Origin of the sequence: Providencia sp. PROV209 (assembly GCF_028479485.1) — a bacterium.
GTDB classification, from domain to species: Bacteria; Pseudomonadota; Gammaproteobacteria; order Enterobacterales; family Enterobacteriaceae; genus Providencia; species Providencia alcalifaciens.
This window is the reverse complement of record NZ_JAMPNR010000001.1, coordinates 1-57,671: the sequence shown is the minus strand read 5'-3', so window position 1 is coordinate 57,671 and position 57,671 is coordinate 1. Positions and strand designations below refer to the sequence as shown.

Sequence of the window (57,671 nt, the reverse complement as noted above, 5' to 3'; positions counted from 1 at the left end):
GAAGTATGGGCAACTACCGTGTTGGTCTAGATGCTCGTATTAACAAGAATACATCACTTTATACTGAAGCTAGTTATTCAAAAGGCTCAATGATTGAATCGCCTCTTAATATTAACGCCGGTGTTCGAGTGTTTTTTTAGTCCTTAATCATTATTTTTTCAGAAAGTCCAGTAATTAGGCTGGACTTTCCCTCTTTATTACTCCAACTTTTATTGATGCCCTCTAGTTCTCTTATATCGACTTCCCGCTAAATGCCGACTATTGGATTATATGCTGCCCGCAAAAATTGCCCAGCTAAGTCTCAGCAAGTAGGCCCCCAATTTCATCTAACTTTTCCATCTCTTCAGGTTATGCATCATCTCTCGTTACTGTCCACTTCCCCCATTGAAGCTGCAGGAATACCGGGTAACGAATATGCCAACGTAGCACGCCAGTCCACCTCCCGCCACCACGTCACAATACGTGAGATATTGCCAATAATCGCGGCGATCGCCATTATCGGCATCGCTGATTTAGGACCCAATATATTTACCAATATAGGGAGAAGGATTAAAGAAGACCTTGTACCAACGATTCCACTTAATGCACCCGTGAATATGGCAACGATTGTTATGCAGATATAAATTTCCATGATGTCTCTGATATCCGTCTCAAAGATCACATCTTAAACTGTGTGTTATTATCACAATATCGATTAATACTATCCATTACGATACAAAAACTCACAGGTGAAAAACGTAACCTACCGCCATTAAACGCCCTAAAGTTGTTCGAAACCGCCGCATACTTAAATAGCTTTAGTGCCACCGCTGAAGAGTTAGGTATTACCCACGGTGCTGTGAGTCGTCAGAACAAGTTACTGGAAAAATGGCTTGGGCAACCGCTATTTGAACGTCAGAGACAGCGCAGTGTGGCAACTGAACATGCTCGGGCATTTGCGGCAGAAATTAGTGTAGCCTTCGACATCATTAGTGATGCATCAATACGTTTTGGCAAAACTCAGCATACAAAAGTCATCAGAGTCAATGCCCAAACAACTATCGCGATGCACTGATTGATCCTTCGTCTACCCAATTTCTATCTTCAGCATCCTGATATCGAAATTTCAGTATCGACGTCACATAGCTCAGAAGCAAAAGGGTTATCTGGATTTGCTGTTTTAATTCGCAGGGATGCCCTTGAAAAACCTGAATGGCGTTATTTTGACCGTCGACCATTATTCGAAGAAAAGCTGACGTTGGTTGCACCTGATGTTGACAAGTCATTATCATTAACTTTGTTTTTGGAATGGCTTGAACAAGAAGCATTAAAGTAAAATGACTCCTGTTTAATGATTTTCTGTATTTTTAAAATAATGAAAAAGCCATCAATAGAAGTGTGTTAATACAATGCCCCAGCTTAGCGAGTTTTTGATGATAAATAGTCACACATTTAAATTCAGAAATTCGCGGCAAAATTGGACGATGTTGTTCTCTTGTATCCCTACCCTACCGCCGTTAATACAACAAAAACCTATTTTTTGATATTAAAAAGCATTATGAAAGCGGTGCACCAAGTTGTATCCTAACGTAAATAAAACAGCAGAAAGAGTATAAATCACATGAAATATCAAGATGTAACAAAATCCCCTAGTGAAAACTCTTATTTTCTCGTTTTTAATATAACGGATAAAGATAAGTATCGTGATGAGCTAGTGGAATTTTGTAATAATTTCTCAGGTCTTATTCGTAGTATGAGAACTCGCTTCCCCGCATTAGAAACGAGCTGTGTTATGGGGTTCGGCGCTCAAGCGTGGCAAGCGCTTTTTCCTCAACTCTCTACTCCCAAAGAACTCAGCCCATTTAAAGAAATCAAAGGCAAAAACTTCACTGCCGTTTCTACCCCTGGTGATATCTTCTTCCATATTAGAGCGTTAAATGTCTCAGCCTGCTACGAATTAGCCTCTATTATCAGCCAAAAGCTCGGTGATTTTGTGGAACATGTTGATGAAGTTCATGGGTTCCGCTATATGGATGGTCGTTCTATCATTGGATTTGTCGATGGTACTGAAAACCCTGAAATGGAAGATGAGCGTGTTGATTATGCGGTGATTGGTGAAGAGGATCCTAATTTTATCGGTGGAAGCTACGCCTTTGTCCAGAAATACATTCACGATATGACCGCGTGGCAAAATCTCACCACAGAAGAGCAAGAAAAGGTGATTGGTCGTCATAAGTTTAATGACGTCGAGCTATCCGATCAGCAGAAATTACCAAGCTCTCATAACGTTGTGACCAATATCCAAGATGAGCATGGCGAAGATCTCAAAATCGTTCGTGCGAATATGCCATTTTCTAATCCTTCTAAAAATGAATATGGTACTTATTTCATCGGCTATGCACGATATTTTTCAACAACCCATCGCATGTTGAAAAATATGTTTAGTGGGGCAGATAATGGTGCAACGGATGAATTATTAAAATACAGCACCCCCATCACGGGAACGCTATTTTTCATTCCGCCTCCTTCCATGTTAGATGATATTGAATAATTGATTTTACAGGATGCTAGGAACCAAAGAATTTATCTATTGGTTCCTTTTTGATTTATTACTCGGCATCTTTTCTCTGTGTTTTATTCATCATTATCGCAATATTCTTAATGGCTATCTTTGACACTCTGATGTGCATGATGGCTGATATGCCCCCCAGAATAAACTCTGGGGGTGCAAACGTTAAATAACTAGGCGAATAGATTATCAGTGGTGTTGCATTTCGTGAGCAATATCGTTTCCATTCATCGAATAGGGATAATAAGTCGGCCAATTATCTAACTGAGTCAATAACGCTTCCTGCGACTCATTCCCCATATAAAGATGGAAATGCCCCGCTTTTTCCGGTGCAATAATATGATCACTGAACTGGATAAATTTAGGAGCTTGGCTACTTTTATCTTTACACTCAAATAAGTAGCGAACCCCCTTCTTCCCCGAGGTGTAATTTAAAATCCGATAACCCGCATAATCATATTTACATTGAGTGACCTTATCGCCGCGATGAAACTCAATGATATTATTTTCAATACCAATCATATCCACATCGGTTTTATACCCTTTGGCATAATAAGCTCGATACTCTTCGGCTGTTTTGTCCTTATTCTTTACTGCTTTTGCTTGCATAACAGGATCCAAAGTCCCATCAGCGAGATAAGGTTCAACAGATTGCCAAACACCGTCCCAATCACTCAATTGACGATCTTGAACATCCTTGTCCGCAAAAATACCTTTTGCAGCTTGGCGTTGCGCTTCAGTCTGCGGTTTATCATGATGATGCCCATGTGCCATCACCACGCCACTGAATAAACTGGTTAACAAAACCAATGGAAGCATGTTTTTTGTCATCATACTGCCTCCAATGCCGCTTGAACGCACTGATTTGACTTACAAATTGAGCCGATAAAAATATCGCGACGAGTCATTTTACCATCCTGATAATCTGTTTTTTTCCATGCCAATGAGCATAATACGTGCATCATTTTTCCTCTCTTGTCTGAACAAAATTTCCGAAACGCTTATTAAAGCGAGCAACATTACCTTCCTGAGAATGATTTTTCTGCTTACCGGTATAGAACGGATGAGAGTGAGAGGAGACATCAAGGGTCACATAGGGATAATTTTGCCCTTCAAATTCAACGGTTCTCTCTGTTTTTATCGTTGATCCAACTTTGAAATACACATCAGCAGCGGTATCGTGAAAAATCACTGTCCGGTAATCCGGATGAATATTCGGCTTCATAGCCATCTCCATTTGTTATGTTATAATATAACATTAATATTTTTTTTCATCGTTGACTACTCTTTTTTAGCCTTAATATTTCTATGGTTTACTCGGCTTATTGGCTGATGATTAAAAATACCAAGCAGTACGATCGGAAAGTCGAACGCGTGCAATGAAGCAAATCCAAGTCAAAGTTGATGGCGAAAATTGCAGTCAATGATGGTCAATGAAAGCGTTTTATGATCAATAGCAATTCATTTGTATAAGACGAGGATTAAGGTAAAAGCAATTCTAAACTTTCGATTTTGATCACATTTGACACGTCGCTATCACTCTGCCCGTAAAAATTCACAATTTAAAACATCATGTTAATTGTATATTTCTCATCAAGGGCGCCAATTTGACCGTATTTAATCCGGCATAACTACTATTAGGTTACTATTTAGATAAAACAACTGTATTTTTGAATTAGTGAGGATAAACATCCATATTTAATCACGACGTTTACCTGAAAAATGATGTTACTCTCAGTGATTGTTTCATTAAATTTAATATATAAATATAAAATTAACCGAATGTGGTCTAAACCTTATAAATTTAATAAAAAAATTTAATCATTTTTTTTATTTCTTACTCGTCTACGCATTTGAGGTTTTTCCTTTATTTAATTAGAATTTTTGCCTGTTGATGTTAAACACTACTCAACCTCAAACTTATATGTCATGAAGGAAATAAAAATGACAGGAAAATATCCTATTGCCAAAATAGTGGGGAGCAGAATAAAAACACTTAGAAAAGAGTATGGGTTAACAGGAACAGAAATTGCAGCATATTTAAATGTGAGTCAACAACAGTTTTCTCGTTATGAACGTGGTATCAATAGAATTGATATAGACTCATTAGTCATGATAGCTGACTTTTTCAAGGTGAGCATACATTACTTTTTTGAAGATATTTCAACAATACAAATAAATAATTGGATGGTGATTACAGAAACGTATTAATAAGCAATTGCATTAGACCTAGCAAGCTGTAGCTTTTAAGGATCCCCTTATATTTATTTATCCTCTTCAAGAATAATCTATGTTCATGTTTTTGGGCGCTATAAATCGTTAAAATTAATGAACACTTAGATTTCCATCACATCACTGTGATACCAATATATATTGGCATCACATTATTAACCAACTAAGGCAAAGTCTTAGTTTATTAAAATTAGTACTATCTATTAAGGATTTAAAAATGAAAAAGATGTTATTAGCCTCTTCTGTTATCGCATTAACTTTAGGTGCGGCATCCACTGCATTTGCAGCAGATGTAGGAAGCGGTACTATTGAATTTAATGGCACAGTGAATACTGGTGCTTGTTCAGTTGCACCATCGTCAATCAACAAAGAAGTTCAATTAGGTTCGGTACCCGCAGTATCATTAAAAACTGCGGGTGCACAAGGTCCTAATGTAGACTTCACATTAGAGTTATCTAACTGTGTATTAGATCCATCTGCAAGCGGCACAGATTTTTCTAAAGTAAAAGTCAGCTTTACGGGGCAGATGGATCCTGCGGGTAACTTATGGGCAAACAGCGGTACTGCACAAAATGTTGGCGTATTATTCCAAAATGATGCAGGTCAAAGCATCAAGTCAGGCGATACTATTACCCAAAACATGATTGCAGGGGCAAATACCATTAATTTATCTGCACGTATGCAAGCGTTAGGTCAAGCGACTTCGGGGTCTGTTAAATCAACCGTGGCTTACGTTTTAGATTACCAATAATTTTTAAGATTAATATTATATATATCATTATATTAAATTTTAATTAGTAATTAATTTACTGGGTATGCTGTATCTTGTGGTTATAGCATATCCAGATTTATTGAATTTATAAAAAATAAAAACAATATTTTTATCGCATACTCTGGTCAATAAAAATGAACAAATTTAAAAAAAACATAGTAACTAGTTTAATTTCTAGCTTATTTATATATACAAACTATGTTAATGCGGACTCTGTTCAATTTAATCAGGATGCTTTGTCTATTTCAGGTGACACTAATATTGATTTAAGTTCATTTGAAAAAGGAACCGCACAGGAAGGCGCTTATTTCTCTAATGTCTCTGTCAATGGTCGAAGAATAAACTTTTTTGATAAAATCGATTTTCTCAAAAGAGATGGCGTCGTACAGCCTTGTATTTCAAAAAATCTAATAGAAACTATCGGTCTAAAAAAAGAATTTATCGATAAGATACCTACGTGGGCAGAAGGTCAATGCTATGACTTATCTGTTCAAGATAACAATATTACATCGCACTTTGATGATGAAAAGCAAGAGCTCGCATTATCAATACCACAAGCCTACTTCTTATATTCAGATGAAAACTGGGTGCCTCCAATGCAACGTGAAGTGGGTATTAATGCACTTGTATTAGATTATAATATTATTGAAAACTACATCAAATATAAAAATACGCAAAATACAAATAACTTAAGCTCATTTGGAACCATTGGCGCTAACGTTGGGCGCTGGAGGCTACGGAGTAATTATCAATTCCAAAAAGATTTTAATGACAGTAAGAATGATAATTTCAAATGGGTTCAAACATATATTTTTACTGATTTACCCGATTTATCGGCTAAATTTTTTGCCGGAAAATATTATACTGCGAGTCAAATTTTTGATTCCGTACGCTTCAATGGTGTCAGTGTTTTTACTGATGATAATATGCTACCTGCAGCTCTAAGAGGTTATGCTCCGAATGTAACAGGAACCGCAACGAGTAATGCAACTGTCGTTATCTCTCAGAATGGTCGTATATTAAACCAAGTCAAAGTTGCGCCTGGACCTTTTTCAATTGATAACTTAAGTTCTGCTTTATCTGGAACATTAGATGTAAAAATAACCGAAGAAGATGGGTCGGTGAGAGAGTACCAAATATCATCAACAAATATCCCATTTTTAACCCGACCTGGCATGTTGCAATATAAATTAAATGCCGGTCAATTAGCCCCAATGGATGATAAAAATGTCGATAATAACTTTATCTCAACCGAATTTTCTTGGGGATTATTGAACAACTTATCCGCCTTTGGTGGATTATTTGCAACATCAGATAACGAATACCATGCATATAATGCAGGTATAGGCTTAAATATGGAGCGTTTTGGCGCCATATCATTTGATATTACACAGTCTAAAAATCGTTTACATACGACGAACTCAGGTACTGGAGAAAGTTATAGAATCAACTATGCAAAACGATTTTCCAATTCGAGTCGACTTGATTTAACGGGATATCAATTCTCAAATGAAGGATTTATGTCCGTCAATAATTTTATTTATACAAAAGGTAATCCAACGAATCTTAATTTTCGCCAAAAAAATGTTTTTACGACCTCATTTACGCAACAAATTCCTGATTTAAATTCAGATGTGAGTTTAAGCTATTCGAGAGAAAGTTATTGGAATGAATCTAAAAGCAATGATACGTTAAACTTATCATTCAATAAAACGATTAAGAATGATTTTTTTGATAATGCACTTTTATCATTATCTATTAGCGAAAGTAGCTATGTGAAAGGCAAACGATCTAAACAAGCTTATCTTTCATTAAGCGTTCCTTTTGGTGGCGAAAAAAATTCACGTTTACAATATTTTGGTTCTTACAACGACCGTGATAAGAAATACAGTAATAACGTTAGCTACTATACAAATATAGACAACAATAACGTCAGTTTAGGGCTATCAACAAGAGACTTTTTTGATAATACAACATTAAACACGTCGATATATCGTGATACTCAATATGGTACGGCCCAAATGACGGGTTCATATGGTAGTGATTATCGTACCTTAAGTGGGTCGTTAAATGGCTCATTAACCGTTACGCGTCAAGGCCCTGTGTTACATCGCAGAGTATATGATAATCAGGCAAGAATGGTTATTGATACTGATAACGCTAAAGATGTTTCTATCAATCAAGATGAGTCGATTACCAATAGATTTGGCTTAGCGGCAATTAGTAATGTACCAACATACTACAAATCCACTCAGTATATTGATCTGAATAGTGTTCCTGACAATGTCAATATCGATGATAGCGTGATTGAATCAACATTAACGGATGGCGCGGTTGGCTATGCAAAACTCAATACGATTATGGGTGAAAAAGCGTTAATGACTATTCACTTTCCTGATGGAAAAACACCACCGTTTGGTGCTTTAGTTTATGACTCAGCAAAAGATACTGTATTAGGGATGATAGCAGAAGACGGTCAAGTTTATTTGACGGGAATTCAACCGAATCAAAAATTAACCATTAAATGGAATGGTGGGCAATCATGTCAATTAGTGATTGGAAACCAAAACATCCAAAATATTCATAATGTAATTTGTAATAAAGAATAAATACCATGAGAAAATTTAAATTAATTATTAGTAGTCTATTATTAGCATGCACATGTGCACATGCCTCAATCTCAGCCGATCGTACGCGGGTTATTTATGATGAAGCCAGTAAAGGTGTGAGTATTGTGGTTGAAAATACGGATAATAAAGATCCTTTTTTAGTGCAATCATGGATTGAGAATGAAAATGGTCATAAAATTAATGAACCATTAATTGCATTACCACTATTACAGCGCCTTGATCCTAAGCAAAAGAAACAGGTGAGAATCAGCGCATCAAAAAATACTCTTAACGCTGCGACAGATAAAGAAACTTTATTCTATTTTAATATCTTAGGGATCCCCCCGAAAAGTGAAATGGAAAATGCAGTTGAGATTGTTATTCAATCACGATTTAAACTTTTTTATCGCCCGACAGGATTAAAAAAATACCCTGATAATAATTGGCAAAAAGAGTTAAAAGTTGAAAAAACAGGTAACGCATTAAAACTTATCAATCCAACGCCATACCATGTTGTTGTGATTAACATTAATGACAATTTGAGCAAAGTTGATAATTTCCAAGAGATTATCATTAAGCCAAATAGCACTTCAGTGTATTCATTACCCGATAACAAAACAAAATCACCGAAAATGGTCGTAACGTATATTGATGATTATGGCTCGCCAAAGCTATTAAATTACACCTGCCAAAGTACAACCTGTACATTGGTTAATGATAAATAGGAAGAAATGATGACCCCCTATTTTAAGAAAGTCGTACCCATTATTTTATGTTGCTTCTCATTTTTGAGCGTTAATGCCTTTGGCGCAGTATCAAATTGTCAGCCTAGTTATGGTGACTTTATTCAGGAAAATATTACCTTTGATATTACAAGTAGCAGTACCTCTATTGCATCAGGAACGACATTAGGAACAGCATCATCTTCATTTATGTCTCTCAAATGTGATTTTACAGGCAGTGTAGCAACGCCTAATCATGTTTACTTTAAAAATGCCCTCGCTGCGGAAACAAAAACGCTTTTACTTAACAGCGGGGTTACGGTGACTCAGCGAAGTGCAATTGGTGGTGGTACAACTGCCACCGTTACAAACGCAAGTGTTCCTGACCTAGATTTAGGATATTGGACTCAACCGGCGACAGGAACCTCGTTAAATATAGGTATCATGTATAATTTTGCCGTCATAAAAGGGACTAATGCTTTGAAACCCTTTGATACGGGCAATGTTCTATTGGGATATCATGTAGATTATCAAGGTAAATACCTTGGAGCTCTTGTTTATATACGTATTGTAGGTAATTTAACATTGCTTTGCCCTACGCCGGCAGTCAGTGTAACCGCATCAAATGGTGGTAGTGTTAACTTTGGAACGATTTCACCGAAACAAATGAACGCAGGTGAAGTCGTGAGTCGCACATTTAACCTGGGGATGGCGGTTCCTCAAAATTGTGAAACTGGGTTAAATGTTTCAGTGCGATTTGAACCTAACAATAATACGGTATTGGGAAACAAATACCTTGATATAGGGAACGGATTGCAAACTGTTATCAAAAGTAACGCAACAGAATTAAATTTTAATCAAAACTATGCGATTGGTGAAATTAAGCCTCAATCTCCTGTAAATGTACCTTACACTGCCACCTTAAGTAAGATTAATGGACAAACAATAACCTCAGGTCCCTTTTCGAAAACCATACGCGTTGTTGTTTCTTATTAGTCACCTTGACCACCTGTTATGATAAAAATGTCTATCACAGGTGGTCTGCATTCAAAAATATAACCTTAAATAGACAGTCACCATTTGACATTTTTTCGGCGTTGTTATACTAAATATCAAGCCCCCTCATAAGGAGTAACTTAGATGAAAAAGTTAACCTTAGTCCTCGTCGATGACCATCCAATTGTCCTATCGGGATTAAAAAAAACATTATCCCAATCACTCCATTTTTCTATTGAAGGGGAATTTACGAATGATTCCGATCTGTTTGCTTTTTTAAATAGCCACACTGTTGATGTGATTGTGACTGATTACATGATGCCCAATAACACACTATCCAGTGATGGGCAAAATTATATCCAATTTCTACGCCGAAAATACCCAAACACTGCATTGGTCGTATTAACGATGATCTCCAATCCAATGATTATCCAAACTTTATATGACAACCATGTCAATGCTGTTGTCTCGAAAGAAGCGCCATTGCCAGAATTAATCAAAGCAATCACTTTAGCCGGTCAAGGAAAGCAATATCGCCAGCCTATTGTTGATTTAACGACAACAATGAAAAGCCGCAATGCCTCCACACTGGATGAAAGAGTGAAAACACTTTCGCCTCGTGAGTTAGAGGTATTGCGATTATTTGTCCAAGGTAAGCCGATTGTTGAAATTGCGAAGCTGCTCAACAGAAGTGATAAGACGATTAGCCTACAAAAAAATGCGGCAATGCGTAAATTAAGAGTTGAAAATAACCAAGCACTGATTAGCTATTGCATTACGCACCATTTATTTGATTAAGCTGATTTAGCCAATGGGTTAATTCATCACAAATCGCGGTATAGGACTCCGCTATATTGGATTCTGTTAACTGTTCTTCTAGTACTTGAAGTTTACTGGCTAGGTCACGTTGTTTTACACTGACTAAAGCCCCCCGAATACGATGAGAAAGCTGTTTTACAACGTCGATATTATTATCATTTACGGCTTGGTAAAGGGCATGAATATCAGCCGTAAAATGTTGAATAATATTCGCTCTATCACTGCTATCAAGTGGATTAATCAACGCCATCGTGACTGTATCCGAAGATATAATTGGAGAATAGATAGGGAAAAAACGATTAAATAATTTGACTAACGTTTCTAGCTCAATGGGCTTCACTAGCCAAGTGTCCATTCCTGCGGCTAAACAGCGCTCCTCTTCATCCTTTAAGCCATTGGCTGTTACACCAATAATTGGACACGTTTCACCTTCACTACGCAATTGCTTAGTTAATTCATAGCCATTGCGATAAGGCATATTAACGTCAGTTAAGATAATATCGATCACTTGATTATCCCAAACGACTAAAGCTTCCTCACCATCACTTGCCATAAAGACTTCACAACCGAGTAATTCTAATTGTTCTTGAAGCGTAACTTGGTTAATCGGATTATCTTCTGCCACTAAAACTCGCAAAGAATATTCATTAGCATATGAAGGTGTTTGTAATATTGGGCATGTTAAGGGTAATGCTGAGTTATCTTCATCCTTTAATAAAAAGAGCTGTTGATTAAATTCCGATAAACGAAAACTTGCATCATCGCTGACCCATATCTTTCCATGCCAATCTTGAGGTAAAGAGAAATCCTGAATTAATATACTGACAGCAATAACCGATGATGTGTCTTCAGGTAATTCCGCTTCAGTCAAATAAACGTTTGCCCCCCATTGAATTAACCAATTATAAATATTATCGGTTAATAATGGGTCGATTGTTCGTAGCCAGATATTCGAGCCAGCTAAACTTTTCCACTGCATATTGTTTTGATCGAATTCTAACGGTAAAGTAATTTGGAAAGAGCTACCAACCATAAGTTCACTGGTTACGCTAATTTCTCCCCCCATAAGTTTTACTAACTCGGCACAGATAAATAAGCCTAAACCAGTACCACCATAGGTATGCTGCCCAGAGTGAGCTTGATAGAAAGGCTCAAACAGTTTTTCTTGCTGTTCTTGGCTGATTCCCACACCGGTATCATTGACAAACAATATTATATTGTTATTTGTACCATTCCTTAATTCAATCGTGATCTTTCCATTATGAGTAAACTTAATAGCATTACTGACTAGATTACCAAATATTTGTTGTAGCCTTGTAGCATCACCGATTCTGGCAGCATAGATATTGGGATCAATAATAGCAAATAGCAGTAACTTTTTCTGCTGAGCCAGACCTTGATATAACTGAACGGTTTGTTGTATTAAATCGAGTAGATCAAATGATTTGTGTTGAATATGGATTTGATTAGCTTCCATTTTACTGATATCAAGAATATCCCCAATCAGGTGCATTAATAACTGAGACGTTGTTGACATCCTATCAATAAAGTGTTTTTGCTTAGGTGATAACGCGGTGTTTTCTAATAATTCTAATGTCCCGATAATGCCATAAAGTGGCGTGCGTATCTCATGGCTCATTGTGGCTAAGAAATTAGACTTTGCTTGATTCGCTTCTTCTGCAAGGCGTTTAGCATGATTAAGCTGTTTTTCAGTTTCAGCTTGTATTGTGATATCGGTAAATGCGCATAAAATAACAGGGCGCTGCTGATACTGAGTTGCAGTACTCACAATATATAATACGTGTCCCCCTGATTTTAAAACAGTTGTCACTTGTTTCTGATCAGAAATAACACGGCTTAATAGTTCATTATATACAATGGAATCGTGAGGGAAATTTGTATTGGGTATATTTAACCAATGCTGGGCGAGCACATTTGCAAAACGAAGATCTTGAGTTTCTTTATCAATAACGCAAAGCCCAATCGGCGTTGTTGCAATCAATGTTTGATTAAACGCTTCGCTTTCAACGATAACTTGCTGAGAAAGTATTGCTGGCTGTAGAATTTTTCTATGGTACCACTGCTTATATCCCCAACCACATAAAAGGCTAAAAAGTAGAGATATAACAAAACTAATAGGTAACCACATATTATCTTCGAAAAATGCAGCATAACTAATTCTGTAATAGCCTATCCAATCTGTGTCTTTAAAACTTAGCTTCATGACTAAGCCATTTTGAGTATAAAAAATACCTTCTGATGGCTCAACAGGCACTGGAGAATCCCCTAGTAATAAACCAAAATCATCATGTAATAACCAGAATTCATGCCTCAATGTTGGGTTCAATACTTTTTCGAGCACACTGAGATGATCTTTACTTAATAGAGAAACTGCATAAATATTCTTAGGGGAGAGATGCGCATTTTGCCATAAATTAGCATCAAAACCTGCGGGAACGATACCCAGCAAGTTATTTTTAAATTTATCTGCTTTTAGCCAAATAACGGGCATTTCTTGTCCGTCGTGTTGTATGCTAGCAAACCGTTTATTTATTAATGGTACATTATCTCTAATGCTATCGGTGACTGCACGAAACAATTCAGGAGATATGGCGCTATTCCCCATTAGCGTGCCTACGGATGGGACACTAATACTGATATAGTCATGCTCATTAATAAAGAACACCGCAGCCGCAGGGTAGTATGATCGCCCCCAAAATGTGGAGTAAAAATCAGCTAAATATGCGCCGAGTGAAAATAAGATACTCGGGACTCTCGAACACTCTAAATTGTTGCCACACGCTAACGTAAATGGCATTGCGACTATAGATTCTTTTCCTTCTAGCAGTCTTAATGGCCAATCTTTCGGTAAAAACTGATCATTTATTGAATAAGTTCGACTTTCAAGCAGTTCTGATAAATCCTGATTTTGTTTATTTAATGCTTTTAAAAAAACTTCTTGTTCGAGCAAATAACCAATAAAGGATTTGAATTCGACTTCTAATCGTCGAGTTTCATGGTGAACGATTCTATTGGCACTCCAGAATAATGTTGCGATTAATACCAACAAAAGAGGCAGAGTCACTGTTAATATACTATTAGCACGCCCAGAGCTGCGTGTTATACGAGAAAAAGCAGTGGGTAATTTATTTGGCATAGTACTATTCTCTGCTATGATAGGTCTAATCCAATATATTTATATTAATATAAGATAAGCCAACTAAACAGAAAAGTTTTAGCTTTAATACCTATACAATTGCTGATGTATAATAATCTTTTAAATCATCAAGTTCCCAGCCGAATCCGTTTAAACCTGAAATATACATCGATAATTTAGGGTGGCGCCCAATGGTATAAAATAATCGATGATAAAAATCGGGGAAGTTAACCTCAATAATTAATAAATATTTAAATAATACATCAACAGTGAGAGCATTCTCACCACGCTCGTATCGAGATAATTGTTGTTGACTAATACCTAACTTTTTTGCAACACACTCCCCACTAACTCCCTTTTCTATGCGGTATTCCTGCATACATTTTCCTATCAGTTGACTGATATAATATAATTTTTCTTTTTTCATAAGAGATAACGACCTTAGTGTCATAAATTAAACCTACTTCCTAACCCTCAAATTATAGCTAGGTAGATAGCCCTATAATATAAGGTATTCCTTATTCGATAATGAATATTGCTAGTTTCACAATAGTGATGTAATCAAATAGATTCATTAAATATTTTTATCTTTATGGCTATGGATTATTTTATACAATATACATGTAGAGTTAAGTTTACATATGATTTCAAATCTTTCATATTAGATCATATTTTATTTAAATATTTATCAAGCACAACAACCTATTATAAATAATAATATTCTGTTTTTTTTAATTCCAAACACTACTTTCTTATATATAAAAACTTATAATTTCAATTAAAAATAAAATAAGGCACTCATTCACACGCAAATAATGAGTGATGATAAATACTATTTTTACGTTTATCATTTACATTGAGATTTAAAATATACTCATATGATTTTTAAGATAAAAAATATAAATTGACACGATAACCCCAATTGACATTAGGCCCCGAGTCTTAAATTTATGATTTTTTATAACTTAAAAATCAGGTAGCTAACCAACTTAGTTTGACAAAAATCACTTAACAACCCCATCGCATCCATGAAAATCTTTCACATTAAATGCTATTTTATTCTGTCTTGCATATTATTTAACCATAAAAATAAAAATGAAAGAAAACCCATTTAAAATCAATTCATTGTATTAACCTATCACAATTTATTCTGAAATAAATAACCTTTCAAATAAATTAACACAACATTAACAAACATACATTTATTCCTTCGGAAAAAGTGTAAAACATTATTTACCCTCAATTTACTCTATTAACTTTCTATTCTATAGAGCAGGATTAAATGAAGATAGATTAAAAATAAAATGCTAAGAAATGAATCTTTTTTAAGATGATTCTTAAGAGAAACAAATATATTATCTAGTAGAGATAAACTCAAAAAATGCAAGTCAAATTAACGCCCCTCCTCACAAGGGAATGCCTTTAGAATCACACCCATTTATCCCCCCTATTTTATCATCATGAAATTTGTTCATGTTGGTAATGAAATTAAGTCGCTTTCTCTCCCTTCCTCACTCTGGCATAAATTAAACATATTAACTTACTGGCAACATAAGATTGATGAATGAGAAAACAGGCAACTTCTCGGCAATCAAGCAGTGAACGCCGTTTTCCTATTAGAGTTACAGCTAGGATGCAGAATACGATGAATACACACTTTACCTTTAACATTACACGCAGCCTTTTTGATGAAAACTATAATCCATCAGAAAATACGCGAATTACGACGAACTTTGCTAATTTAGCGCGAGGCAAAAACCGTCAAGAAAATTTACGTAACACACTGACGATGATCAACAACCGCTTCAACTCACTGGTCTTTTGGGATAACCCTACAAGCGACCGCTATGCTGTTGAACTGGAAATTATCTCTGTAGAAATGAACATCAAGGAGAAAGGCAGCACTTTCCCAGTGATTGAAATTTTAAAAACTAACATTATCGATCAGAAAACTCAGCAGCGAATTGAAGGCATTGTCGGGAATAACTTTTCATCTTATGTGCGGGACTATGATTTTAGCGTGTTACTGCTGGAACATAATAAAGATAAAGCTGAGTTTAGCATTCCAAATAAATTTGGCTGCTTACATGGCAATATTTTCAAGTCTTTTATTCATTCCAATGAGTACAAAGCCAATTTTACTAAATCACCAGTGATCTGTTTGAGCGTTTCTAATAGAGAGACTTACCATCGTACAGGAAATCAGCACCCTATATTAGGTATTGAATATCAGCCATCTAATGCCTCTTTAACAGAGCAATACTTCGCCAAAATGGGCTTACAAGTCCGTTACTTTATGCCGAAAAATAGTGTTGCCCCTTTAGCTTTTTATTTTACGGGAGACTTGCTGAGCGACTACACCAACATTGAGTTAATCAGCACTATCAGCACAATGGAAACATTCCAAAAAATTTACCGTCCTGAAATTTATAATGCCAACGCGGTGGCGGGAGAATACTACCAGCCAAGCCTGAATCAACAGGATTATTCATTAACCAAAATTGTCTATGACCGAGAAGAGCGCAGCCAACTCGCCATTGAGCAAGGGAAATTTACTGAAGAACACTTCATTAAACCCTATCAAAACATTCTGGAAAAATGGTCTGCACAGTATTCGGCTTAATAGAGCGCATCGATTTAGAAAATCAATTCGCTTTCACAAAATAACGCATAACTAAAAATAAAATAAAAGGTCACCTGTCATGAAAAGATTATTACCCACTTCAACTGCCGGTAGCTTACCTAAGCCATCTTGGTTAGCAGAACCAGAAAAACTCTGGTCGCCATGGAAATTGCATAACGAAGAACTTATCGCAGGCAAACAAGATGCGCTACGTTTATCACTCGATGACCAACTGCGCGCTGGGATCGATATCGTCAGTGATGGCGAACAAACTCGTCAACACTTTGTCACGACCTTTATTGAGCATTTGAGCGGTGTCGATTTTGAGAAGCGTCAGGTCGTTAAAATTCGCGACCGTTACGATGCCAGCGTACCGACCGTGGTCGGTGCAGTCGCTCGTCAAAAACCCGTGTTTGTAGAAGATGCCAAGTATTTACGCCAGTTAACCGACAAGCCGATAAAATGGGCATTACCCGGTCCAATGACCATGATTGATACACTCTATGACAATCATTATAAAAGTCGTGAAAAATTAGCGTGGGAATTTGCCAAGATTCTTAACCAAGAAGCGAGAGAGTTAGAAGCTGCGGGGGTCGATATTATCCAGTTTGATGAACCAGCATTTAACGTGTTTTTTGATGAGGTAAACGACTGGGGAATTGCTGCGCTAGAAAGAGCCATTGAAGGGCTGAAATGTGAAACAGCGGTACATATCTGTTATGGATATGGTATCAAAGCCAATACCGATTGGAAAAAAACGCTAGGTTCAGAATGGCGACAATACGAAGAAGCTTTCCCAAAACTGCAAAGCTCAAACATTGATATTGTTTCTCTAGAATGCCACAACTCCAATGTACCAATGGATTTAATTGAACTGATCCGCGGAAAGAAAGTGATGGTCGGCGCCATTGATGTGGCAACAAATACCATAGAAACGCCGGAAGAAGTCGCCAATACCTTGCGAAAAGCTCTTCAATTTGTTGATGCAGATAAGCTGTACCCATCAACCAACTGTGGCATGGCGCCATTATCGCGCGACGTTGCTAGAGGTAAGCTCAATGCCTTAAGCGCGGGTGCGGAGATTATCCGAAAAGAGCTTGCTACAAAGTAAATTACCCATCATTTGGCGATCTCACCATCGCCAAATATCAAAACGCGTCCTCTTCATAACCACTCATTTTCTGTCTTGTCTTACTGAAATTCCAAGCAATTATTTCAATCACTCTCACAGAACTTACCGAACAATATTGTTAGCTATCTATTTTCAATCCTATACTTTTTTTGCTCAAAAAGTGACTAATAACTAAATAACTGGAAGGATATAACACATGAAATTATCTCTACTAGGATGTTTATTTGCAGCTTCATTTTCTTTGCACGCTTATGCAGCAAGCGAGCCACCAATCCGATTAGTGATCCACGGGGGAGCCGGTACTATTACAAAAAACACTATCACTCCCGAACAAGAAAAAGAGTATCAAGAAAAGCTCACACAAGCGTTGGAAGCCGGCTATGCCGTACTCAACAAAGGAGGCAGCAGCCTCGATGCAGTTCAAGCATCGATCAATGTCATGGAAGATTCCCCACTGTTTAACGCAGGGAAAGGGGCGGTATTTACCCATGAGGGTAAAAATGAAATGGATGCTTCTATTATGGATGGTAGCAACCGCAAAGCAGGTGCTGTCGCGGGCGTCACCAATATCAAAAATCCGATTAATGCCGCTTATGCCGTCATGACCAAAAGCCCTCACGTCATGATGGTATCTAAAGGTGCGGAACAATTCGCGGCAGAACAAGGCCTTGAAATTGTTGATCCATCCTACTTTCGTACCGACTTCCGATGGGAACAGCTCCAAAAAGCAAAAGAAAAAGAGAAAGTGGTTCTCGATCACGATGGCAAAAATGCGGCTCTCTTTGTTGACCCGATGATGTATGACTATAAATATGGCACTGTTGGCGCGGTCGCACTCGATAAAAACGGCAATATTGCGGCAGGAACCTCCACGGGCGGCATGACTAACAAACGCTTTGGTCGCGTTGGTGACTCTCCAATTATTGGAGCGGGTAACTATGCAGACAATAACACTGTCGCAGTTTCCGCCACCGGCTCTGGTGAAATGTTTATCCGCACAGCCACCGCACATAACATTGCCGCTCAAGTCAAATACAACAAAACCCCGATTGACCAAGCAGCCCGTAATGCACTGGATGAAGTCAAAGAGCTCAACGGAAGTGGTGGAGTGATTGTGTTAGATAAATCAGGTAACTATGCCATGGAGTTTAACTCTGAAGGCATGTATCGCGGAACAATCGGTAATGATGGTAAACCGCAAGTCGCGATTTATAAAAACGATTAAGTTCCTCGCATTTAAATTCGCTACGTCATAAAAATACAAAAGCCCACCAATGTGGGCTTTATAACCTTGATTTACAACCTATTCCTTATAGATTAATATTATAGATCAATGTGTTATTAACTACGCCTATATAAACAACGGCTCTCAGCCTAATGACTTTTCAACTGCACCACTGGCCAAATACCCTTTATGGAACGCAGCTTGCCTTGGAGAGATACGCGCAACCGCCTCTGCTGAGCAAGAGGCATCCACCAGCACAAAACTGGCATCATCGCCTTTTGCTGGCCACACTTGCTGGCCCTTTTCATCCAACGGCAATACATTGCCCGTGGCGATGGCAAGGGAACGAGATAATGCCAACTCATCCGGACGCGTGTACAACTGCGCATATAAGTTGGCTTTTTCTAACATATCCCCGAGACCAAATGGCGACCAGTGATCAATCACACTGTCAGTCCCTGTCATCACAAACACACCATTTTTATTCAGCGTTTTTAATGGCATATGCAATGTCCCGATAGGCACGGTCGAGGCTATAGTGATCTGCTGCTCAGCCAAGCGTTTTGCCATCGCATCGGCATCTTCAGGATTTAACATGGCTAATGCAAAGGCATGACTAATTGTCACCTTGCCACGCAAGCTTCGGTTTTCATCCACCGTTTTTATCATATAGTTGATAGCGGCAAGTCCTGCCGGGCTTGTCTCATGCAGATGGATATCAATCCCTTTGTTATAATCCAGTGCAATCTGGAACATCGCATCAAGGGATTTTTCCATCGCCCCATCAACATTGGTCGGATCTAGCCCGCCCACATAGTGCGCCCCCGCTTGCATCGCTTCTCGCATCAAAGGGACTGATTTTGATAGCAGTAAACCATGTTGAGGGAAAGCCACAATTTCACAGGTGAGATCTTGCTGACGTTTATCCAACACCGTTTGCAGTGCTTCAAGGTTTTTTAATCCAGAAACAGGTTCAATATTGCAATGACTGCGCGCGATGGTCGAACCATGGGATTGAATCAGATCGATCAATGCATGCGCTCGTTCCTGAGTGAAAGGCTGCAATTCAGGCAACATTTTCTGCTCTAACGTGATCATATCCATAATGGTTTTACCTTCACGGGATTGCGGTGCTTGCCAAGGTCCGCCGTAGAAGGTTTTATCCAAATGGATATGCATATCTCGAAATGCAGGCAGCATCAATTTACCCTGTGCACTATAGGCATTCAACGCTGAGTTAGGATGCTGCTTGTTAGGTAAAACCGCCACAATTTTCCCATCATTAATCTCGATGGTTTGTAACGCAGTTTGTGTCCCAATCACCGTACTATCACGGAAGTTAAAGCCCGTTTCCAGTAATGCATCATCTAAATAATAATGCTTATCCTCAATACGAGAAACACCAGATTGCGGTACATTTTGTGGCGCTGCTCCCGCAGACATCGCTCCTAATAATGTACAAGCGGCTACCACTTTTGCACTCGTGGTCAGAAATTCTCTTCTGCCCGACAATTGTTCTACATCCATAGCAACTCCTTATCATCGATAATTCGACCTCATATCGTGAGGTCGAGTGAGACTCAGCCTTGAATAATGTGGGTTCCTGTTTCACCGCGTAACGCCGCAGGCAGCGCTTCAGGAGTCGTGATAATCACGCGCTTACCGCCATTAGCGATAAACGATAAACTGGCTTCGATTTTCGGTAGCATGCTCCCCGCAGGGAAATGTCCTTCTGCCATATAACGCTGCATATCCGTCGTGGAAGTTTCACCAAGCGCTTTTTGTTCCGGTTTGCCAAAGTGAATACACACTTTTTCAACGCCCGTGGTGATGATCAAAATATCGGCATTCAACTCTTTAGCCAGCAATGTCGTCGATAAATCTTTATCAATCACGGCATCCACACTTTGATAACCACCCCGTCCATTATTCACCACAGGGATCCCACCACCACCCGCCGCCACAACCACATAATCATGTTCGGTCAATGTGCGAATGGCCGCTGATTCAATGACACGCTTCGGTTCAGGGGATGCCACCACGCGGCGGTATCCACGTCCCGAATCCTCCACAAAATGCCAGTCTGGGTTCTCCTTTTGCAACAACTCAGCTTGCTCTTTGCTGAAAAACGCACCAATTGGCTTCGTCGGGGCAGCAAAGTTAGGGTCATTCTTATCCACTTCGACTTGAGTCACGACAGTTACCGCTTGGCGATGCTGCTGCTGAGCTAATACGTTAGTAAGTGCTTGCTGAACTAAATAGCCAATTCCCCCTTGAGTATCTGCTACACAGTTAGCCAGAGGTGTTAACGGTAGGCCTTCCGTCACATGAGCGATTTCAGCGCGACGCAAATCCAACCCTACCTGCGGTCCATTACCGTGAGTCAGCACAATATTGTAATTACCTTTAAGCATATCGCTGATGTGCTGAGCCACTTCTTGAACTGCTTTTTCTTGAGCTTCAATGGATTGGCTGCTGTTATCTTTAATAATACTGTTGCCCCCGATGGCAACAACCACGAGTTCTTTCATGATTAACTATCCTGATACCGAAAATTTGGCAGAGAGTGGGCGTACTGAGTACACCCACTATAAAGATTGGCTTATTACGCTGATTTGCTAAGCTTTTCAGCTTTCTCAGCTTGTTGCTGCTCCACCGTTTGGCGACCATCTAAAAAATGTTTGATAACAAACAAAGCGGCCATCATGAGGTATGCGTAGACAAACATCAATGTTGATCCTGTCGCAATGCCCACTGCAGGAGAGTGAATGATACCGAAGAAGACCAAAACCGCACCGACTGCTGCTGCAATCGCACCACGTAACGGTTTATTTAAGATAGCAAAGATAGCAATACAGCCCCATAACATACTCGCCAGTGGTGCACCGTTACCTAAATGAACAAGACCTTGATAATAAACACCTTTGTGTAATAAAACTTCCGTACCAATGGCACTTGCAGATGTCCCTGCAGCCCCCATCACGCTATTGACCATCGTCAATGCCCAGTTAGCTATCCATGGGAACAGACAGATGAAAATGACGGGTACTTCAATTTTCGGCGTTTCTCGAACAACTTGGTTTGCGGTCACGACCCCGATAAACACCAAGATAGGCACAATCGCAGTCATTGGGATCACCGCTAACATAAATGCTCCAATACCAAATAGCGGTACGATGAACATCGTGATACCGGATGCCAAGGTGTAACCGACACTCGCGCCCATGGCTTTCCAACCAGCATGTCCAACATAAACAGTGACTGGGAATGGGTTACCCAGTACCACACCCACCGTTGAAGATAAGCCGTTTGCTAACATCACCTTGCGTGTGTTGTACTCGTCACCTGCGGCATGAGCACTTTCAATATTTTCAAGGTCGAAGATATAGTTAGCTAAGCCTAATGGTACTGCGGATGCTAAGTAAGGCAGTGCATGAGGTAAACCTTGGAAAAAGCTATCCACATGAATACTTGGCGGGTTAAAGCCAAATGATGCCATGGATGCCGTAATCGCTTCGGGGCTTTGCAACCCAGAAACCCACGCCAAGACTGACCCCGCGATAAGCAGTAATAATCCGGTAGGAATACGTGCAAAAATAGGTTTTTTACCAAACCAGTTAATGAAAATTAACAGCAGGACAATAAAGGAAACCGTTGGTGCTTCGAAAGCTTGCAACATCGGGTTCATTGCCAGTAGCAGTAATCCAAGACCTGATAGGCAAGATAATAAGACGGTGCGAGGGATCATTTTACGGATGGTTTCACCCAAGAAAGATCCGCCCACTAAAATCATCGATTCAACAAAGCACCAAACCAACGCGATTTGCAGCGCAAATTCAGGATCTTTCGTGGTTTGATAAACCGGCATGATAACTAAAAAAGTGACCGTGAAGATAGAAGGTGCACTTGGACCTGATGGTAATGCTGTGACGTCAGTTCGCCCTGTTTGCTTAATCATTTGCTGACCAAAGTAAGCGTAGCTCACACTGGCAAGTAATACTGCAAAACCAAATGCAGGGGCAATACGACCATAAACAATTTCCGCTGGGATGCCGACAACAAAAATCAGTAAGCCCATCATGGTGAGTAGGTTCGTGAGGTTATTGGTCATCAAACCAAAATAAGCCGCCAAATCACCACGTTTCCATTTAATATTTAATAGACTCATATTCTTACTCCCATTCCCCTCACACCATAAGCAGCACGTTGTTGACGGTCTATCTCTTATGCCACTGAATAATTCAGGGAATGCGTTGCTTTATTTTTATCGCCCGACCGAAATCGGGCATTATTTTTTGCTTAGTTAATATTGAGCTAAATAACAACTAGGCATATTGTTTCGCGTAAGAAAGCATGGCTTTTTCGAAACAATCAAACGGAGGATGTACAATTCCTGCCCCAATCATTCCGATACCCGCATCTTTATGCGCGATAGCTGTGTTGATCACCGGTAGAATCCCGCTTGCCGCAACTTTCGTGATATCAATCGCTGTCGGGATGCCCATAAAGCCCAACAATGGAATCGTCACGTTCGGGTTTTCGCCAAGAGTGATTTCTCGCATTTGGCGAGAAAAATCGACCGCTTCCTCAACCGTTCCCCCGACTAGCGCTACGATAGCCGGTGCCGTTGCCATCGCAAATCCGCCAATACCGTACGTTTCCGTAATCGCTGAGTCACCAATATCCAGCCCCGAATCTTCCGGTTTATACCCTGCAAACATCGGACCGATAACTTGCTGTGAAGGTCCAGTAAACCACTGTCCTGGTAGCCCACTAATACGTAAGCCAAACTCATAACCATTACGAGCCATGGTCGTCACGACTGTGCTGTACTCGATACCGTGCGCTGCATCCATTGAAGCTTTACACATTGCCATCCATGTTGGACCTGAGAAATAATCGCTACTTGCAACGAAATCAAAGACTTCTTTTTGCTGAGCGGCCGAGAAATTGGTTTGAATAATCCCCGTCGTCAATGCTTGGATCAACAAGGTTGTTCCCGCATTATTGCGGTTGTGACATTCATCACCCATGTGTAATGCTTGCGCTAGCATTAAACGTAAATCAATTTCACCGACGATTTTCATCGCATCGCGCAACATAGGTCCCAGAACATCACGCATCCAATTTAAGCGGTCAATCACACTTTGGTCATTGGCGCCCATACGTAAAATTTTTGCCATCTGTTCACTCAGGTTGGTGAACGCTCGGTTGCCATAGGTTTTGTTTTCAACGATATGCATAAACATCGATGCCGATGTCACACCCGCCATGGAACCCACACAATCATGCTCATGGCATGGGGAGAAAATGATCTCGCCAGAACCAGCTACACGCTCTGCATCCGCCAAATCTTTCGCAAGTCCTTCAAAAACGAGCGCGCCCGTCACTGCCCCTTTCATCGCGCCACACATATCCTGCCAAGCCACTGGAGGACCCGCGTGTAGAATGGTGTTTTTCGTCATACCCGGAACCACATTAATCGCTTGGTCGTAGCCGATTAATACAGGCTGAGACTGAATAATGCGTTCAAGAGCTTGCGCATTCGCTGCGGCGATTTTCGCTTGTAACGTGGCATTACCTTCAATTTGGTCAAGCGCACGGATCACAGCTACGTTACCTTGACCTGGCGGCGTCCAGTTCAATTGAGTCACCGGAACGTGCTGTTTTTTCAGATCATCACTGAACATTTCAATGCCAATATTAATTACGTTCAATGGTTGTTTAAATAATGAAGTCATTACGCTTTTTCCCCTTTCCAAACAAACTCACGTCCTAATAAACCTGTATTGGTGCTGCTACTCGCCCAGATCACGCCTGCATCAGTCAGCATCTTGACTTGAGCATCCATCGATGGCGTATCTTGGTCAGTGCCCAATACATAACCGAGGATCACCAGCTCACGACCATCCTGTTTTGCTATTGATTTGGCGGCTTTGATAGCCTCAATCATCACGCCAACCGGATCTTCGTGAGAACCAAAACCAAGCACAAAGTCCATCATGATCACGCCAACTTCCGGATCACGGGCTTCTTGCAGTAAACGTTCAATACGGTTTGTTGGGTCAATCATTGGGTGTGGCTTACCATTGGTAAAATCATCATCACCAAAGTCTAGGAAGGTATGAGCAACACTTTTGTTGATATCTTTTAAGCGATAGTCAGGGTTAGGTTGAATATTACTGTAAACATCATCGTATTTTTCTAACGCCGCAAACATCGCTTCATCACACAACGTTCCGCCGCAGAATAAACCACGAATGTATTTTTGTTCCGGTTTCAGTAACTCTCTCACTTCATCAATTAAAGGTAGATTGAGAGGATGGAGGTCTAAATCTTCTTTGCGAATACCCGTCAGCAACACGGCTTTCAGTGCCGCTTCTTTGGTACCTTGAGCAAATGTTAAGCCTGGTTTGTCATCCGGTAATGGCTGGCTACCTAAGAAACAAACCACCACTGGTTTATGGCATTTTTCTGCTTGTTCTAACACTTTCTTGGCAACCATAGGTGCTGGTGGCTTCGAAATGAGTACAATAACTTGGGTTTCATCATCTGCATCCAGCATTTTCAGTGCATCAATCATCATGATGCCGCCAATTTTTTCACTCAGATCACGGCCCCCCGTCCCGATTAACTGGGAAACACCAGCGCCAAATTCATGAATACGTACGCTGAGTTCTTGGCTTCCTGTCCCTGATGCGCCAATAATCCCGATGCTACCGCGACGCACATTGTTACCAAAACATAACGCGGTACCATTGATGATCGCCGTCCCACAGTCAGGTCCCATCATCAATAAACCTTTATGGCTAGCGAGCTGTTTTAGAGCCAGTTCATCTTCAATCGAGACATTATCGGAGAACAGCATCACGTTAAGATCATTTTCAAGTGCAATACGCGCTTCACGTGCTGCAAACTGCCCATTCACCGAGATAATGGCTAAGTTAGCCTCTGGAATATGCGTTTTTGCTGAATTAATTGTGGCGTACTTGGCTTCGTGCTGACCGCCACCTTGGTTTTTCTTATTAAAAAGTTCCTCGATGGCAATAAGTGTTGCGTCATTTGCATCTTCACTTGGGCCTTTAATTACTATCATTAAATCGCCGTTTTTTGCCTCTTCTAATTCAGGTGTTAATAAACCTAAGTTTCTTAAAACACCTTTATTCATTTCTGTTGCCATCGCCACGAATGCTTGTTCAACATTTTCCAGTTGGTTTGCCTTGGTGGAAATAGACATTAATGATACGGAATCAAAATAGGTATTCTTCTTTATGACAACTTTAGTCGACATGTGTTTCTCCGAAATAATGGGTCAGAAACAGCGCATCACGAATGCCAAATAGCATGTCGCAACCTGAACTGGACCCGATATTTAAAATCTCTAAAATTTTTGGATAAGTATTTTCGTTTCGCCCATCCACTAAACACTGGATGAGTTGATGCATGTTTTCGCGGTAACCTTGATCTAGCGCTTTTTCTAACGTAATGGCACTGATGGGTGTTGTATTCCCTTTGCTGTGTAAAATTCCTTGATAAAAGCTGATATAGAAGGAATTCGCAGGGTGATTTTTCAACAACAAAAAGGCCATCAATCCGACTAAATAGTCATCCCCAGACGGTGTTAGCCCAATCCCTAGACCAATAAACTGACTCACAATATTGGCTACTTCTGACGACTGTTTATTCATTAAGGCATTAATTAAACTAAACCGTAATTCATTTAATTTTTTGGATGATTCAAGATAGAAAAGATTATTCCCTTGATAATTAAAAAGAGAATGGGTTCTTTTATTTAAAATAGAATCTATTTCATTAAACTTGGATTTCAGAAAAAACAAATAATCCTTATCATTTATTTTTTCAGCAACAAAATAAATAGTAGATGGTTTCCATGTCGTACATAATAAAAATGAAATCGCATAATTCTCACCAATATGAATTTCATTATTTAAAATAAAAACTGAGTCACCTACATTTATTTTACAAGATAAAAAGTCCTTATTAATTAATCGGCAGCTATTCGGTGCATTATCAATTTGAGAACTGAGCAGTGTATAAAGCTGATGATTAACCGAAAAATTAATTGCTTTATTAAATACCTGCTCTATGCATCCCGTTAATTGTGGCTGATGCAACAGATGAAGAAAATGCGCGTCAGCCGTTAGCCCATAAATGATTTGCCGCTGAGATTGATCGTTGTTCACAATCCCCCTTAGGGATGGCTATGCACCCGCTGCAATCAATAATTCAGCAATCTCGTGATAACCCTTTTCTTGTGCTAACTCTAATGGTTTTTTACCATATTTATCAGTCATGTGTGGATTAGCACCGTGCTCTAATAATAGTTTCACAATCTGCTGCTGCTTCTCACCACCGTCATTAAGTACGATGGCTTCAAGTAAAGGGGTCCAACCAACGAAGTTGGTATGATTGACATTAATCTCGGTGTGTTCCAATAGTTCACGGACAATCTCAACATGCCCTTTTTCACTCGCTGGCGTAATCCCTACACCACCAAAACGTGTTAACAGATCCAAATTAGGATTAGCCGGTAAAACTAAGCGTAATAATGTTAAATCATTATTCAGGCAGCTTAATAAAAATGGATTAAAACATGTTTGGTCTTGTTTATTGATATCTGCTCCAGCATTAATCAGAAAAGAAACGCACTCATAATGCTGATTTAAACTCGCATTCACAATCGCCGTTCGACCTTGGCGATTAGTGCTATTAATATCAACACCTTTTTCAAGGCAATTTTTCAAAATATCTAATTGACCTTGTTCCGCTGCTTTAAGAAAATCTTGAATGAGTGTACTTTCTGTCATAGCGCTCTCCACACTTAGCTATTTTAAGTTTCCAGATAGCCAGTTTAAATATGAATTAAAGATTATTGAGAATGGTTAGAGCATAGCAATTGCCATTAATAAATAGAATCCATTTAAATTTAATTCATCAATCGGCCGTCTAATTATTGATTTAAATTCAACAATCAACCATTTTTGTGCGGAAAAGCACCCTTCACCGACCTTTTATGATGTTTTTTTGTTTATTTAATAGACAATTTAACCAAGTTATCTTGTTAATTGATTTGCCAATTTATTCTTTCTTCAATTTTGTGATGTGCATCAAATCAAAGGTTTTAAAATTGTTAACATTGTGATTTTTATGTTTATTATCTCGATAAAATCGAATACCTTAATCACAATTAAATTCAATAATATTAAGTATTTTGGATATAAACAGTCATTTCATTAGTTGCTTTTTGTCATGACATAAATTAAATACTGTTAAAGCGCGAAAGCAGATATGCTATCCCGCCTTCGCTTATCAAAAACAATCAATAAACAGTCTATTTTTTAAGCTCTTGAATTTTATTCACAGAAACAGCGATTTCGGTGAATTTTCGCACACGATGGAATAATCTACATGAACTCGATATTTACTGAAGAGAATTTATTGACCTACACCACCGCCGCTAAATTTGCCAGCTTCAGTAAAGCGGCTGAAGAACTCGGCATTACCACATCCGCGGTGAGTTACACGATAAAACGCATCGAAACCTACTTAGACGTCGCGCTATTTATTCGCGATACGCGCAATATTGAGTTAACCGAAGCAGGATACTATTTTTATCGCAAAGCGACTGATCTTCTGAATAACTTTCATTTGATTAAAAAAAGCATCGACTCTATTGAGCAAGGCATTGAAGCTCGCGTTCGTATCTGTATTAATCAGTTGATCTACACCCCTTACCATACGGCAAAATTACTGCAAATTTTAAAAAAACAGTTTGGTACTTGCCAAATTACAGTCACCACCGAAGTCTATAACGGGGTTTGGGATGCCATTATTAACAATCATGCCGATATTGCGATTGGGGCGCCGGGTACACTCATGGATGGCGGAGGTATTGATTATACGGAAATTGGCGCTATTCACTGGCAATTTGCCATCGCATCCAGCCACCCTTTAGCCTTAATGCCGGAACCCATCGCGGAAAGCCAATTACGTCTTTATCCAAACATCATGGTGGAAGATACCGCCCACACGATCAATAAACGTGTTGGCTGGTTGCTTCACGGACAAGAAGCTATTCAGGTACCTGATTTTAATACCAAGTGCCAATGCCAAATTTTAGGGGAAGGCATCGGTTTTTTACCCGACTATATGGTGAAGGAGCACGTTAAAAACGGTGTTTTAGTCACCAAACAAATTCAAAATCCAAGGCAGGATTCTCATATGCTACTAGCTACACAGCACTCCGCAACAGGGCTAGTCACACAATGGATTAGAAAAGAGTTTATGAAAAATGGCATTTTAGCTGAGCTTTATAGTGATTTGCTAAAACCCATCGCGAACTAATGTTGCTCCCCTGTACACAGACCATCTCTGATGAATCAAAGGTTTTCAGCAACACGACGTGACGTAATGAATTCATTCAATTAATCCCCTGAATTGAGCTATTTGATTTTTAAATATCACGGTTTTTTGATTGGATTAAAGGAAATAATAGATTCGATGGACATGCTTGAAATGGCATCGTGTAAGCTCGCCCATCACCGTATTTGAATACTTGAAAAGTCAGGTGCACAAACTATGCTCGATAAACAATTTTTACAACGCATAATTACCCTTGCCGCGGATAATGTGGCAGAGGGTAGACGCCCCTTTGGTGCCATCATCGTGGAAGATGAAACACAGTCTGCCTTATATCGTACACGGTGGCAGCGACACCATTCATGAAAATAAAAAAATCACTTCCCGCGTCTTTTGGTTTGACCCTAACGATTGCCCTTGTCGGGATCAATCTGCGCCCATTTATGACGGGACCAGGTCCAGTCATCGACAATATCATTCAAACAACAGGAATGAGCTATCAGAGTGTTTCACTGTTAACACTGCTTCCTATGCTATTGATGGGGTTTGGTGCCTTGATAGTGCCTGCCTTAAATCAGAAATTAGGCGATAAGCTAGGTATTAGCCTCGCGATGTTATTTCTACTCGTCGGCTCTCTTTGTCGATTATTTGTTTCTGATGCGAATGCATTATTACTGACAGCATTCTTATGTGGTATAGGGGCTGCCTATATTCAAGCCGTTTTCCCCGGATTGATAAAATTTTCATTCCCGCAAAAAATGGCAACAATGACGGGGCTATATTCCGCAACATTAATGGTAGGAGGCGCACTGGGTGCTCAATTGACGCCACTGATTACACGCCTTTCTGGAAGCTGGCAGAGCGGACTTGCATGGCTCTCATTTCCAGCCTTACTCGCCTTGATTGCCATCATCGTGAATATCCGTTCGTCAAAAATGCCCCATGCCACAACGCAGCTCAGTGTTTTTAATTATCTTAAGCAACCTCGAGCGTGGTTACTCATGGCGGGATTCGGCTTAGTGAATGCAGGTTACGCAACGGTAGTAACGTGGCTGGCGCCTTTCTTTCAACAACAAGGATTCAGTGCAACGGAAAGTGGTTCGCTGGTCGCTATTTTAACCATTTTCCAAGCCGCAGCCGCGCTGATGATTCCGGTGTTGGCTTCTCATAATATTGATCGCCGTTTTTGGTTAACCGTCACACTGGTGAGCCAAGCCTGCGGATTTGCTGGGTTAATTCTATTTCCTAACTCGTTACCATTACTTTGGGTCGGGCTTCTGGGGTGCGGGCTCGGTGGCTGCTTCGCCTTAACCATCATTGCCTCTTTAGACCATATCGCTCACCCTGCCAGTGCCGGTGTCCTTACCGCCTTAATGCAAGCGGGCGGGTTTATTATCGCAGCATTTGGACCTTTAATTGCCGCCTCATTGCAGCAATTTAGCCACAGTTTCACCCCAGTTTGGCTACTCCATTTTGTTTTAGTGATCGTTACATTACTGCTATTTTTACGCTTGAATCCCAAAGGATATCATCGGATTTTTAGTGTCAAATAACCCTAATAGATAAGGTGATGATCCTGCAATCATCGCCTTGTCTTATGCAACGGTTTCGTCCTGCGCCAACGCAGATTTTGGCAGTCCGAAAATTTTGTCAAATGCCCAATTAAAGAAGAAAGTATAAATTGGAATAAAAATAATCAGTGCAAAATCAAGAACTAATGCCTGCCAAAGCGATACTGATAACCACCACGCAATCAGTGGAATTAAAAATACCACCAGCGTCAACTGAAATAACACGGCATGGGCAAGACGGCGTCTAAAGGTTCTAATTCTGGATTTTTGTTTGGACTCCCAATATTCAAATGCCACATTGAAAACAAAATTCCAACTCACCGCTATCGTCGTAATCACTAATGCTAATGGTCCTGTCGTTCCCGCCGAATTACCGGAAAGCAATGCCAATCCCAACGATGAAATCATCCAACCAATCACTTCGTAGCTCGTAATAAAAACCACTTTACGTTTAATGCCCTGCATCTTTTATCTCGCCTTCTGTTTACTGAAAGCTAGTAAATTAAATCAACATTAATGATAATAAAAGTCAGCTACTATCAATAAAACTGAAAGGTGAGATATGCCATTTAACAGCGAAAACCTCATGATTTTTTTAACTGTACTTGATAAAGGCTCCTTTTCTGCTGCGGCAAGAGCACTACACCGAGTCCCTTCTGCCATCAGTATGGCCATTGCTAACCTTGAGGCTGAATTAGGTTTTTCACTGTTTGAGCGGCATACACGGGAGCCTAAACCCACTGAACAGGCCCTTTCTCTTGCCCCTTACGCGCGTAATATTGTTGATAATTTACGCCAGCTGAATGTGTTCACGCGAGAGCTAACACAAGGGGTAGAAAGTACACTGACGATTGGTGTTGCGGAAGGAATTAATCCCAATGTATTACTGGATGCATTACACACACTGAGCCAGCGCTATCCTTTGATGCATGTTGAACTGATTACCGCCCCTCAGGATGATATTTTGCCGTTATTGCACAGTAAGCGCCTCCAGTTAGCGATTGCTTTTGGCGGGTTATATATCAATGCCCAAGAGCAATTCCAATGTATTGGTTATGAGTCGCTCATTGCCACTATCAGTGCCAATCATCCCTCAATTGAGCATAATCGTGCGCTCTACATCGAAGATCTTGTGCAAACACGCCAAATCGTTGTCGCTAGCTCTCATCACCCAATTAGTGACTGCCGTTCCATTGTTTCCAGCCATTATTGGCGTACTGACAGTTTCACAATGGCATTGGGTTTGGTCAGAAAAGGAATGGGTTGGGGAAATTTACCCACGTCATTAGTTGAAACTGAGTTAAAAGCAGGTTCACTCAAACGTTTAGAATTTCAAAATACACCAAATGGATTAGCACTCCCCATTCATGTAGTGTGTTTAAAAGGTCAAGTACTCAAACGCGGCGCACAAGAATGTATTGAGCTATTAAAAGCCAATATGTAGTAATACTTTTGAGTGATCTGAAGGTCAAGTTCAATCCATCATCAAAAAGCAAAATAACTGCCTATTTGAATCATAAATAGAGTACTCATTTACCATGTAACTCTTTTGTTGGTGGATTGTGAAAATCACTTGATATTAGCAATCTTTTTAAAGATAATAATTATCAATATCATTCTTATTACCAGTAAATTTTATGTGGTGAATAATATGACCAAGCCACTTTCTGAACTTATTGACGAAACCACAAAATCAAGCTCATTGGCAGATTACTCAGTCAAAAATGGGCTGATTGAAAGCCAAAAATTATTAGGTTCATCGGGCAAAATTGCCATTGAACATCGTGGTGAAATTTATCAGTTACGACAAACCCGTACGGGTAAATTAATTTTAACTAAGTAGTTTTTTCGTACTCACAACGCAGTTTGTTTCAAAAATACAATCTATCTCGCAAGCCACCTACGTCATGATACTAGGCAGCCAGCTTAACTCTATACATCAGGACACAGTTTCTTATGGTGTTTATTACGGGCTTTGCTGCTGTAAATCTGGATAACCTCAAGGCGCACTTTCGAACCCTATCATCGCTTATTGGGTTCAAATACCCCTTTTCACCTATTCCATTGAAAGCGTCACCGTCTCAAGACCCTATAAGCACGCCATAACGCTCTGATGATAAAACTATTCTTAATCCTGTATTTCACTCATCAAAGAGTTAATAATTTTTAGGGAGTATCACCTGTATGTCTCAAGTCTTACGTTTATCTGTGCTGGCAAGCGCCCTGTTGCCTCTGATGGCAACTGCACAGACTGAAAAAACACCCGCCAGCAATCACCATGATGTGATGACCGTGTATGCCACGGGTAACGAACGAGATAGTTTCAACACCCCTATGATGGTGACCGTCATTAAAAATGACTCACCAGAAACCAAAACAGCAACTAACGCAAATGATATTTTGCGTAAAGTTCCAGGAATTGCACTCACAGGGACTAGCCGAACTAATGGTCAAGATATCAGTATGCGAGGCTTTGACCGTCGTGGCATTTTGACGCTCGTTGATGGCATCCGCCAAGGTACCGATACCGGACATATTAACGGCACATTCCTTGACCCTGCGCTTATCAAGCAAGTGGAAATTATTCGTGGCCCATCTGCCTTACTGTATGGAAGCGGAGCCATGGGCGGCGTAATCGCATGGGAAACTGTGGATGCAAAAGATTTACTGCGTGAAGGGCAAAATCAAGGATTCCGTGTCTTTACGCAAGGCGCTACGGGAGATCACAGTTTTGGCTTTGGCGGCTCAACATTTGGGCGCACAGAGGATTTTGATGGATTATTCAGCTTTGTGACCAAAGAAGTCGGTGATACCCGTCTTGGTGGTGGCGAGAAGATGGACAATAAAGAAACTATTGCCAATATGCTGGGTAAAGGAACATGGCAGTTGGATGATTCGCAAACCCTTTCAGGACAAATTCGTTATTACAATAACGATGCTTACGAGCCAAAAGATCCGCAACAGCTCAGCGCCAGTAATGATAATAAAAAGGTGAATCGCACGACTCGCCAACGTGATCTTCAAGCAACTTATCAGATTAACCCAAATGATAACCCATGGCTTAACTTGAAAGTCACCCCTTACTATTCTGATGTGAATATCACCTCTAAAGGTAAGGAATCCAACTATGAAGGACGTAGCCAAAAAACCTACGGACTCAAACTGGATAATCGTTCCAATGTCTACGATTTACCATTAGCTGCGCATAACTTCACGTACGGTACCGAAGCTTATCGCCAAAAACAGACACCTTACGCCACAACCACGCAATTCCCTGATGCAGAAATCACATTTGCCTCCGGTTTTATTCAAGATGAAATCACCTTAAAAGATCTGCCTGTGTCCTTTATTTTGGGGACGCGTTATGACAACTATAAATCCACCGCAAAAGGCAACAAAGATGTCAACGCAGATCAATGGTCATCAAAAGCGGCTGTAAGTATTACGCCAACAGAATGGTCCATGCTATTTGCTTCCTATTCCGAGGCATTCCGTGCACCAACGATGATGGAGATGTATAACGATTCCCTCCATTTCAAAGGCGGCCCAATTTCCAACTATTGGCGTCCAAATCCCAATCTAAAACCTGAATCCACCCGTACTGCGGAATATGGTTTTGGCTTACGCTTTGATGATTTGCTCATGGCACGGGATAACCTGCGCTTTAAAGCGAGTTATTTTGATACTAAAGCCAAGGATTATATTAATACTTACGTCCATCCAGACCGCGTTAATTGGGACAATAACTACACCACGTCCATCAATACTAAGCGCGCCAAAATTTGGGGAACCGACGTTTCACTGGACTATACCACTGACTACTTTGCATGGGGTCTTGCTTACAACCACACCGTTGGAATCAATGAACACACTGGCAATGCTATTGAGTCCATTAAACCAGACTCGCTGACCAGTAATCTTTCTATTCCTGTCGCAGACAGCGGCTTTTCTGTGGGTTGGTTAGGTGAGTTCACGACCCATACCGATTTCGATAAAACATCCAAGCTAAAACAACAAGCGGGCTATGCCGTTCATGATTTCTATTTAAATTATCAAGGTAATGGAAGTCTTAAAGGGTTAGATACCAGTGTCGTTTTAGGAAATGCCTTTGACAAAGAGTATTACTCCTCTCAGGGGATTCCCCAAGATGGTCGTAATGCTAAGCTGCTCGTCAGCTTCCAATGGTAATTCACACTACATAAAGGAGAAACCTGTGAATTCAGCACTTTTCGAACGTTATCAACAAGCCAAAGCAGATAATAAAGCTAAGTATGCGAGAGATCTCGCTGCTTATCTAAATGTTTCTGAAGGGGAATTACTGCATAGCCGCGTTGGGCGTGATAAGGCAAAACGCCTTATCATTGATGCGCCAACGTTATTAACTGCCTTGGAAGCTGTCGGTCCAGTCAAAGCCATTACGCGCAATGAATATGTGGTTCATGAGCAAGTTGGACGCTATGAAAACGCAAGATTTAGTCCTCATGGCGGTTTAATTCTTAACCCTGGCGCACTCGATCTGCGCATGTTTTTCTCGCATTGGGACAGTATTTTTGTTTTAACCGAAGACGCTAAGCATGGCGAACGCCACAGCATTCAATTCTTCGATAAACACGGTGATGCACTGCATAAAGTGTATACCACCAATGATACCGATATGGATGCATGGAATGCACTTATCGAAAAATACATGTCCACAGAAAACCCATTGTTAACTGTTGAAAAAGCACAGCCATATAACCCACAACCTATCAGCGATGAGTTAAAACAACAGCTCGAGCAAGAGTGGCGCAATATGACGGATGTTCACCAATTCTTCATTTTACTAAAGAAAAATAACTTAAGCCGTCAGCAAGTCTTTAGTGCAGTCAGCGATGATTTAGCTTGGAAAGTGCCGAATGATTCATTCAATCAGTTAGTGAATACCGCTTTAGCAGATCAAAATGAAATCATGATTTTCGTGGGTAACCGTGGGTGTGTGCAAATTTTCACAGGGAAAATCAAACGTTTGATGCCTCATCAAACTGAAGGTTCTGATATCAAATGGTTGAATATTTTCAACCCAGATTTCACCCTACACATGATTGAAAATGGCGTCGCTGAATGTTGGGTTACGCGTAAACCAACGGAAGATGGTTTTGTGACAAGCCTCGAAGTGTTTGATGATCAAGGCAATCAAATCGCGCAAATGTACGGACAACGCACTGAAGGCACTCCAGAGCAAGAGCACTGGTGCCAGCAAGTTATGTCCCTGCCAAGAATCTAATATTAGGTATTTGTTATGAAACAATGGCTTCTAATGACCATCACTCTGGCAGCTTCTTTTGTTGCCAACGCTGCTGACCGTTTAGTGACACTCGGCGGTGATGTCACCGAAATTGTGTATGCACTCGGTGCACAAAATAATCTTGTTGGGCGCGATAGCAGTAGCTTACATCCAGAGCAAGCAACGAAGCTGCCTGATGTCGGGTATATGCGCATGTTAAATGCAGAAGGTGTACTCTCTCTACGCCCAACATTAGTGCTTGCCAGTGAACTTTCTCAACCTTCAATTGCATTAACCCAAATCGAAAAAAGTGGTGTTAAGGTAATTAAAGTAACAGGAAAGCCGAAATTAGAAGCCATTCCTGAAAAAATTACCACTATCGCGCAGGCGGTAGGATTACCCGAAAACGGGGAAAAGCTCGTCGAGAAATTTAATACTGAGCTCCTCGCGGTACCCACTAGCCCATTAAATAAAAAAGTGATTTTTCTGATGAGCCATGGCGGTGTACAACCGATGGCGGCAGGACAAAAAACCGCTGCCGATAGCATGATAACCGCGGTGGGTGCGCAAAATGCAATGAACAACTTCACCAGCTATCGCCCACTTTCCCAAGAAGGGCTTATTTATAGTCAACCGGATTTAGTCGTGGTCTCTGAGCAAGGGATAAAATCCCTTGGTGGTATTGATAAAGTTTGGGAATTACCAGGATTAGCACTCACTCCTGCTGGCAAAAATCGTGCAATTTTAGTGGTAGATGATACAGGGATGCTGAGCTTCAGCTTAAGCACACCTAAAGTCATGCAACAGCTGAGAGAGGCGTTAGAAAAAAATCAATGAGTCGTTTTAAGCACCCTCTTGTTAAAATCTTTATGTTATTGGTAATACTGGGGGCAGTCACTGTGGCTGCCTCTACAGTAGGGGCGATAAATCTACCGCTAACAACCCTGTTATTCGCACCATCCACCGATCCAGATTGGCAAATTTGGCTCACTATTCGTTTACCCAGAGTGTTGCTTGCCATTTTAGTGGGTTTAGCGCTCGCGGTTTCGGGCGCAATGATGCAAGGGCTATTTCGTAACCCTCTCGCGGACCCCAGTCTTTTAGGGATCAGCAGCGGTGCGGCATTGTGCGTTGCTGCATTTATTATTTTGCCATTTTCATTACCCACATTAATGCTCAGTTACGGTCATCTGGGCGCAGCATTTGTCGGTAGTTTAGCGGTTTCCCTGATCATCTTTAGTCTCAATCGGATATCTAATGGGAATTTGGCAAGACTCTTACTGGCAGGGATCGCCATCAATGCTCTGTGTATGTCATTGATTGGTGTACTCAGCTACATGAGTAATGACCAACAGCTACGCACATTTAGCTTGTGGATGATGGGGTCATTAGGCAATGTTAATTGGACATCACTCACTCTTGCAGCCAGCGTCATTGTTCCCACCAGCTTATTCTGTCTATGGCAAGGTAACGCCTTGAATATTTTACAATTAGGGGATGAGGACGCTCATTATTTGGGGCTGAATGTTGAACGCAGTAAATTTATTTTGTTATTCCTCAGCGCATTATTAATTGGCTGCGCCGTCGCAATGAGTGGTGTTATTGGTTTTGTTGGACTCGTCGTTCCCCATTTAATTCGTATGACGCTTGGACCTGACCATCGATGGTTAATTCCAGGTTCAGCCATTGTAGGCGCTTGCTTGCTATTAACTGCCGACACACTGGCTCGTACTTTAGCCATTCCCGCTGAAATTCCAGTTGGTTTATTAACCGGATTGATTGGCGGCCCTTACTTTTTATGGCTAATACTTCGCCAACCCGCAGGAAGGATCTAACTGATGCCCCCGTTACTCGAAGCCCACAACTTGAGTTATCGTATTAATAATCGAACACTCATCGACGATATCAGCCTATCCATACAGCAAAATCAAATGGTTGTTATTATCGGTCCTAATGGTGCAGGTAAATCTAGCCTGCTGAAATTATTGACTGGCTACACCCAGCCTACTCAAGGTCAATGCCATATCGAAGGTCGATTATTGTCCGATTGGGATCCTCAAGGGCTTGCAAAAAAACGCGCCGTGATGAAACAGCAAAGTCACTTGCAATTTGCTTTCAGTGTTGAAGATGTTGTTGCAATGGGAAGGACACCTTATGGTTCAGAGCATAAACAACAAGCTATTGATATTGCGATGGCTCAGACCCACTGTACCCCACTACGCCATCAAGATTATCGTCAATTATCGGGTGGCGAGCAGCAACGCGTTCAGCTGGCTCGAGTATTAGCGCAATTATGGCAGCCTGAACCAACCCCAGCCTGTTTATTCCTCGATGAGCCGACTTCAGCCCTTGATTTGTACCACCAACAACACAGTTTGCGGCTTTTGCATCAACTGACTCGCGAAAGACCACTAGGCGTTTGTTGCGTATTACATGACCTAAACCTGACAGCATTATATGCCGATAAGGTCTACCTCATTCATCAAGGGAAATTAGTGGTGGCAGGCACACCACAGGACGTGTTAACCACTGAGAATTTAACGCAATGGTATCAAGCGGATTTAGGGGTACAACCTCATCCTGAAACTGCGACCCCCCATGTGTATCTGCGCCATTAACGACAGAAGCCGCAAGCTATAACTTGCGGCTTTACTATCATAATAAATTAAAATATTTATTTGGCTTAGCCGGTGGCGGCAACTGTTTTGCATCAATCATATCAAGGGCATTACGTTCAAGCCCTGTACATAACGCATTCAATGGTAAGCTATTGTCTAATACATCGAATGGATCTTCTAATTGCTCAGCTAATGCATCCCACGCCAAGAAGGTATAGGAAACGAACACTGAGACTAAAGGCGTCATATAATGTAAATCTCCCACCAATGCGAATGGCAGTAACGTACAAAAAAGATACACTGTGCGCTGTAAAATCAATGTATAAGCAAATGGGATTGGCGTATTAGAGATGCGTTCACACCCCCCTAATACCTCTGACAATCCGTTGACATCTTTATTGATGGATTGAAAAAGAACGTCACTAATCAGGTTATTATCCCGTAATTCCCCAACACTAAGACCAATGTGCATCAGGATTCGGCTGGTGGGATATGGGCTTTTAATCACATCTAAGAAAACATCGCGCGGTAACAACCGATATAAATCAACCTTTGGATTTGTTCGTCTGAGTTCGTGATTTAAACTCCAACTAAATGCAATAAGTAAATTAGCAAAGGTGCGGTGTGCTAATGGATCATTCGGTAATAATCCTTTGATGTTTCTTAATATATTACGTTGATTCGTTAATATTGAGCCCCAGAGTGTCCTTGCTTCAACCAAACGGCTATAACAGGCATTATTTCGAAAGCCCAAAAAAATAGCGATAGCTATCCCTAATAAGCTAAATGGCGCTATTGTGAGATGTATTCCTAATTGCTCGTACCATTGATAGATTAAAATAGCGACAATGGACATCATGATATTAAGTGATAATCTGAAGGTAATTTTAGACAGCACGGAACCGTGCCAATCAAACAACCTAAAAAACCAGTGTTGATGCGGGCGAATGACCATAATTGAATAATAATTGAAAGAATAGTTATGTGTGATGATTATCACACAATTCATTTCAGCAATCTATATTTTGATATCATCAGAAATTTAACATTAAATTAACTAAAATTAACTTATTGGCAAAGTATTTAAATATCCTCAATATTTTTACTCTATTTACTGTTCTTAATTACTTTAAGATTTCAGGCATTGACACTATATGATTAATAATTAATTTAAATATAGAATATGAAATAATTATTTAATTTTAAAATTAATCACCCCGAAACTTAAACAGTTGATATACTAAATTGAAATTTAATCATTTGATTTACCCTAAATTAAATTTATATTAAATATCATTTAATTATATTACACCCAAGCAGAATTCTTAAGGAACTCTTAATATTAGCAATGTGATTGCTATTATCATTTAGTCATCATTTAAATAGTGGTTAATATAATCCAAACTATAAAAAAATTAATAAAATACTAATTTATTAAGAATGGTTGCTTGTTTATGAAAAAAACAGAATATTTCCTAAAAAAAATTCGCACATTTATTATGAGTGATAAAAATTACCTAACGAGTAAATTTATCAAAAAATTAGGCTATTACCCCAATTTTAACTCACCGAAAAGTTTTAATGAAAAAGTGAATTTTCGAATGATTCACGACCGAAATCCACTTCATAGTCAATTCGCTGACAAGCTTGCCGTGCGCGAATATGTCACACAGACTATCGGACAAGAACATATCGTGCCGATTCTTGCGACATATCAGCATGTGGATGAAATTGATTTAACCAAACTTCCGCAACGTTTCGTCTTAAAGTGCACTCACGACAGTGGTAGTAGCATTATTTGCACGGATAAATCCAAATTTGACTTACAAAAAGCCAAAGATAAGTTGTCGTTCCATTTAATGAAGAATCTCTATTACATTACTCGTGAACGCCATTATAAAAATATTCCTTCACAAATTATTTGCGAAGAATACATTGATTTATTTGAGCAGAAAACAAGAAAGCTAGTGCCTGAAACTTGCCGTATTCACTGTTTTTCAGGTAAACCCGTTTACGCTGAAATCGATTATACGGATGAGGACGGTACTGAATTTATCAATCTTTATGATACCGATTGGCAGCTACAACCAGTGAGTTTTGGCTACCCTCAAATGTTAGAGCCTATTAATGAACCAACTCAGTTTAGAGAGATGTTAAGGCTAGCCGAAATTTTGGTGACCCCATTTGATTATTGCCGAGCTGATTTTTTAATGGCTGAAAATAAGCTCTATTTTAGCGAGCTCACGTTTGCTCCCAATGCAGGACGCACCGTCATTACCCCGCTTTCTTGGGATTTTAAACTGGGCGAATTATGGGAACAAAAAATTACGACACCCAATATGCTTCACACATTCAAGCCAGAGCTAACACTCGCCAGCCTAAGTAAGAAAAAATAACCATAAAAAAACGCGCTACTGAGTCAAAATAGCGCGTTTTAGTTTTCACTACCAAGTGCAATTAGTTAGCCAAGACGCTCGCTTTACGACGTAAACTTGCGATCAACATATAAATCGCAGTGACTAACAATACAATAAAGAAGAAATTGGTTAGCCCACTATGTTGTTCTAGTAATGTGCCAGCAGCAATCGGTCCCATCGCAGAACCCACACTGTAGCTAAATAACATCACTTGCGTTGCAGCGACAATAAAAGATGAGTCTAAATTATCACATGCTAATGTAATGGCGATGGGATATAAGGCAAATGAAGACATTCCCAGTAATGCTAATGCCACGATCATCACCACGTAATCTGTTGAGATATAAATCATTCCCATCGCAAATACGCCTAATAGTGACACCATCGCCAATAACAATGTTTTGCTCATCATCACCGACAACTTACTGATCACGGGCTGAATCAGCATCCCACCCAAAATGATCGATGCCATCAGTACCCCGACTTGGTCAGTTGTATAGTGATCATTTTTCAGAGACAGCGGCATTAATCCATAAATGGTGCCCATTACAATTCCAGAGACCATGCAGCCCATTATTGCGGGTTTACTTAAACGCGTAATTTGTTTCAATGAGAGCTTCTGGTGCAACCCACATGCAGGTTGTCCTTGACGCACAAGCAATGGCGGTAAAATCGCGACAAGCAACAAACCTAATACAACAATAAATGGCACAACCCCTTGAGTCCCAATAACACCAATTGCGAGCTGACCCAACGTCGTGCCGCCATATAATGAGGTCATGTAAAAGCTTAATCGCTTCGCACGTTCTTTAGGGTTATCGCCAATCAATAACCACGATTCTACCACCACAAAAATTCCCGCCACCGCAATACCTGCGATTAAACGGTTAGGTAACCATGCTTCAATGGTTGGCGTCCATGGCAATAAAATAACGGTAACCGCCAGCATGACGAGAAAACCAATAAAAGAGAGACGGTGACCAATTTTTGCGATCACAGGTTCAATCATCATTGAACCAATCAATAAACCAATATAGTAGGCGCTCGCTAACCAGCCCGCATACTGAGTATCAATATCAAAGCTGCCCATCGATAGTGGGATTAAGCTCATCAGGTAACCAGATGCAATAGCAAACAGGGTTAAGCCTGCAACAGGTACAAAGGTATTGTCGCTTTTACGCATTAAAATGGTGGACTCTTTCACGTCCCACTCTCCAAAAATAAAATAAATACTCTGCGCTGCAAGACGTCGGTCATGACGATAGCAATATTCACAAAAATGAATATACCTTAGCGACTAGTGCAGTGATGAAATTAAATAGATGAGGCTAATTTGAGCGCAATATAGATCTTTCATCGAGGGAATGACAATGAGAAAAACTAATGATGACTAGTAAATTTATTTATGTGAGAAAAATCACGTTTTTTTATGCAGTAACCCCCCCTAAAAAATCGCCATAAAAACAAGCAAACCATTTATTATCAATATGATAAGATAATCCCAAAAAAAATCCCTATTGTTACTTTTTGAAACACAACTCCCTGCTTCAGTCCCATCTTTCAAAATATATTTATCGTTTTTTTTAAAAGAAATTTATTCAAAACTAATTTAGCTAATTAATTAGCCTCAAGTTTATCAATATACTTAATTAGTGGTATTCATTATTTATAAATTATTATCTTGCTTTAATAATTGTTTTCTAACTCCAAGTTGTCTCCTAACTAGTTCGCGCTGTAGCAAGGCGGCAAATGAACTAATCCCTAGGAGCATACACTAGTATGTGACTAGGGTTAGCGAGTGAAGCCAACACAGATAGAGCGTGAACTAGGACGAAGACGGCGCCACAAAGTAGTTCGGCTAATCCCTAAATACTCCGCCACCGCCTTACGATCGCCATTAAACCTTGCCATCACTTGCTCTAGCGACTCTGTTGTTTGTTGACTAATTGGGGGTGTAGACACGGCACGCCTTTCTGGAGATAGCATCATTAACATGTCTGGATTGATGCTTTTATCCGCATAGGCGCTGCAATAGAGCGCAACCCGCTCCATTAGGTTACGTAGTTCCCTAACATTTCCTGGCCAAGAATAGGCAAGTAGAAAATCTCGACAACTGAGCAATTGCTGAACTCGAAAAGCAGGAAGTGGCAGTTGCAACCCTGCGAAAGCTAATTTTAATAATCGTTCTGAAAGCATGAAAATATCATCACCTCGTTCTGATAGTGCAGGGACTTTCATACGAAGCACACCTAAACGATAAAAGAGGTCACTTCGAAACCTTCCTTCTGCTACCCATTTATCCAGATCACAGTGGGTTGCACAGATCACGCGCACATTGATCTGCAAGGGGCGGTATCCCCCAACTCGCACCACTGAACGTTCTTCTAACACACGTAATAAGCGAGTTTGTAATGCGACTGGCATTTCTCCAATTTCATCAAGAAACAGCGTTCCGCCATTCGCTAGCTCAAATAAACCTGCTCGCCCGCCACGACGAGACCCCGTAAAGGCGCCCTCTTCATAACCAAATAGCTCAGCTTCCAGTAATGTTTCAGGAATCGCACCGCAGTTAACGGCAACAAACGGCATTTGTTGCTTACTTCGTTTTTGTTGGTTAAATAAACTGAATTCATGATGAATGGCTTGTGCCACCATCTCTTTACCTGTCCCACTTTCCCCTTGAATGAGCACCGTCGCATCTGAACGAGCATATAACATAATCGTTTGGCGGACCCGCTCCATTGCGGGCGATAAACCGATAAGGTCATTAATCGTATGCCTAACTTTTGCCATGTTGAGCTGCGGATAATTTGCTTGGTTAAGTACATGTCGATGAGACATTCGGCTAAGTTCAATGGCATCAGAAAAGGCTTGCCGAATAGTTTGTGTAGAATAGACGAAAATACCCGTCATCCCCATTTCTTCGGCAAGATCAGTGATAAGCCCGGCTCCCACCACAACATGGATCCCCATCGCTTTCAAAGACTTCAATTGTGCTCGAGCATCTTCTGCCGTCACATAGCTTCGCTGCTCAATCTGCAAACAAAAATTTTCTTGGAACTGTTCTAAGGCAGGCATAATTTTTTGATAACTAATGATCCCAATTTTATCGCTAATTTCTCGCGCTTTAGCGAGTGCTTGCATCACATCAAACCCATTAATGTTAACGATAATCACTGGGACAGAAACATGGCTTTTTAAGTAAGCCCCATTAGATCCAGCACTAATAATCGCATCACAATGCCCCTCTTTTAGACGGCGACGCACTTCTTCTACAGCTTGATCAAAGCCGATATTAAGTGCCGTAATATCGGCTTGCGCGCTAAATTCGGGGCTAATATCACGAAATAGCGTATAAAGGCGAGATACTGAGACGGTCCAAATAATCGGCTTTTCCATTTTTCTCCTCCGCAATACTGCGCTTTACGATGTTTCAATTTTGTTTCATGTAACAATATGGTGTTTCAATGAAATACACCAATTCATTCACTCAATAGTGACTCTTTCATCACATAAAAACAGATTATTTTTATCTAATTGATATATAACAATTAATAATATTTTTTGTATTTCAGGGCAGACTGGCACATCAATTGCTATCTCACTATAGTTATCAAAGATCATTTACACAGAATTAACAGGTTATGAGGTGTTTATGTCTAGCCATTCCGCAGGTCAAAAATTTCGAGAGGCGATTAACCACGAGTCGCCACTTCAGTTAGTCGGCACAATCAATGCAAACCATGCACTGCTTGCCCAACAAGCGGGCTATAAAGCCATTTACTTATCAGGTGGGGGTGTTGCTGCAGGTTCTTTAGGTCTTCCTGACTTAGGTATCTCTACCCTTGACGATGTACTCATTGATATTCGTCGTATTACCGATGTCTGTGATTTACCGCTAATGGTGGATGCCGATATTGGTTTTGGTCCCTCCGCATTTAACGTCGCGCGTACCGTAAAATCCATGGCTAAAGCCGGAGCCGCAGGGCTGCATCTGGAAGACCAAGTAGGCGCTAAACGTTGCGGACATCGTCCGAATAAAGAGATTGTTTCTACACAAGAAATGGTTGACCGCATTAAGGCTGCTGTAGATGCCAGAGTAGATGAGAAATTTGTCATTATGGCACGCACTGATGCCCTCGCGGTTGAAGGACTCGAAGCCGCTCTAGAAAGAGCAAACGCCTACATCGAGGCAGGCGCAGATATGCTATTCCCTGAAGCCATCACCGAGTTAAGCATGTACCAACAATTTACTCGCCATACACAAGTCCCTGTATTGGCTAATTTAACCGAATTTGGTCAAACACCTCTATTTACGCTTGATGAGCTTCGCAGCGTCGGGATTGCCATCGCGCTGTACCCACTTTCCGCTTTTCGAGCCATGAATAAAGCGGCTGAACAGGTGTACACCACGTTACGCCAAGAAGGAACACAAAAAAACGTTGTGCCATTAATGCAAACCCGCGAAGAGCTCTATAAATCCATCAATTACTATCAATATGAAGAAAAACTGGATGCGTTATTTTCACAAAATAAAAAACGCTAAGCCTTTTTAATCACCGAATAAACCGTGAATAGAGCAAGTTGTAGTCGTCTCTGTCCCCTACAAGGAATCCATGATGAATGAACAACTTAACAGCGCTGTAACACCAAGCTTCAAACCTAAAAAATCCGTTGCTTTATCAGGCGTAACAGCAGGGAATACCGCGCTTTGTACCGTCGGTCGTAATGGTAATGACCTCCACTACCGTGGCTATGATATCCACGATTTAGCGACCCAATGCGAATATGAGGAAGTGGCCTACTTACTTATCCACGATAAGCTCCCAAATCGCACTGAATTGGCGGCATATAAAGAGAAGTTAAAGCCCTTAAGAGGTTTGCCAACCAATGTGAAACAAACATTGGAATCCATTCCTGCCAATACACACCCCATGGATGTTATTCGCACTGGAGTGTCAATGATGGGCTGTGTTCTCCCCGAAAAAGAGGTTCATACCCTTGCCGGAGCAAAAGATATTGCAGACCGCTTACTGGCGTCTCTTGGCTCTATCTTGCTGTATTGGTATCACTTTAGCCATCATGGTCGGCGCATTGAAACCATGACCGACGATGATTCTATTGGAGCTCATTTTTTACATTTACTGCATGGTAAAAAACCGCCTGCACAATGGGAAAAATTTATGCATATTGCCTCCATTTTATATGCTGAGCATGAATTCAATGCCTCAACATTTGCCGCTCGCGTTATTGCAGGAACTGGGACTGATTTTTACTCTGCTATTACTGGTGCCATTGCAGCCTTAAGAGGTCCCAAACATGGTGGAGCCAATGAGGTTTCACTCGAGATTCAGCAGCGTTACTCATCGATAGAAGATGCAGAGCAGGATATTGTCGCTCGCCTCAAAAATTCAGAAGTCATTATTGGCTTTGGTCACCCCGTTTATACCTTGGCAGATCCTCGCCATCCAATCATTAAATCAGTGGCACTACAACTGTCTGAACAAAGCATGAATCGACATTTGTATACCATTGCAGATCATATCGAATCGGTAATGAAACGTGAAAAAGGCATGTTTCCAAATCTTGATTGGTTCTCGGCCGTGGTTTATCACTTAATGGGCGTGCCAACTGCAATGTACACCCCGCTATTTGCAATTGCCCGAATAGCGGGCTGGTCAGCCCATATCATTGAACAACGCCAAGATAATAAAATTATTCGACCTTCCGCTAACTATACGGGTCCTGAAAATAAACTTTTTGTTCCTATTGAACAGCGCTAATTAAGGTAAAACCATGACAACGCAATCCCAAACAGCCCCACACGTTCAATTTGATACGGTGATGACGGATATCGTCGACTATGTTCTCGATTTTCCCATCACGTCAAAATTAGCTTACGAGACCGCCTATTATTGCTTACTTGATACGTTAGGCTGCGGTATGGAATCCCTTGAATACCCGGCTTGTAAAAAGTTATTAGGTCCGATTATTCCAGGTACAATTGTGCCGAATGGCACCAAAGTACCTGGCACGCAGTTTCAATTAGATCCCGTCCAAGGCGCATTCAATATTGGTACGCTATGTCGTTGGTTAGATTTCAACGACACTTGGTTAGCCGCAGAATGGGGACACCCATCGGATAACCTCGGTGGTATTTTAGCCACTGCGGATTGGCTTTCTCGCGAAAACCTTGCTAAAGGCAAAAAACCGTTAGTCATTCGTGATGTGCTTACCGCCATGATCAAAGCCCATGAGATTCAAGGCTGCATCGCTCTAGAAAATGCCTTCAACAAAGTCGGTCTTGACCATGTCATTTTGGTCAAAGTTGCCTCAACAGCTGTTGTCGCACAAATGCTTGGGCTATCTCGTGAGCAAATTCTCAATGCGGTTTCCCTCGCATGGGTTGATGGGCACAGTTTACGCACCTACCGCCACACACCCAATACAGGCTCCCGCAAATCATGGGCTGCGGGTGATGCAACGTCCCGTGCAGTAAGACTCGCACTGATGGCACAAAAAGGTGAGATGGGCTACCCAACGGCTTTAACGGCGAAAACATGGGGATTCTATGACGCCTTATTCCGCGGTCAGTCATTCAAATTTCAGCGATCTTATGGCTCTTACGTGATGGAAAATGTGCTCTTTAAAATTTCCTTCCCTGCTGAATTCCATGCACAGACCGCCGTTGAAGCAGCTTTACAACTCCATAACCAACTGAAAGAAATCGGTAAGTGCGCCGATGATATCGAATCCATTGCAATTCGTACCCATGAAGCCTGCATTCGAATTATTGATAAACAAGGTCCTCTACAAAACCCAGCAGATCGCGACCATTGCATTCAATACATGGTTGCGATCCCGCTTATTTTTGGTCGTCTTACGGCATCTGACTATGAGGACAGTATTGCTCAAGACAGCCGCATTGACGCACTACGAGCCAAAATGCATTGCCACGAAGACCCTGCGTTTACACAGGATTATCATGATCCTGAAAAACGCTCTATTACCAATGCTCTCACCATCAAATTAAAAGATGGTCAAACCTTAAATGAAGTGGTCATTGAATACCCTGTTGGTCATAAACGTCGTCGCCAAGAAGGCATGCCATTGTTACTTAAAAAGTTCAGAACTAACTTAGCACGCCAGTTCCCTGAGGCTCAGCAACGACGAATTTTATCCGCGTCATTAGATAAACCGTTGTTTGAGAATATGCCAGTGAATGAATATTTGGATTTATTTGTGATTTAAAGAGACGTTTTCACGATTCATAACGTTTTTCTGTAAACAACCGTTTTACTCTGTGTCATCTTGAGAGAAACAAAAAAGCCCTAGTTTTAGGTTATTAAAACTAGGGCTTCAAATATCGGGTAAGAATATTATTTCAGTAATCGGGCTCTTACTGATTTTCCTTTAATTTTGCCTTGCTGTAGTTGTTTCCACGCTTGATTCGCAACTGATTTTTTAATCGCAACGTAGGCATGCATTGGGTGAATCGCAATTTTGCCAATATCATCCCCTTGTAAGCCAACTTCGCCCGTTAATGCCCCTAAGATATCTCCAGGGCGGATCTTCGCTTTTTTACCACCATCAAGGCATAACGTGACCATTTCGGCTTCTAATGGGGTAATTCGTAAACCTGTCGGTTCAGGTAACCAATTCAGCTTGATATTCAGCATCTCTTCAAGCACATTGGCTCGCTGAGCTTCTTCTGGCGAGCAAAGACTGATGGCTAAGCCGCTCTTTCCTGCCCGCGCAGTACGTCCAATGCGATGCACATGGACTTCAGGATCCCAAGAAAGCTCAAAGTTAATCACCATTTCGAGCGCCTTGATATCCAAACCGCGGGATGCTACGTCAGTCGCGACTAAAACACGGCTACTCCCATTCGCAAACCGCACTAACGTTTGGTCACGATCGCGCTGCTCCATATCACCATGTAATACTAAAACGCTTTGATTGCTATCCATCATGGCATCATAAACGGCTTGGCAATCTTTTTTAGTATTACAAAACACCACACAAGAAGCGGGTTGTTCACGGCTTAAGAGTTTTTGCAATAAATCAATTTTGTCATGTCGAGCAACTTCGTAGAATTGCTGCTCCACATCTGGCAATTCATTAACTGAATTAATTTCAATGGTCAGTGGGTTTTTCTGAATACGTTGGCTAATAGCCGCAATGCTGTCCGGCCATGTTGCTGAAAATAAGAGTGTTTGGCGATCTTCTGGCGTAAAAGAAATTACAGCATCGATATCATCAGCAAACCCCATATCTAACATACGATCGGCTTCATCCAATACCAGCGTTTGTAAATGGTCTAACTGCACAGTTTCTTTGTGTAGGTGATCGAGTAAACGACCCGGTGTTGCCACCAAAATATGCGCGGCATGAACCAAAGAATCACGTTGTACACTAAACGGCACACCGCCACATAATGTTAAAATTTTAAGATTAGGAATATAACGCGCTAAACGACGTAATTCATTCGCAACTTGATCCGCCAATTCTCGGGTCGGACATAAAACTAAGGATTGGGTATTAAAATTTTTGGCATCAATACGTTGTAATAATCCCAAGCCAAAAGCTGCCGTTTTGCCGCTGCCAGTTTTAGCTTGTGCACGGACATCTTTGCCGGCAAGGATCGCGGGTAATGCCGCTTCTTGAATTGGGGTCATCGTGATAAAGCCCAATTCATTCAGATTGGAGAGTTGCTCCGCAGGAAGCGCATTTAAGTCAGCAAATGAAGTCACAGTTAACATTCCGAATAAAATAAAAGAGATCATAGGAGAGAAAACTCTCCTCGCCTATGATACTAAAAAATAAATTGATAGCGAGTTTGGTTGGTATAAATGTGGTTCGCCTTAGCAATAATTGCGTGCGGTTCATGTGCTTCCGCATGCCCTAAACCATCAAATGGATATTGTGTCGCTAACACGACCCCTGAAAAAGGCGTGTAGGTTTTGCTTTTTCCTAAAACGGAAACCAAGTGGTTACCTGTATAAACATGAATTGCAGGTGAAGTGCTCATCATATGCATGTGAACATCCCCATTTGGTGAGCCTAATGTTGCGACAATGTGTTGTCCATCCGTAACCGCTCCGTCAAAAACAAATGTGTGGTCATACCCACCCACAGCTTGCTGGTCTTCATCTTGTAGATAATCACGGCCAATACGTTTGCTTTGTCGAAAATCAAAATAGGTATCCGTGACTTCACGCCACTCTCCCGTTGGGAGCCATTCATGATTTTGTGGTAAGAAGTATGGCGCGTGCATTTGGAGGTCATGCTCAAATGCAGTTCGGTCTGAGTCTTCACCCGCAAGATTAAAATAGGTGTAGTTAGTCAGATTGACCGGACAATCCTGATCACATTGATAACGGTAGCTGATAACAACTTGATTATCATCTGTCAGTTCATACTGTACTTCAACTTTTAATTCGCCCGGAAAACCTTGATCCCCATCCGATGACACCAGCGTAAAAATGGCTTGCTGCTGGTCTGGTTGAGTAATCGCCCATACCCGATAACTAAAATTGTCTCGCCCACCATGCTGGCAATGAGCGCCTTGATTATGCGTCAGTTGATAGGTATGCCCATCAAGCTCAAAAGTTGAATTCGCAATGCGATTTGCAACCCGTCCCACGGTTGCACCAAAATAGACGCGTTGCTCCATTTGAGCCGCCATATTTGGTGAGCCTAAAATAATATCGCGTTTACCACTTGCTAACGGCAATATACAGCTAACCCAACTTGCACCCAAACTACTCAAAATAATTTTCATTCCCTGTTTATTTGTGAGTGCAACGACCTTTGGTGTGCGCAGAGTATGACGTTGTTGCTTGGTAAACTGCATTTTTCCTGAGTGTTCCTTATATTTCCACTTATCGTGTCGCCTGACATTATTTAACAATAATAAAACGAATTCACGATAACGTAAAAAGAAAAAAGCTGAGCGTATAATACGTCAGCCTTCTCATAATTACCCAATAACCAAATAGGAATTAGTGCAAGCAATCTTTGTCATAAGGGTCTAAGTGAGTCATAACATCCAATATTTGAGGATTTTTCATTAATTGCTCTCGGACATTCACTGCAATATCATGTCCTTCCAAAATTGTCATTTGACCATCTAATTCTAAATGGATATCCACAAGAAAAAAATCGCCAGATTTACGCGTTTTTAAATCATGAAAACCTTTAACATCAGGGATTCCTTTTAGCACATCACTGATTTGCGCTAACGTTTCGTCATCCGCACCTTTATCCATTAAATCTTGCATGGATTGATAGGTAAATTTAAACCCCATACGGAAAACGAACGTCCCCACAATTAACGCTGCAATCGGGTCAAGAATACGAATGCCACATAAACTACCAATAATACCGATAGCGACGACTAATGAAGATGCCGCATCAGAGCGGGCATGCCAAGCATTCGCAACTAACATGCTTGAGTTAACTTTATTCGCCACATGCAGCATATAGCGAAACAGACCTTCTTTCGCAACCAAAGCCGTCAATGCCGCAACCAGAGCCATTGAATGAACTTCAGGTATCAGAGCAGGATTAATCATTTTCTCTACAGCTGACCAGCCCATACCAACACCGACTATCAGTAAAATAATACCTAAAATAAGTGATGCTCCATTTTCATAACGAAAATGCCCATAAGGGTGATCCGCATCAGGCTTTTTATGGCTTTTCTTATTCGCAATAAGAACAACAAAGTCAGCAATTAAATCCGAAAGTGTATGAATACCATCAGCAATCAAACCTGATGAATGTGAAAATACACCAACAATGATTTGCCAAATAGACAAAAGAGTATTAACAGCAACACTAATCAGAGTGCTCTTTTTCGCCGCCTTAAACTTTTCTTGCTGTAATGCGAATTCTTTCTTCGTTGAAGTTGGGATTTCATGTTTATGCATAGGTTATTTTCTTAATGAAAAACAAAACAATTATCATTTAAATATAGTTTATTTTCAATGACTTAATTAATTTCGAATATACTCTCATATTATTTGTTAAATGTCCCACAATAAATTGTAAACAATTGATTACATTGACTGAGAATGGTTATTCTTTATTTTTCTATCCTTGTTCAGATTGGTACTATAAATAAAGAAAGAAAAATCATTTATCAGCATAGCCTCTATTCCACATATAGAGGGGATTTATCTTTATTAGATAGGCATTGCAACATGAATCCAATATCACAAAATCATCAGCGCCATATGACTTATAAAATGATAGGTATATAATCAAATTAAAATAACAAATGAAGAGGTGGCTATGTATAAAAAAATATTGGTTCCTATTGATCTGTTAGAAGATGATTTAAACTTAAACATCATCAAACATGTGGAAGATCTCGCAACACTCGGTAAGCCTGAGATTCACTTTTTTTCCGTGATCCCGAGTGTCGAACTGTTTTTTGGTATTGAAGTGGCTATCCTGCCTGAAAGCCATAAGAATTCAGCAGAACGAGCATCACTGGCAATGCGGGCATTAGAAGAAGTGATCCGAGATGTTAAAATTCCAAGCTCTCAGATTACCTGTCAGGTCAGTATTGGTTCAGCCAAGGATGAAATTCTAGACTACGCAAAAACAATTAATGCCGATCTCATTGTTGTCGGCTCTCACCATCCAAGTACATCGACTTATTTATTAGGTTCAACCGCATCTGCTATTGTGCGTCATGCTCAAACCTCGGTGTTTGTCGTTCGCTAATTAGGCAAGCTTAAAATAAAAATGCCGCATCATAGAATCAAACGGTGATGCGGCATTAAATGCATTACTTCTTAATCGAGTTCATTAATTTATCGTCTGTAGACCAAATACGGTACTTCACATCCATATCTTTTGGCGCATAAACAACAATTGGTAACTTACTGTTATAGCGTACAAATGCGTCATCCCCTAACTGGGTAGTAATAAAACGATCTTTTGCAGGCTCAGTACAAGCCATCATTGTTGAAGCAGGTCCTTTTACTTCTTCTAATTTGTAATAGTTATAACCCCATCCATCTAAGGTTTTTTCTTCTAAATCACCCATAAACCATTGACGGTTACAATCAGCTTTGATGGTTTTACCGATAACTAACTCAACCATATAATCGTATTCATTTTGCTTAGTATCCAGTTGAATCACATGACGAGTCATACCAGATTCTGCTTTTGGATAAGGAGCGATCTTTCCTAAATCTTCAGTCGCCATTGCACAAGAAGAAACTGCCACCGCAGCCATTACAGACAAAATCGCTTTTTTCATCATAAAATTCCTATTCGTAAAAAAATAACAACATTAAAAACTAGACTTTTATACATAGTAGGTCAATTCAGCCACTTTAATCACTATAGATGATTCTTAATTACAAAAATATAGATAACTTATTAATCCTTTAGTGATATTACTTAATTTTAGTATAAGGATCATAAAATTAATAAAAATTATGTAAATTCCCGCCATAAAGATGTACATAAAACAATCAATGATTATACTGAAAGTGAGGCTTAATTCATTCTGAGGAGGTAGTATGTTATCTGCTGATCAAGATTTAGTTTCACAATTAATTGCCACACATCCCCGCTTTCAGTCTCTCTATGAGAAGCATCATCAATTGAATAAAGAAATTAGCAAGCTTGAAGGACCTTCAGGTGCTGGCTATAACGAACAAGTCGCCAAACTTAAAAAAGAAAAGCTACATCTAAAAGATGAAATGCAAAGAATAATGCAAACTAGTCGGTAAGATGCCTTCACTCAATTGCTAGGCTGGCTTTATCAAGCGGAATTGGCATATAAAATCTAATACAATGTTAATGGCATAAGAAATGGCTCTTATGCCATTTTTGCGAGTACGCCTCAAAACAAGATTTCTATTGATTTAACCACCTATAAATAGAGCAATAAAAGGTATATATTAAATGTATCTTTATGCGGAGAGGATTATTACGGTGGGAAAAAGAATATCTCGAGAAATTGTCACAATAGAAAAAATGATAAAAATCTATGAAAAGTCGCATCCTGCGCCTGACGACAACCCTGAGTATTATCAAACTCTTTTTTCCTATGCGGTTAAACGCCTAGAAAAATGTCGCTATGGAGAAGCCAAGCCTGCTTGTAAACAATGCCCAATACATTGCTATCAGCCAAAACAACGCGAACAAATGAAAATAATTATGCGCTGGGCTGGCCCAAAAATGCTGTATTCCCACCCTATTTTAGCAATCTGTCACCTTATTGATGACAGAAAACCCGTCCCTGAACTCCCCCCTCGCAATCGAGCAACATCAAAATTAGATAAATAGACTTATCCGCAGAATATTCCACCAATTCGATATCATCGAGTGGAGGAACAACAACAGACAGTTTGCCTGTAAAAATGTTAAATATATTTAACAACTCGCTACTCATGAACACCCATTGCTTGCTTTCACTATCTTATTAGTTTTTTATCACTTTTTTTAGCTGCTGACGGTGGATGCCATAATTTCCAGTTAATCCAATAGATTTACTCAGATTTATCATAAATAAGCTTGCTTCAAAAAATGACGCTCATATAAAAATTAGTAACCAACTATAATTAATAACCAAAATCCATGCTTATATAAGAAGCAAAAAACATCACCCAAACCAATAAATGTCAAAAATGAGATTTAAATCTCAATATTTAGCTTAAATAGACCTTTTTGATAATTAAAATAAATCAATATGATTCATTAATCTAATTGATGATGTAATTAACAAATTAATACATTAGCAAAATTTATTATTGATATTTTTAACGAGTATATACCTAATAATTTACATGGCTATTATTTGTGATAAAACACAAATAACGACTACTTATCTTTAAAAGGTAAAAAAACCACAAAAAAGAGTAAAAAAATATAAAATATATAAAACCAGAAAAAACAAAAAAGCTAGAATTTTAATCTTTATTTACCAGTAATTATCAGAATAAATGAATAGTACGCCAAATAAGTCACTCGTAATATACGAGTAATAACCGGAAATTACTCGTAAAAACCATATTTTGAAACATTTATTAATACTTTCATTTACGATATGACATATAAAAAAACAGCTCATATAATTTCAATCATCAAGGTCATAGTGATTTTTTATATCAACCGAGGGTGAAATTTTGATATTTAATTTCCACTATCACTTAAAGAGCTAATTTTAATAAAGGTGCTACCATGAACAGTAAATTAAGCCATCAGGTGATAAAAAAAGTACGCATAGATAAAAGTAACCCCCATGCGATACTCGATTTAACCTCTAAAGGCCTTATCATTATAGAAAAAGGGTCTATTTTGTTAGAAACCCCAGCAGCAAATGAAAGCTTGCATGAAGGGGACATTTTATATCATAAACAAGGCTCGTATTCTTTTAAGACCGAAAATAACACGTTAGATGGTGAATTTTTATGGATCTCATTGGATGATAAATTTTTACGTGAATACTTATCTCAATACGGTTCTCAGCTAAGCGAGATTGAGCGCACTGAAAACTCAGCTAATGACATTATCAAATTTACAACAAGTCCATTAATCAAAGAGTTAAAGAATAGCTTGGAGTCTTTTATTCAGACTCAGTATCCGGAGATGATCCTTAAGCTGAGAATCAATGAGTTACTTTTATTGTTATCTTACAGTGAGCAAGGGGCGGCATTGTTGTCTAATTTTCGACAACTCAGTAACCGTCAAGCTGAACGCTTACAAACCTTCATGGAAAATAATTATTTAAAAGAATGGAAACTCAATGAGTTTGCTCGAACCTTCGGTATGGGATTAACCACGTTCAAAGAGCTATTTCACACGGTCTACGCAACATCACCACGTTCTTGGATCAGCGAAAAACGTATTATGTATGCGCATCAGTTATTAATAAATACCTCGATGAGTATTGTGGAAGTATCAATGGAAGCCGGATTTTCAAGTCAGTCTTACTTTACGCAAAGCTACCATAAGCGCTTTGGTTATACCCCTAGCAGGTCGCGTAAAGCCGCCTAAGCACTTCCCTCACGTTACATGCCCTGTCAGTATAGGATTAATGTCTTAGCTACACTGACAGAAAGGCAACCTCATTATCAATCACACCGCTTAAAATAAAAAAGAGCCTACTATCTCTAGTAAGCCCCTTCACATTAGTTAAATGTACCAATCAACTAGTTTGCTTGAATGACTTTTAAATCAATAATTGACATTGAATTTGGTGGCACTTCACCAGGAATCCCCTCAGGGCCATAACCACCTTCAGGTTCAATATAAATTTTAACCATTCCCCCAACACCCACTTTTTCGACAAAAGAGTTCATTGGTGGAGGCAATTGATTATAAGGCAATACCATCGGATTTTTTTCCGTGTGCATGACAGTCACTTTGCCATCTGTTAGTTGCTCACGCATGATCAGCGTGATTTTTTTATCTTGCACATCTGTAATTGGCGTACCTTTTTGTAAAACTTTATAGTAAGTGAAATTATCTAACTTACTGTATTTCTGTTGTTTTATATCTTCTAAAATCTTTTGATTGCGCTTCGCATTTTCTTTAGCAATCGTCGTATTATCTGCCGGTGGAATTTGAATAATATTTGGAGCCTTACCTGCTACGGTTTTTTTATTCGCCCTTAAAGCATCATTCTCTTCACGTAACTGAGTGACACGCTGATTAAGATCTCTAATCTGCAACTTTAATCCATCGTCGGTTGAAAATGCTTTCAGTGATGCCAGCTCATCTTTTGCTTTTTTCAGATTTTCTTGAACGCTCGCCAGCTCCTGTCTAGATTGGCTATCCGCCGCTGTTTTTTCATCCAGCTGCTTTTTAAGCTGAAGTAATTCCTGATCTTTTTTAGCAACATTCTCTGCCGTAAATTTTTCAGCTTCTAACTTCAGCACATTCAGTTGCTTATTAACATCTAACAATTTCTGCTCAAGATCTGATTGCTGTTGATTGCGACTCGCAATGTCTTTCTCAAGCTTAGCAATTTGAATTTCTTTTTCTTTTGCTTGTGAGGCTAACAACGCATTTTGAGATTCTAACTGTTGTTTATCAGATAGCTGGGCTTTCAACGAATTTTGGACATTTTTATTTTCTAAATCTAATTTCGTTAACGTCTCTTCTCTCGCTTTGAGTAACGTAATTTGTTGATTTAACTCAGTAGTGAGTTCTTTCACTTGCTGATCAGTCGCCTTTCCAGCAAGCTCAGTCTGTTTCTCTAATTCTGTACGCAGTTTTTGCACTTCAGCATTAGCTTGCGCCAGTTGTTTTTTGGCCTCTGCATAACCTTGCTCATTTGTTGCTAATTGAGCTTGTAACTGAGCATACTGATTTTGGCTATCAGTAAGCTGCTTAGCTATTTTTTCATGGGCATTTTGCTGAGTAAGCTGTTGTTTTTTCGCATTAGCAAGCTCAACTTCTAATGCATTTTTTTGGACCAATTGAGCCGTTTGTTCAGCTAAAACAACTTGAATTTTTTCATTTTGTTTTGATTTTTCAGAAAGTTGCTGATTTTGTTGCTCAAGCTGTTTAACTGCATCCTGCTGCTGTTTCAGCGCTGATTGGACATCATTTTTT

Annotated in this window: 53 protein-coding genes (1 of these 53 running past the window's edge); 31 read left to right on the top strand and 22 right to left on the bottom strand. The window is 40.0% G+C overall.

Annotated elements, in window-relative coordinates:
* Nucleotides 1-140: the end of an autotransporter outer membrane beta-barrel domain-containing protein gene (locus tag PR795_RS00265; protein ID WP_272516545.1), read on the top strand. Its footprint begins 2,056 nt before the window's first position; 140 of the gene's 2,196 nt are visible here — the last part of the coding sequence; the start codon falls outside the window, past its left edge; the stop codon is at nt 138-140.
* A gap of 215 nt (nt 141-355) precedes the next feature.
* Here PR795_RS00265 and PR795_RS00260 read toward each other — a convergent pair whose 3' ends face one another.
* Nucleotides 356-631: a sulfite exporter TauE/SafE family protein gene (locus PR795_RS00260; RefSeq protein ID WP_051459683.1), complete on the bottom strand. Its 276-nt coding sequence runs from the start codon at nt 629-631 to the stop codon at nt 356-358.
* A gap of 42 nt (nt 632-673) precedes the next feature.
* Here PR795_RS00260 and PR795_RS00255 point away from each other — a divergent pair, with 42 nt between their 5' ends.
* The 3 genes from PR795_RS00255 (at nt 674) to PR795_RS00245 (ending at nt 2,530) form a co-directional block, all read left to right on the top strand.
* On the top strand, nt 674-1,054 hold the full coding sequence (locus PR795_RS00255; protein WP_272516544.1) for a LysR family transcriptional regulator: 381 nt from the start codon (nt 674-676) through the stop codon (nt 1,052-1,054).
* The gene (locus tag PR795_RS00250) at nt 1,055-1,315 is read left to right on the top strand and encodes a hypothetical protein (protein WP_272516543.1); all 261 of its coding nucleotides are present in this window, start codon (nt 1,055-1,057) and stop codon (nt 1,313-1,315) included. It begins immediately after the preceding gene.
* 285 nt (nt 1,316-1,600) lie between these two features.
* On the top strand, nt 1,601-2,530 hold the full coding sequence (locus PR795_RS00245; protein ID WP_006661230.1) for a Dyp-type peroxidase: 930 nt from the start codon (nt 1,601-1,603) through the stop codon (nt 2,528-2,530).
* Between the two features lie 207 nt (nt 2,531-2,737).
* Here PR795_RS00245 and zinT read toward each other — a convergent pair whose 3' ends face one another.
* From zinT to PR795_RS00230, 3 genes are read right to left on the bottom strand one after another with little or no spacing between them, the layout of a single operon-like run.
* Nucleotides 2,738-3,379, bottom strand: a complete 642-nt coding sequence (gene zinT, locus PR795_RS00240) for a metal-binding protein ZinT (RefSeq protein ID WP_036968348.1) — start codon at nt 3,377-3,379, stop codon at nt 2,738-2,740.
* Nucleotides 3,379-3,513, bottom strand: a complete 135-nt coding sequence (locus PR795_RS00235; protein ID WP_268244020.1) for a hypothetical protein — start codon at nt 3,511-3,513, stop codon at nt 3,379-3,381. The genes zinT and PR795_RS00235 overlap by 1 nt, the downstream gene beginning before the upstream one ends.
* The gene (locus PR795_RS00230; RefSeq protein WP_006661227.1) at nt 3,510-3,773 is read right to left on the bottom strand and encodes a type B 50S ribosomal protein L31; all 264 of its coding nucleotides are present in this window, start codon (nt 3,771-3,773) and stop codon (nt 3,510-3,512) included. Before PR795_RS00230 ends, PR795_RS00235 begins: the two co-directional genes overlap by 4 nt.
* A gap of 719 nt (nt 3,774-4,492) precedes the next feature.
* Here PR795_RS00230 and PR795_RS00225 point away from each other — a divergent pair.
* The 6 genes from PR795_RS00225 to PR795_RS00200 all read left to right on the top strand — a co-directional run bounded on the left by PR795_RS00225 (nt 4,493) and on the right by PR795_RS00200 (nt 10,677).
* Nucleotides 4,493-4,759: a helix-turn-helix domain-containing protein gene (locus PR795_RS00225; protein WP_006661226.1), complete on the top strand. Its 267-nt coding sequence runs from the start codon at nt 4,493-4,495 to the stop codon at nt 4,757-4,759.
* Nucleotides 4,760-4,997: 238 nt separating this feature from the next.
* A complete protein-coding gene (locus PR795_RS00220) occupies nt 4,998-5,531 on the top strand; it encodes a fimbrial protein (protein WP_006661225.1) in 534 nt (177 codons plus the stop codon).
* Between the two features lie 155 nt (nt 5,532-5,686).
* Nucleotides 5,687-8,161, top strand: a complete 2,475-nt coding sequence (locus tag PR795_RS00215) for a fimbria/pilus outer membrane usher protein (protein WP_272516542.1) — start codon at nt 5,687-5,689, stop codon at nt 8,159-8,161.
* Between the two features lie 5 nt (nt 8,162-8,166).
* The gene (locus PR795_RS00210) at nt 8,167-8,886 is read left to right on the top strand and encodes a fimbrial biogenesis chaperone (protein WP_036964199.1); all 720 of its coding nucleotides are present in this window, start codon (nt 8,167-8,169) and stop codon (nt 8,884-8,886) included.
* A 9-nt stretch (nt 8,887-8,895) separates the two neighbouring features.
* On the top strand, nt 8,896-9,879 hold the full coding sequence (locus PR795_RS00205; RefSeq protein WP_272516541.1) for a fimbrial protein: 984 nt from the start codon (nt 8,896-8,898) through the stop codon (nt 9,877-9,879).
* A gap of 144 nt (nt 9,880-10,023) precedes the next feature.
* Complete coding sequence (locus tag PR795_RS00200) at nt 10,024-10,677, top strand: response regulator transcription factor (RefSeq protein WP_036975119.1); 654 nt, start codon at nt 10,024-10,026, stop codon at nt 10,675-10,677.
* Here PR795_RS00200 and PR795_RS00195 read toward each other — a convergent pair.
* A complete protein-coding gene (locus PR795_RS00195) occupies nt 10,655-13,855 on the bottom strand; it encodes an ATP-binding protein (RefSeq protein ID WP_272516540.1) in 3,201 nt (1,066 codons plus the stop codon). The genes PR795_RS00200 and PR795_RS00195 overlap by 23 nt on opposite strands.
* 91 nt (nt 13,856-13,946) lie before the next feature.
* Entirely contained in the window at nt 13,947-14,282 is a 336-nt protein-coding gene (locus PR795_RS00190; RefSeq protein WP_006661219.1) for a helix-turn-helix domain-containing protein, read from the bottom strand.
* Nucleotides 14,283-15,500: 1,218 nt separating this feature from the next.
* Between PR795_RS00190 and PR795_RS00185 the strand changes: the two genes are divergently transcribed.
* From PR795_RS00185 to PR795_RS00175, 3 genes are all read left to right on the top strand, one after another.
* A complete protein-coding gene (locus tag PR795_RS00185; protein WP_181480104.1) occupies nt 15,501-16,478 on the top strand; it encodes a DUF1852 domain-containing protein in 978 nt (325 codons plus the stop codon).
* 79 nt (nt 16,479-16,557) lie between these two features.
* On the top strand, nt 16,558-17,589 hold the full coding sequence (locus PR795_RS00180; protein WP_006661217.1) for a methionine synthase: 1,032 nt from the start codon (nt 16,558-16,560) through the stop codon (nt 17,587-17,589).
* A 217-nt stretch (nt 17,590-17,806) separates the two neighbouring features.
* Complete coding sequence (locus tag PR795_RS00175; RefSeq protein WP_006658094.1) at nt 17,807-18,835, top strand: isoaspartyl peptidase/L-asparaginase family protein; 1,029 nt, start codon at nt 17,807-17,809, stop codon at nt 18,833-18,835.
* A 144-nt stretch (nt 18,836-18,979) separates the two neighbouring features.
* Here the strand turns inward: PR795_RS00175 and PR795_RS00170 are convergent, their stop codons facing one another.
* The 7 genes from PR795_RS00170 to PR795_RS00140 all read right to left on the bottom strand — a co-directional run bounded on the left by PR795_RS00170 (nt 18,980) and on the right by PR795_RS00140 (nt 27,663).
* Nucleotides 18,980-20,362: an amidohydrolase family protein gene (locus PR795_RS00170; RefSeq protein ID WP_006661216.1), complete on the bottom strand. Its 1,383-nt coding sequence runs from the start codon at nt 20,360-20,362 to the stop codon at nt 18,980-18,982.
* A gap of 53 nt (nt 20,363-20,415) precedes the next feature.
* A complete protein-coding gene (locus PR795_RS00165) occupies nt 20,416-21,366 on the bottom strand; it encodes a carbamate kinase family protein (RefSeq protein WP_006658092.1) in 951 nt (316 codons plus the stop codon).
* A 74-nt stretch (nt 21,367-21,440) separates the two neighbouring features.
* Entirely contained in the window at nt 21,441-23,003 is a 1,563-nt protein-coding gene (locus PR795_RS00160) for a hypothetical protein (protein ID WP_006658091.1), read from the bottom strand.
* 157 nt (nt 23,004-23,160) lie between these two features.
* The gene (locus PR795_RS00155) at nt 23,161-24,576 is read right to left on the bottom strand and encodes a DUF1116 domain-containing protein (RefSeq protein WP_272516539.1); all 1,416 of its coding nucleotides are present in this window, start codon (nt 24,574-24,576) and stop codon (nt 23,161-23,163) included.
* Nucleotides 24,576-26,126: an acyl-CoA synthetase FdrA gene (fdrA, locus tag PR795_RS00150; protein ID WP_006658089.1), complete on the bottom strand. Its 1,551-nt coding sequence runs from the start codon at nt 26,124-26,126 to the stop codon at nt 24,576-24,578. Before fdrA ends, PR795_RS00155 begins: the two co-directional genes overlap by 1 nt.
* A complete protein-coding gene (locus PR795_RS00145) occupies nt 26,116-26,970 on the bottom strand; it encodes a DUF2877 domain-containing protein (RefSeq protein ID WP_272516538.1) in 855 nt (284 codons plus the stop codon). The genes fdrA and PR795_RS00145 overlap by 11 nt, the downstream gene beginning before the upstream one ends.
* 87 nt (nt 26,971-27,057) lie before the next feature.
* Entirely contained in the window at nt 27,058-27,663 is a 606-nt protein-coding gene (locus tag PR795_RS00140; RefSeq protein ID WP_006658087.1) for an ankyrin repeat domain-containing protein, read from the bottom strand.
* 601 nt (nt 27,664-28,264) lie between these two features.
* Here PR795_RS00140 and PR795_RS00135 point away from each other — a divergent pair.
* The 3 genes from PR795_RS00135 (at nt 28,265) to PR795_RS00125 (ending at nt 30,768) form a co-directional block, all read left to right on the top strand.
* Entirely contained in the window at nt 28,265-29,200 is a 936-nt protein-coding gene (locus tag PR795_RS00135) for a LysR substrate-binding domain-containing protein (protein WP_006658085.1), read from the top strand.
* Nucleotides 29,201-29,434: 234 nt separating this feature from the next.
* The gene (locus PR795_RS00130; RefSeq protein ID WP_181480108.1) at nt 29,435-29,581 is read left to right on the top strand and encodes a hypothetical protein; all 147 of its coding nucleotides are present in this window, start codon (nt 29,435-29,437) and stop codon (nt 29,579-29,581) included.
* On the top strand, nt 29,578-30,768 hold the full coding sequence (locus PR795_RS00125; RefSeq protein WP_036968274.1) for a cyanate transporter: 1,191 nt from the start codon (nt 29,578-29,580) through the stop codon (nt 30,766-30,768). Before PR795_RS00130 ends, PR795_RS00125 begins: the two co-directional genes overlap by 4 nt.
* 42 nt (nt 30,769-30,810) lie before the next feature.
* Here PR795_RS00125 and PR795_RS00120 read toward each other — a convergent pair whose 3' ends face one another.
* On the bottom strand, nt 30,811-31,251 hold the full coding sequence (locus PR795_RS00120; protein ID WP_006658082.1) for a PACE efflux transporter: 441 nt from the start codon (nt 31,249-31,251) through the stop codon (nt 30,811-30,813).
* A 97-nt stretch (nt 31,252-31,348) separates the two neighbouring features.
* Between PR795_RS00120 and PR795_RS00115 the strand changes: the two genes are divergently transcribed.
* The 7 genes from PR795_RS00115 to PR795_RS00085 all read left to right on the top strand — a co-directional run bounded on the left by PR795_RS00115 (nt 31,349) and on the right by PR795_RS00085 (nt 38,667).
* Nucleotides 31,349-32,230, top strand: a complete 882-nt coding sequence (locus PR795_RS00115; protein WP_006661207.1) for a LysR family transcriptional regulator — start codon at nt 31,349-31,351, stop codon at nt 32,228-32,230.
* Nucleotides 32,231-32,437: 207 nt separating this feature from the next.
* Nucleotides 32,438-32,629 (top strand): hemin uptake protein HemP, encoded by a 192-nt coding sequence (gene hemP, locus PR795_RS00110; protein ID WP_006661206.1) that lies wholly within the window; start codon nt 32,438-32,440, stop codon nt 32,627-32,629.
* Nucleotides 32,630-32,970: 341 nt separating this feature from the next.
* Nucleotides 32,971-34,974, top strand: coding sequence for a TonB-dependent hemoglobin/transferrin/lactoferrin family receptor (locus PR795_RS00105; protein ID WP_006661205.1), 2,004 nt, complete (start codon nt 32,971-32,973; stop codon nt 34,972-34,974).
* 25 nt (nt 34,975-34,999) lie between these two features.
* Complete coding sequence (locus PR795_RS00100; RefSeq protein WP_006658078.1) at nt 35,000-36,049, top strand: hemin-degrading factor; 1,050 nt, start codon at nt 35,000-35,002, stop codon at nt 36,047-36,049.
* 15 nt (nt 36,050-36,064) lie between these two features.
* Nucleotides 36,065-36,886, top strand: coding sequence for a heme/hemin ABC transporter substrate-binding protein (locus PR795_RS00095; RefSeq protein WP_006661204.1), 822 nt, complete (start codon nt 36,065-36,067; stop codon nt 36,884-36,886).
* The gene (locus tag PR795_RS00090; protein ID WP_181480110.1) at nt 36,883-37,884 is read left to right on the top strand and encodes a FecCD family ABC transporter permease; all 1,002 of its coding nucleotides are present in this window, start codon (nt 36,883-36,885) and stop codon (nt 37,882-37,884) included. The genes PR795_RS00095 and PR795_RS00090 overlap by 4 nt, the downstream gene beginning before the upstream one ends.
* A 3-nt stretch (nt 37,885-37,887) precedes the next feature.
* Nucleotides 37,888-38,667, top strand: a complete 780-nt coding sequence (locus PR795_RS00085; protein WP_006661202.1) for a heme ABC transporter ATP-binding protein — start codon at nt 37,888-37,890, stop codon at nt 38,665-38,667.
* Between the two features lie 37 nt (nt 38,668-38,704).
* Here PR795_RS00085 and PR795_RS00080 read toward each other — a convergent pair whose 3' ends face one another.
* Nucleotides 38,705-39,622: a bestrophin family protein gene (locus PR795_RS00080; protein ID WP_006658074.1), complete on the bottom strand. Its 918-nt coding sequence runs from the start codon at nt 39,620-39,622 to the stop codon at nt 38,705-38,707.
* A 499-nt stretch (nt 39,623-40,121) separates the two neighbouring features.
* Between PR795_RS00080 and PR795_RS00075 the strand changes: the two genes are divergently transcribed.
* The gene (locus tag PR795_RS00075) at nt 40,122-41,063 is read left to right on the top strand and encodes an ATP-grasp fold amidoligase family protein (protein WP_006658073.1); all 942 of its coding nucleotides are present in this window, start codon (nt 40,122-40,124) and stop codon (nt 41,061-41,063) included.
* 61 nt (nt 41,064-41,124) lie between these two features.
* On the opposite strand, the gene PR795_RS00070 is transcribed toward PR795_RS00075, so the two are convergent.
* Nucleotides 41,125-42,267, bottom strand: coding sequence for an MFS transporter (locus PR795_RS00070; RefSeq protein ID WP_006658072.1), 1,143 nt, complete (start codon nt 42,265-42,267; stop codon nt 41,125-41,127).
* Between the two features lie 608 nt (nt 42,268-42,875).
* Complete coding sequence (gene prpR / locus PR795_RS00065; RefSeq protein WP_036968266.1) at nt 42,876-44,483, bottom strand: propionate catabolism operon regulatory protein PrpR; 1,608 nt, start codon at nt 44,481-44,483, stop codon at nt 42,876-42,878.
* Nucleotides 44,484-44,739: 256 nt separating this feature from the next.
* Here prpR and prpB point away from each other — a divergent pair, with 256 nt between their 5' ends.
* The 3 genes from prpB (at nt 44,740) to PR795_RS00050 (ending at nt 48,335) form a co-directional block, all read left to right on the top strand.
* Nucleotides 44,740-45,630: a methylisocitrate lyase gene (prpB, locus tag PR795_RS00060; protein WP_006661199.1), complete on the top strand. Its 891-nt coding sequence runs from the start codon at nt 44,740-44,742 to the stop codon at nt 45,628-45,630.
* A 73-nt stretch (nt 45,631-45,703) separates the two neighbouring features.
* Nucleotides 45,704-46,867 (top strand): bifunctional 2-methylcitrate synthase/citrate synthase, encoded by a 1,164-nt coding sequence (prpC, locus tag PR795_RS00055; RefSeq protein WP_036968263.1) that lies wholly within the window; start codon nt 45,704-45,706, stop codon nt 46,865-46,867.
* A gap of 13 nt (nt 46,868-46,880) precedes the next feature.
* Nucleotides 46,881-48,335 (top strand): bifunctional 2-methylcitrate dehydratase/aconitate hydratase, encoded by a 1,455-nt coding sequence (locus tag PR795_RS00050; RefSeq protein WP_006661197.1) that lies wholly within the window; start codon nt 46,881-46,883, stop codon nt 48,333-48,335.
* Nucleotides 48,336-48,463: 128 nt separating this feature from the next.
* Here PR795_RS00050 and dbpA read toward each other — a convergent pair whose 3' ends face one another.
* The 3 genes from dbpA to PR795_RS00035 all read right to left on the bottom strand — a co-directional run bounded on the left by dbpA (nt 48,464) and on the right by PR795_RS00035 (nt 52,018).
* Nucleotides 48,464-49,837 carry an ATP-dependent RNA helicase DbpA gene (gene dbpA / locus PR795_RS00045; RefSeq protein WP_036968345.1) on the bottom strand — a complete coding sequence of 458 codons (1,374 nt, stop codon included), beginning with the start codon at nt 49,835-49,837 and terminating at the stop codon, nt 48,464-48,466.
* Between the two features lie 62 nt (nt 49,838-49,899).
* Nucleotides 49,900-50,940, bottom strand: coding sequence for a galactose-1-epimerase (locus tag PR795_RS00040; RefSeq protein WP_272516537.1), 1,041 nt, complete (start codon nt 50,938-50,940; stop codon nt 49,900-49,902).
* Between the two features lie 148 nt (nt 50,941-51,088).
* Nucleotides 51,089-52,018 carry a cation diffusion facilitator family transporter gene (locus tag PR795_RS00035; protein WP_006658064.1) on the bottom strand — a complete coding sequence of 310 codons (930 nt, stop codon included), beginning with the start codon at nt 52,016-52,018 and terminating at the stop codon, nt 51,089-51,091.
* A gap of 364 nt (nt 52,019-52,382) precedes the next feature.
* On the opposite strand from PR795_RS00035, the gene PR795_RS00030 reads away from it, so the two are divergent.
* Nucleotides 52,383-52,820 (top strand): universal stress protein, encoded by a 438-nt coding sequence (locus tag PR795_RS00030; RefSeq protein ID WP_006661195.1) that lies wholly within the window; start codon nt 52,383-52,385, stop codon nt 52,818-52,820.
* Between the two features lie 64 nt (nt 52,821-52,884).
* Here PR795_RS00030 and eco read toward each other — a convergent pair whose 3' ends face one another.
* Nucleotides 52,885-53,361 (bottom strand): serine protease inhibitor ecotin, encoded by a 477-nt coding sequence (gene eco, locus PR795_RS00025; protein WP_006661194.1) that lies wholly within the window; start codon nt 53,359-53,361, stop codon nt 52,885-52,887.
* 265 nt (nt 53,362-53,626) lie between these two features.
* Here eco and PR795_RS00020 point away from each other — a divergent pair, with 265 nt between their 5' ends.
* From PR795_RS00020 to PR795_RS00010, 3 genes are all read left to right on the top strand, one after another.
* Nucleotides 53,627-53,839, top strand: a complete 213-nt coding sequence (locus tag PR795_RS00020; RefSeq protein ID WP_006658061.1) for a DUF465 domain-containing protein — start codon at nt 53,627-53,629, stop codon at nt 53,837-53,839.
* Between the two features lie 175 nt (nt 53,840-54,014).
* The gene (locus tag PR795_RS00015) at nt 54,015-54,398 is read left to right on the top strand and encodes a nitrous oxide-stimulated promoter family protein (RefSeq protein ID WP_181480111.1); all 384 of its coding nucleotides are present in this window, start codon (nt 54,015-54,017) and stop codon (nt 54,396-54,398) included.
* A gap of 894 nt (nt 54,399-55,292) precedes the next feature.
* Nucleotides 55,293-56,108 (top strand): helix-turn-helix transcriptional regulator, encoded by an 816-nt coding sequence (locus tag PR795_RS00010; RefSeq protein WP_006661192.1) that lies wholly within the window; start codon nt 55,293-55,295, stop codon nt 56,106-56,108.
* 155 nt (nt 56,109-56,263) lie between these two features.
* Here PR795_RS00010 and PR795_RS00005 read toward each other — a convergent pair.
* Nucleotides 56,264-57,671: FKBP-type peptidyl-prolyl cis-trans isomerase (locus PR795_RS00005; protein ID WP_272516536.1), on the bottom strand; the 1,408-nt coding region annotated here is incomplete at its 5' end.

What these genes read in the sequence shown, in the direction of transcription:
- PR795_RS00125 (WP_036968274.1), top strand. Translation starts at nt 29,578, where the DNA reads ATGAAAATAAAAAAATCACTTCCCGCGTCTTTTGGTTTGACCCTAACG.
- PR795_RS00235 (WP_268244020.1), bottom strand. Translation starts at nt 3,513, where the DNA reads ATGATGCACGTATTATGCTCATTGGCATGGAAAAAAACAGATTATCAG.
- PR795_RS00050 (WP_006661197.1), top strand. Translation starts at nt 46,881, where the DNA reads ATGACAACGCAATCCCAAACAGCCCCACACGTTCAATTTGATACGGTG.
- PR795_RS00200 (WP_036975119.1), top strand. Translation starts at nt 10,024, where the DNA reads ATGAAAAAGTTAACCTTAGTCCTCGTCGATGACCATCCAATTGTCCTA.
- PR795_RS00155 (WP_272516539.1), bottom strand. Translation starts at nt 24,576, where the DNA reads ATGACTTCATTATTTAAACAACCATTGAACGTAATTAATATTGGCATT.
- PR795_RS00245 (WP_006661230.1), top strand. Translation starts at nt 1,601, where the DNA reads ATGAAATATCAAGATGTAACAAAATCCCCTAGTGAAAACTCTTATTTT.
- PR795_RS00180 (WP_006661217.1), top strand. Translation starts at nt 16,558, where the DNA reads ATGAAAAGATTATTACCCACTTCAACTGCCGGTAGCTTACCTAAGCCA.
- PR795_RS00035 (WP_006658064.1), bottom strand. Translation starts at nt 52,018, where the DNA reads ATGCATAAACATGAAATCCCAACTTCAACGAAGAAAGAATTCGCATTA.
- fdrA (WP_006658089.1), bottom strand. Translation starts at nt 26,126, where the DNA reads ATGTCGACTAAAGTTGTCATAAAGAAGAATACCTATTTTGATTCCGTA.
- PR795_RS00020 (WP_006658061.1), top strand. Translation starts at nt 53,627, where the DNA reads ATGTTATCTGCTGATCAAGATTTAGTTTCACAATTAATTGCCACACAT.
- PR795_RS00215 (WP_272516542.1), top strand. Translation starts at nt 5,687, where the DNA reads ATGAACAAATTTAAAAAAAACATAGTAACTAGTTTAATTTCTAGCTTA.
- prpR (WP_036968266.1), bottom strand. Translation starts at nt 44,483, where the DNA reads ATGGAAAAGCCGATTATTTGGACCGTCTCAGTATCTCGCCTTTATACG.
- PR795_RS00010 (WP_006661192.1), top strand. Translation starts at nt 55,293, where the DNA reads ATGAACAGTAAATTAAGCCATCAGGTGATAAAAAAAGTACGCATAGAT.
- PR795_RS00185 (WP_181480104.1), top strand. Translation starts at nt 15,501, where the DNA reads ATGAATACACACTTTACCTTTAACATTACACGCAGCCTTTTTGATGAA.
- PR795_RS00105 (WP_006661205.1), top strand. Translation starts at nt 32,971, where the DNA reads ATGTCTCAAGTCTTACGTTTATCTGTGCTGGCAAGCGCCCTGTTGCCT.
- PR795_RS00135 (WP_006658085.1), top strand. Translation starts at nt 28,265, where the DNA reads ATGAACTCGATATTTACTGAAGAGAATTTATTGACCTACACCACCGCC.
- PR795_RS00040 (WP_272516537.1), bottom strand. Translation starts at nt 50,940, where the DNA reads ATGCAGTTTACCAAGCAACAACGTCATACTCTGCGCACACCAAAGGTC.
- PR795_RS00140 (WP_006658087.1), bottom strand. Translation starts at nt 27,663, where the DNA reads ATGACAGAAAGTACACTCATTCAAGATTTTCTTAAAGCAGCGGAACAA.
- PR795_RS00220 (WP_006661225.1), top strand. Translation starts at nt 4,998, where the DNA reads ATGAAAAAGATGTTATTAGCCTCTTCTGTTATCGCATTAACTTTAGGT.
- PR795_RS00165 (WP_006658092.1), bottom strand. Translation starts at nt 21,366, where the DNA reads ATGAAAGAACTCGTGGTTGTTGCCATCGGGGGCAACAGTATTATTAAA.
- prpB (WP_006661199.1), top strand. Translation starts at nt 44,740, where the DNA reads ATGTCTAGCCATTCCGCAGGTCAAAAATTTCGAGAGGCGATTAACCAC.
- PR795_RS00080 (WP_006658074.1), bottom strand. Translation starts at nt 39,622, where the DNA reads ATGGTCATTCGCCCGCATCAACACTGGTTTTTTAGGTTGTTTGATTGG.
- PR795_RS00085 (WP_006661202.1), top strand. Translation starts at nt 37,888, where the DNA reads ATGCCCCCGTTACTCGAAGCCCACAACTTGAGTTATCGTATTAATAAT.
- PR795_RS00130 (WP_181480108.1), top strand. Translation starts at nt 29,435, where the DNA reads ATGCTCGATAAACAATTTTTACAACGCATAATTACCCTTGCCGCGGAT.
- PR795_RS00190 (WP_006661219.1), bottom strand. Translation starts at nt 14,282, where the DNA reads ATGAAAAAAGAAAAATTATATTATATCAGTCAACTGATAGGAAAATGT.
- PR795_RS00030 (WP_006661195.1), top strand. Translation starts at nt 52,383, where the DNA reads ATGTATAAAAAAATATTGGTTCCTATTGATCTGTTAGAAGATGATTTA.
- PR795_RS00175 (WP_006658094.1), top strand. Translation starts at nt 17,807, where the DNA reads ATGAAATTATCTCTACTAGGATGTTTATTTGCAGCTTCATTTTCTTTG.
- PR795_RS00260 (WP_051459683.1), bottom strand. Translation starts at nt 631, where the DNA reads ATGGAAATTTATATCTGCATAACAATCGTTGCCATATTCACGGGTGCA.
- zinT (WP_036968348.1), bottom strand. Translation starts at nt 3,379, where the DNA reads ATGACAAAAAACATGCTTCCATTGGTTTTGTTAACCAGTTTATTCAGT.
- PR795_RS00230 (WP_006661227.1), bottom strand. Translation starts at nt 3,773, where the DNA reads ATGAAGCCGAATATTCATCCGGATTACCGGACAGTGATTTTTCACGAT.
- PR795_RS00210 (WP_036964199.1), top strand. Translation starts at nt 8,167, where the DNA reads ATGAGAAAATTTAAATTAATTATTAGTAGTCTATTATTAGCATGCACA.
- PR795_RS00205 (WP_272516541.1), top strand. Translation starts at nt 8,896, where the DNA reads ATGACCCCCTATTTTAAGAAAGTCGTACCCATTATTTTATGTTGCTTC.
- PR795_RS00115 (WP_006661207.1), top strand. Translation starts at nt 31,349, where the DNA reads ATGCCATTTAACAGCGAAAACCTCATGATTTTTTTAACTGTACTTGAT.
- PR795_RS00075 (WP_006658073.1), top strand. Translation starts at nt 40,122, where the DNA reads ATGAAAAAAACAGAATATTTCCTAAAAAAAATTCGCACATTTATTATG.
- prpC (WP_036968263.1), top strand. Translation starts at nt 45,704, where the DNA reads ATGAATGAACAACTTAACAGCGCTGTAACACCAAGCTTCAAACCTAAA.
- eco (WP_006661194.1), bottom strand. Translation starts at nt 53,361, where the DNA reads ATGAAAAAAGCGATTTTGTCTGTAATGGCTGCGGTGGCAGTTTCTTCT.
- PR795_RS00070 (WP_006658072.1), bottom strand. Translation starts at nt 42,267, where the DNA reads ATGCGTAAAAGCGACAATACCTTTGTACCTGTTGCAGGCTTAACCCTG.
- hemP (WP_006661206.1), top strand. Translation starts at nt 32,438, where the DNA reads ATGACCAAGCCACTTTCTGAACTTATTGACGAAACCACAAAATCAAGC.
- PR795_RS00120 (WP_006658082.1), bottom strand. Translation starts at nt 31,251, where the DNA reads ATGCAGGGCATTAAACGTAAAGTGGTTTTTATTACGAGCTACGAAGTG.
- PR795_RS00090 (WP_181480110.1), top strand. Translation starts at nt 36,883, where the DNA reads ATGAGTCGTTTTAAGCACCCTCTTGTTAAAATCTTTATGTTATTGGTA.
- PR795_RS00195 (WP_272516540.1), bottom strand. Translation starts at nt 13,855, where the DNA reads ATGCCAAATAAATTACCCACTGCTTTTTCTCGTATAACACGCAGCTCT.
- PR795_RS00170 (WP_006661216.1), bottom strand. Translation starts at nt 20,362, where the DNA reads ATGGATGTAGAACAATTGTCGGGCAGAAGAGAATTTCTGACCACGAGT.
- PR795_RS00095 (WP_006661204.1), top strand. Translation starts at nt 36,065, where the DNA reads ATGAAACAATGGCTTCTAATGACCATCACTCTGGCAGCTTCTTTTGTT.
- PR795_RS00160 (WP_006658091.1), bottom strand. Translation starts at nt 23,003, where the DNA reads ATGAGTCTATTAAATATTAAATGGAAACGTGGTGATTTGGCGGCTTAT.
- PR795_RS00015 (WP_181480111.1), top strand. Translation starts at nt 54,015, where the DNA reads ATGTATCTTTATGCGGAGAGGATTATTACGGTGGGAAAAAGAATATCT.
- PR795_RS00225 (WP_006661226.1), top strand. Translation starts at nt 4,493, where the DNA reads ATGACAGGAAAATATCCTATTGCCAAAATAGTGGGGAGCAGAATAAAA.